The 56557-nt window shown below is 71.4% G+C and carries 51 protein-coding genes and 1 pseudogene (2 of these 52 running past the window's edge); 26 read left to right on the forward strand and 26 right to left on the reverse strand.

What is annotated here, in order from left to right:
* Positions 1-34: the 3' portion of an aspartate ammonia-lyase gene (gene aspA / locus ACZ6CV_RS31090; RefSeq protein ID WP_469254357.1), read on the forward strand. Its footprint begins 1406 nt before the window's first position; 34 of the gene's 1440 nt are visible here — the last part of the coding sequence; its start codon lies beyond the left edge, outside the window; it ends in the stop codon at positions 32-34.
* Between the two features lie 19 nt (positions 35-53).
* Here the strand turns inward: aspA and ACZ6CV_RS31095 are convergent, their stop codons facing one another.
* The 5 genes from ACZ6CV_RS31095 to ACZ6CV_RS31115 form a co-directional block, all read right to left on the reverse strand.
* Positions 54-737, reverse strand: a complete 684-nt coding sequence (locus tag ACZ6CV_RS31095; RefSeq protein WP_469254358.1) for an HAD family hydrolase — start codon at positions 735-737, stop codon at positions 54-56.
* A 26-nt stretch (positions 738-763) separates the two neighbouring features.
* A complete protein-coding gene (locus tag ACZ6CV_RS31100; RefSeq protein ID WP_469254359.1) occupies positions 764-1246 on the reverse strand; it encodes an Lrp/AsnC family transcriptional regulator in 483 nt (160 codons plus the stop codon).
* A 521-nt stretch (positions 1247-1767) separates the two neighbouring features.
* Entirely contained in the window at positions 1768-3108 is a 1341-nt protein-coding gene (locus ACZ6CV_RS31105) for a ricin-type beta-trefoil lectin domain protein (protein WP_469254360.1), read from the reverse strand.
* A 122-nt stretch (positions 3109-3230) separates the two neighbouring features.
* Positions 3231-4256 carry a LacI family DNA-binding transcriptional regulator gene (locus tag ACZ6CV_RS31110; protein WP_469254361.1) on the reverse strand — a complete coding sequence of 342 codons (1026 nt, stop codon included), beginning with the start codon at positions 4254-4256 and terminating at the stop codon, positions 3231-3233.
* Between the two features lie 91 nt (positions 4257-4347).
* Complete coding sequence (locus ACZ6CV_RS31115) at positions 4348-8700, reverse strand: discoidin domain-containing protein (protein ID WP_469254362.1); 4353 nt, start codon at positions 8698-8700, stop codon at positions 4348-4350.
* Positions 8701-9134: 434 nt separating this feature from the next.
* Between ACZ6CV_RS31115 and ACZ6CV_RS31120 the strand changes: the two genes are divergently transcribed.
* The 5 genes from ACZ6CV_RS31120 to ACZ6CV_RS31140 all read left to right on the forward strand — a co-directional run bounded on the left by ACZ6CV_RS31120 (position 9135) and on the right by ACZ6CV_RS31140 (position 15937).
* A complete protein-coding gene (locus ACZ6CV_RS31120; RefSeq protein WP_469254363.1) occupies positions 9135-10502 on the forward strand; it encodes an ABC transporter substrate-binding protein in 1368 nt (455 codons plus the stop codon).
* A gap of 5 nt (positions 10503-10507) precedes the next feature.
* Positions 10508-11452 carry a carbohydrate ABC transporter permease gene (locus ACZ6CV_RS31125; RefSeq protein WP_469254497.1) on the forward strand — a complete coding sequence of 315 codons (945 nt, stop codon included), beginning with the start codon at positions 10508-10510 and terminating at the stop codon, positions 11450-11452.
* 4 nt (positions 11453-11456) lie between these two features.
* Positions 11457-12338, forward strand: a complete 882-nt coding sequence (locus tag ACZ6CV_RS31130) for a carbohydrate ABC transporter permease (protein ID WP_469254364.1) — start codon at positions 11457-11459, stop codon at positions 12336-12338.
* A 38-nt stretch (positions 12339-12376) separates the two neighbouring features.
* Complete coding sequence (locus ACZ6CV_RS31135; protein ID WP_469254365.1) at positions 12377-13939, forward strand: glycoside hydrolase family 13 protein; 1563 nt, start codon at positions 12377-12379, stop codon at positions 13937-13939.
* Positions 13940-14062: 123 nt separating this feature from the next.
* Entirely contained in the window at positions 14063-15937 is a 1875-nt protein-coding gene (locus tag ACZ6CV_RS31140) for a right-handed parallel beta-helix repeat-containing protein (protein WP_469254500.1), read from the forward strand.
* A 63-nt stretch (positions 15938-16000) separates the two neighbouring features.
* On the opposite strand, the gene ACZ6CV_RS31145 is transcribed toward ACZ6CV_RS31140, so the two are convergent.
* The gene (locus ACZ6CV_RS31145) at positions 16001-17521 is read right to left on the reverse strand and encodes an MFS transporter (RefSeq protein ID WP_469254366.1); all 1521 of its coding nucleotides are present in this window, start codon (positions 17519-17521) and stop codon (positions 16001-16003) included.
* Between the two features lie 82 nt (positions 17522-17603).
* A complete protein-coding gene (locus ACZ6CV_RS31150) occupies positions 17604-18779 on the reverse strand; it encodes an alpha-hydroxy-acid oxidizing protein (RefSeq protein WP_469254367.1) in 1176 nt (391 codons plus the stop codon).
* Between the two features lie 245 nt (positions 18780-19024).
* On the opposite strand from ACZ6CV_RS31150, the gene ACZ6CV_RS31155 reads away from it, so the two are divergent.
* Positions 19025-19441 (forward strand): ATP-binding protein, encoded by a 417-nt coding sequence (locus ACZ6CV_RS31155; RefSeq protein WP_362370418.1) that lies wholly within the window; start codon positions 19025-19027, stop codon positions 19439-19441.
* A 67-nt stretch (positions 19442-19508) separates the two neighbouring features.
* Here the strand turns inward: ACZ6CV_RS31155 and ACZ6CV_RS31160 are convergent, their stop codons facing one another.
* The 4 genes and pseudogenes from ACZ6CV_RS31160 to ACZ6CV_RS31175 form a co-directional block, all read right to left on the reverse strand.
* Entirely contained in the window at positions 19509-19754 is a 246-nt protein-coding gene (locus ACZ6CV_RS31160; RefSeq protein WP_469254368.1) for a hypothetical protein, read from the reverse strand.
* A gap of 14 nt (positions 19755-19768) precedes the next feature.
* On the reverse strand, positions 19769-20029 hold the full coding sequence (locus ACZ6CV_RS31165; RefSeq protein WP_469254370.1) for a DUF6199 family natural product biosynthesis protein: 261 nt from the start codon (positions 20027-20029) through the stop codon (positions 19769-19771).
* Between the two features lie 62 nt (positions 20030-20091).
* A pseudogene (locus tag ACZ6CV_RS31170) lies at positions 20092-20805 on the reverse strand (dioxygenase family protein); the annotation flags it as partial.
* A 51-nt stretch (positions 20806-20856) separates the two neighbouring features.
* Positions 20857-21843 carry a helix-turn-helix transcriptional regulator gene (locus ACZ6CV_RS31175; protein WP_469254372.1) on the reverse strand — a complete coding sequence of 329 codons (987 nt, stop codon included), beginning with the start codon at positions 21841-21843 and terminating at the stop codon, positions 20857-20859.
* Between the two features lie 741 nt (positions 21844-22584).
* Here ACZ6CV_RS31175 and ACZ6CV_RS31180 point away from each other — a divergent pair.
* The 3 genes from ACZ6CV_RS31180 to ACZ6CV_RS31190 all read left to right on the forward strand — a co-directional run bounded on the left by ACZ6CV_RS31180 (position 22585) and on the right by ACZ6CV_RS31190 (position 25238).
* Positions 22585-23247, forward strand: a complete 663-nt coding sequence (locus ACZ6CV_RS31180; RefSeq protein WP_469254382.1) for a TetR/AcrR family transcriptional regulator — start codon at positions 22585-22587, stop codon at positions 23245-23247.
* 14 nt (positions 23248-23261) lie between these two features.
* The gene (locus ACZ6CV_RS31185) at positions 23262-24053 is read left to right on the forward strand and encodes an SDR family NAD(P)-dependent oxidoreductase (RefSeq protein WP_469254408.1); all 792 of its coding nucleotides are present in this window, start codon (positions 23262-23264) and stop codon (positions 24051-24053) included.
* A 141-nt stretch (positions 24054-24194) separates the two neighbouring features.
* Positions 24195-25238: an NAD(P)-dependent alcohol dehydrogenase gene (locus tag ACZ6CV_RS31190; RefSeq protein ID WP_469254502.1), complete on the forward strand. Its 1044-nt coding sequence runs from the start codon at positions 24195-24197 to the stop codon at positions 25236-25238.
* Here ACZ6CV_RS31190 and ACZ6CV_RS31195 read toward each other — a convergent pair.
* From ACZ6CV_RS31195 to ACZ6CV_RS31230, 8 genes are all read right to left on the reverse strand, one after another.
* Positions 25216-26106 (reverse strand): S1 family peptidase, encoded by an 891-nt coding sequence (locus tag ACZ6CV_RS31195; protein WP_469254410.1) that lies wholly within the window; start codon positions 26104-26106, stop codon positions 25216-25218. The genes ACZ6CV_RS31190 and ACZ6CV_RS31195 overlap by 23 nt on opposite strands.
* Positions 26107-26246: 140 nt before the next feature.
* Positions 26247-27041: a respiratory nitrate reductase subunit gamma gene (gene narI, locus ACZ6CV_RS31200; protein ID WP_469254412.1), complete on the reverse strand. Its 795-nt coding sequence runs from the start codon at positions 27039-27041 to the stop codon at positions 26247-26249.
* Positions 27038-27676, reverse strand: a complete 639-nt coding sequence (gene narJ, locus ACZ6CV_RS31205) for a nitrate reductase molybdenum cofactor assembly chaperone (RefSeq protein WP_469254414.1) — start codon at positions 27674-27676, stop codon at positions 27038-27040. Before narJ ends, narI begins: the two co-directional genes overlap by 4 nt.
* Entirely contained in the window at positions 27673-29304 is a 1632-nt protein-coding gene (narH, locus tag ACZ6CV_RS31210; RefSeq protein ID WP_469254416.1) for a nitrate reductase subunit beta, read from the reverse strand. The genes narJ and narH overlap by 4 nt, the downstream gene beginning before the upstream one ends.
* Entirely contained in the window at positions 29304-32966 is a 3663-nt protein-coding gene (locus ACZ6CV_RS31215; protein ID WP_469254418.1) for a nitrate reductase subunit alpha, read from the reverse strand. The genes narH and ACZ6CV_RS31215 overlap by 1 nt, the downstream gene beginning before the upstream one ends.
* 232 nt (positions 32967-33198) lie before the next feature.
* Entirely contained in the window at positions 33199-33939 is a 741-nt protein-coding gene (locus ACZ6CV_RS31220; protein ID WP_469254420.1) for a helix-turn-helix transcriptional regulator, read from the reverse strand.
* 119 nt (positions 33940-34058) lie between these two features.
* Positions 34059-35825, reverse strand: coding sequence for an amidohydrolase (locus tag ACZ6CV_RS31225; RefSeq protein ID WP_469254422.1), 1767 nt, complete (start codon positions 35823-35825; stop codon positions 34059-34061).
* Positions 35826-36013: 188 nt separating this feature from the next.
* Positions 36014-36472: an Lrp/AsnC family transcriptional regulator gene (locus ACZ6CV_RS31230; protein ID WP_469254424.1), complete on the reverse strand. Its 459-nt coding sequence runs from the start codon at positions 36470-36472 to the stop codon at positions 36014-36016.
* 176 nt (positions 36473-36648) lie between these two features.
* Between ACZ6CV_RS31230 and ACZ6CV_RS31235 the strand changes: the two genes are divergently transcribed.
* The 3 genes from ACZ6CV_RS31235 to ACZ6CV_RS31245 are packed head-to-tail and all read left to right on the forward strand — an operon-like array spanning position 36649 to position 38459.
* On the forward strand, positions 36649-37281 hold the full coding sequence (locus ACZ6CV_RS31235) for an AzlC family ABC transporter permease (RefSeq protein ID WP_469254504.1): 633 nt from the start codon (positions 36649-36651) through the stop codon (positions 37279-37281).
* The gene (locus ACZ6CV_RS31240; protein ID WP_469254426.1) at positions 37274-37603 is read left to right on the forward strand and encodes a branched-chain amino acid transporter permease; all 330 of its coding nucleotides are present in this window, start codon (positions 37274-37276) and stop codon (positions 37601-37603) included. Before ACZ6CV_RS31235 ends, ACZ6CV_RS31240 begins: the two co-directional genes overlap by 8 nt.
* Before the next feature lie 58 nt (positions 37604-37661).
* Positions 37662-38459, forward strand: coding sequence for a thioesterase family protein (locus tag ACZ6CV_RS31245; RefSeq protein ID WP_469254428.1), 798 nt, complete (start codon positions 37662-37664; stop codon positions 38457-38459).
* Between the two features lie 3 nt (positions 38460-38462).
* On the opposite strand, the gene ACZ6CV_RS31250 is transcribed toward ACZ6CV_RS31245, so the two are convergent.
* Both ACZ6CV_RS31250 and ACZ6CV_RS31255 read right to left on the reverse strand, forming a co-directional pair.
* Entirely contained in the window at positions 38463-39542 is a 1080-nt protein-coding gene (locus tag ACZ6CV_RS31250; protein WP_469254430.1) for an FUSC family protein, read from the reverse strand.
* Between the two features lie 282 nt (positions 39543-39824).
* Positions 39825-40688 (reverse strand): SigB/SigF/SigG family RNA polymerase sigma factor, encoded by an 864-nt coding sequence (locus ACZ6CV_RS31255; protein WP_469254432.1) that lies wholly within the window; start codon positions 40686-40688, stop codon positions 39825-39827.
* A gap of 177 nt (positions 40689-40865) precedes the next feature.
* Between ACZ6CV_RS31255 and ACZ6CV_RS31260 the strand changes: the two genes are divergently transcribed.
* Positions 40866-41039 carry a CsbD family protein gene (locus tag ACZ6CV_RS31260; RefSeq protein ID WP_355815163.1) on the forward strand — a complete coding sequence of 58 codons (174 nt, stop codon included), beginning with the start codon at positions 40866-40868 and terminating at the stop codon, positions 41037-41039.
* Between the two features lie 91 nt (positions 41040-41130).
* Here ACZ6CV_RS31260 and ACZ6CV_RS31265 read toward each other — a convergent pair whose 3' ends face one another.
* A complete protein-coding gene (locus ACZ6CV_RS31265; protein ID WP_469254434.1) occupies positions 41131-41643 on the reverse strand; it encodes a cupin domain-containing protein in 513 nt (170 codons plus the stop codon).
* Positions 41644-41724: 81 nt separating this feature from the next.
* Here ACZ6CV_RS31265 and ACZ6CV_RS31270 point away from each other — a divergent pair, with 81 nt between their 5' ends.
* The 6 genes from ACZ6CV_RS31270 (at position 41725) to ACZ6CV_RS31295 (ending at position 46786) form a co-directional block, all read left to right on the forward strand.
* Positions 41725-42576 carry a LysR family transcriptional regulator gene (locus ACZ6CV_RS31270; protein WP_469254436.1) on the forward strand — a complete coding sequence of 284 codons (852 nt, stop codon included), beginning with the start codon at positions 41725-41727 and terminating at the stop codon, positions 42574-42576.
* A 54-nt stretch (positions 42577-42630) separates the two neighbouring features.
* Positions 42631-43362: a nucleotidyltransferase domain-containing protein gene (locus ACZ6CV_RS31275; protein WP_469254437.1), complete on the forward strand. Its 732-nt coding sequence runs from the start codon at positions 42631-42633 to the stop codon at positions 43360-43362.
* Positions 43363-43580: 218 nt separating this feature from the next.
* A complete protein-coding gene (locus ACZ6CV_RS31280) occupies positions 43581-44543 on the forward strand; it encodes an LLM class F420-dependent oxidoreductase (protein ID WP_469254439.1) in 963 nt (320 codons plus the stop codon).
* The gene (locus ACZ6CV_RS31285) at positions 44540-45226 is read left to right on the forward strand and encodes an HAD family hydrolase (RefSeq protein ID WP_469254441.1); all 687 of its coding nucleotides are present in this window, start codon (positions 44540-44542) and stop codon (positions 45224-45226) included. The genes ACZ6CV_RS31280 and ACZ6CV_RS31285 overlap by 4 nt, the downstream gene beginning before the upstream one ends.
* Before the next feature lie 65 nt (positions 45227-45291).
* Positions 45292-46209 carry a non-homologous end-joining DNA ligase gene (gene ligD / locus ACZ6CV_RS31290; protein WP_469254443.1) on the forward strand — a complete coding sequence of 306 codons (918 nt, stop codon included), beginning with the start codon at positions 45292-45294 and terminating at the stop codon, positions 46207-46209.
* A 10-nt stretch (positions 46210-46219) separates the two neighbouring features.
* A complete protein-coding gene (locus ACZ6CV_RS31295) occupies positions 46220-46786 on the forward strand; it encodes a cysteine hydrolase family protein (RefSeq protein ID WP_362370352.1) in 567 nt (188 codons plus the stop codon).
* Between the two features lie 66 nt (positions 46787-46852).
* On the opposite strand, the gene ku is transcribed toward ACZ6CV_RS31295, so the two are convergent.
* Both ku and ACZ6CV_RS31305 read right to left on the reverse strand, forming a co-directional pair.
* On the reverse strand, positions 46853-47953 hold the full coding sequence (ku, locus tag ACZ6CV_RS31300) for a non-homologous end joining protein Ku (protein ID WP_469254445.1): 1101 nt from the start codon (positions 47951-47953) through the stop codon (positions 46853-46855).
* A gap of 186 nt (positions 47954-48139) precedes the next feature.
* Positions 48140-48931 (reverse strand): VOC family protein, encoded by a 792-nt coding sequence (locus ACZ6CV_RS31305; protein WP_469254447.1) that lies wholly within the window; start codon positions 48929-48931, stop codon positions 48140-48142.
* A gap of 444 nt (positions 48932-49375) precedes the next feature.
* Here ACZ6CV_RS31305 and ACZ6CV_RS31310 point away from each other — a divergent pair, with 444 nt between their 5' ends.
* The 4 genes from ACZ6CV_RS31310 to ACZ6CV_RS31325 all read left to right on the forward strand — a co-directional run bounded on the left by ACZ6CV_RS31310 (position 49376) and on the right by ACZ6CV_RS31325 (position 53405).
* A complete protein-coding gene (locus ACZ6CV_RS31310) occupies positions 49376-49741 on the forward strand; it encodes a DUF6479 family protein (protein ID WP_469254449.1) in 366 nt (121 codons plus the stop codon).
* Positions 49742-49857: 116 nt separating this feature from the next.
* A complete protein-coding gene (locus ACZ6CV_RS31315; RefSeq protein ID WP_469254451.1) occupies positions 49858-51042 on the forward strand; it encodes a zinc-dependent alcohol dehydrogenase in 1185 nt (394 codons plus the stop codon).
* A 22-nt stretch (positions 51043-51064) separates the two neighbouring features.
* Positions 51065-52042 (forward strand): SDR family NAD(P)-dependent oxidoreductase, encoded by a 978-nt coding sequence (locus tag ACZ6CV_RS31320; RefSeq protein ID WP_469254452.1) that lies wholly within the window; start codon positions 51065-51067, stop codon positions 52040-52042.
* 205 nt (positions 52043-52247) lie between these two features.
* Positions 52248-53405, forward strand: a complete 1158-nt coding sequence (locus ACZ6CV_RS31325; protein WP_469254454.1) for a hypothetical protein — start codon at positions 52248-52250, stop codon at positions 53403-53405.
* Between the two features lie 76 nt (positions 53406-53481).
* Here the strand turns inward: ACZ6CV_RS31325 and ACZ6CV_RS31330 are convergent, their stop codons facing one another.
* Positions 53482-53670, reverse strand: a complete 189-nt coding sequence (locus ACZ6CV_RS31330; protein WP_469254456.1) for an antitoxin — start codon at positions 53668-53670, stop codon at positions 53482-53484.
* A gap of 189 nt (positions 53671-53859) precedes the next feature.
* Here ACZ6CV_RS31330 and ACZ6CV_RS31335 point away from each other — a divergent pair, with 189 nt between their 5' ends.
* Together ACZ6CV_RS31335 and ACZ6CV_RS31340 are read left to right on the forward strand one after the other, a co-directional pair.
* Positions 53860-54828 (forward strand): YihY/virulence factor BrkB family protein, encoded by a 969-nt coding sequence (locus ACZ6CV_RS31335; protein WP_362370329.1) that lies wholly within the window; start codon positions 53860-53862, stop codon positions 54826-54828.
* Positions 54829-54968: 140 nt separating this feature from the next.
* Positions 54969-55736: an SAM-dependent methyltransferase gene (locus ACZ6CV_RS31340; RefSeq protein WP_469254458.1), complete on the forward strand. Its 768-nt coding sequence runs from the start codon at positions 54969-54971 to the stop codon at positions 55734-55736.
* A gap of 19 nt (positions 55737-55755) precedes the next feature.
* On the opposite strand, the gene ACZ6CV_RS31345 is transcribed toward ACZ6CV_RS31340, so the two are convergent.
* On the reverse strand, positions 55756-56557 hold the 3' portion of the coding sequence (locus ACZ6CV_RS31345) for a YihY/virulence factor BrkB family protein (RefSeq protein WP_469254460.1). Its footprint extends 260 nt past the window's final position; the window shows 802 of its 1062 coding nt (coding positions 261-1062); its start codon lies off the right edge, out of view; it ends in the stop codon at positions 55756-55758.

Here is a 56557-nt window from a genome sequence, read left to right on the forward strand (position 1 = left end):
GCTCACCCCGGAGCGGGTGGCGGGCGCGGCCTGAGCGGACCGGGTCGCCCCTCCTACTGGGGCGCCAGGAAGTCCAGCGCCGCCTGGGCGGTGAACGCGTCGTGGCCGCCGGGGAACAGGAGCTCGGCGGCCGCGAACGCGGGGTCGTCGGCGTGGGCGGCCACGTACGGGATGGCCACGCACCGCATCCCGGCCGCCCGCGCCGCCGTCGCGCCCGGTGCCGCGTCCTCGAAGACCACGCAGTCCGCGGGCTCCGCGCCGAGCAGCGCGGCCGCGGCGAGGAACACGTCGGGGGCGGGCTTGCCGCGCGGGACCTCCTCGGCGGAGACGAACGTGGTCAGCCGGGCGTCCAGGCCCGTGCCGGCCAGGACCGCCTCGATGGCCGGACGGGACGACCCGGACGCCACGGCCATCGGCACCCCCGCCTCGTACAGCCGCTCGACGAGCTTGCGCATCTCCGGGTAGACGTGGGTGCCGGCGCGGGCGAGCGCCAGATAGCGGCGGTCGAGGTCGGCGAGCAGCTCGGTCACCGGGGCCTCGATCCCGTACTCCGTCTTCCACAGCGCCAGCGTCTCGTGGGAGCTGATACCGACGAACCGCTCGTTGTCTGCCCAGGTGTACTCCCGGTCGGTGCGGTCCGCGAGCAGCGCCCGCGAGGCCTCGAAGTAGTGGGGCTCGCTGTCCACGAGGGTGCCGTCGAGGTCGAAGACGACCGAGGTGCTGCCGAAGGTGCTCATGACCTCCAGCATGCCAAACCGCCAGGTCACCCCGGTCCGGCGGCCGACCTGCCCACCGACTCGACCAGCGGGAGCAGCCGGTGCGGCACGCGCTCGCGCAACGCCATCTCGGTACGGGTGCGGACCACGCCCGGCAGGTTGATGAGCCGCTGGATGACGTCCTCCAGATGACCGTTGTCCCGGGCGGCGACCCGGGTCAGCAGATCCCCGCCCCCCGTGATCGAGTGCGCTTCGATGATCTCCGGCACGGCGGCGAGCGCGTCCCCCACCTCGTCCAGATGCCCCTGGGTGACCTCGATGTGCACGAAGGCGAGCACGGGGTGCCCGAGCGCGGCGGGCGACAGGAACGGCCCGGTCCCGGTGATCACCCCGTCCCGCTCCATCCGGTCGAGCCGCGCCTGCAGCGTCCCGCGGGCGATCCCGAGGATGCGCGCGTACTCACGCAGACTGGTACGCGGCTGCTCGAGCAGCAGCCGAAGAATACGGGTGTCGAGTTCGTCGACGGCCATGGTCCGAGGTTCTCCCAGGTGAGCGGGGGCGATCGCAGGCGACTGTAGCCGTTGGCCCACGACCGCGACGGCACCCCCCGGACCACGCCCGCCGGACCGGGCGCGGGGTCCTCTTCCGGTCGACCGAGCACGGCTCCGGGCGGATCCTGGAACCATGAACGGCATCCGCATGTCCGTGGCGGCCCGCCTCGCGGCCACCGCGATGACCGCATGCCTCCTTGGCACGGCCGGCACCCTGGCCGCGGCGGCTACCGACAAGGCCAACGCCTAGGGGCCCAAGAAGTGGGGAGACGGGCTGACCGTCACCGTCTCACCGGGCTCGTCCGGCACGGCCGTCTTCGGGTTCGACGTGCCGCGCGGGCAGTTGAACAAGGTCGACCTCGAAGTGCGACCGAATCTGGACGACCACGGCGAGCACTGGGTCGGCAAGGTCACCTAGAGCCGAGCGGAGGCTGCTCCCCGTGAGGATGCCGCCCCCGCCCGGCCGCGTGATGCCCCTTGGTACCGCTACCTCGGCGGTGTTACTTCGGCGTCACCCACACCTGGCGCTTGTACGTGTTCGCCGCGTGCAGTTGGACCTTCGTGCCGTTGGCCGTCGAGCCGCCCGTCACGTCGAGGACCTTGCCCGTCGCCACGTGCACGATCTGGCCCTTCGCGTTCACCGACCAGCGCTGCGACGCCCCGCCGTTGCAGTCGTAGAGGCTGATCTTGTTGCCGTCGGTGTTCGCGTTGCGGTAGTTGTCCAGGCACTTGCCGAACGCCCGGAACTGGCCGTCCTTCTGCAGGATCCAGGACTGCGCCACGCTGCCGTTGCAGGTGTACAGCTGGATCTGCGTGCCGTTGGCCGCCTTGCCGCCCTTGACGTCCAGGCACTTGCCGCCGATGCCGGTGACCTTGCCCTGCGGGGCGAGCTTCGCGCCGGCGCCGCGCGCGAAGTAGCGCAGGCCCTGCATGTCGTACTGCTGGACGTAGTTGCCCGCCCGCTTGTCCTGGTAGGCGCTGATGGGCGTGCACATCACCGGGGTCTCACCGGAGTCGGTGCCCTTGACGCAGTCGCCGCGGGTCGCACTGCGGTTGGCGTGCGTGAGGCCCATCGTGTGGCCGAGCTCGTGGCTGATGTGGCTGCGCATGTACGTCTCGCCCATGGACTCCACCGGCTTGCCGGCCGCGGTGAAGAACTCGTCGTCGATGTACGCGTGCCCGCTGGTCACAGTGTCCGGGACGGACGCGGAGAAGAAGCCGCAGCTGAGGTTCTTGCTGCCCGAGCCGTCCCGGACGACCTTCCAGCCCTGGCTGCCGCCGTCCGCGGGCGGAATGCACGGGCGCTTCAGCAGGCCGACGACGATCTCGCCCTTGGGCCGCACGTAGTCCCAGCCGACCGGATTCGTGTCGACGGAGATCGGCAGGTTCGTCACCCGGTGCAGGTCCGCGGCCGACCGCTTCACGTACGGGCCCAGCCAGTCCGCGGCCTTCTTGTCGTAGAACTTGATCGTGTAGCCGGTGGCGAGCGACTTCGACATGCCGCCCGACTTCCAGCCCTCACCGTGCGGCGCCTCGGCGGCGGCACTCCTCGACGACGCGGCGGAGGGCGTCGACGGGGCCGGCTTCTTCAGCGTCATCACGCCGTTCTCGAACGTCGTGCCGTCCACGCGGGAGGAGCCGTTGTCCTCCGTGTCGGCGTGCCGCGCCGCGACCGGCACCGCGGGCCCCGCCGCCGCACGCGCGGTGGTCCGCGGCTCCGTGTCGTCGGTGCCGAACGCGGCAGGCGACAGCTGTACCCCCGCCACGACGGCCGCGGCGGCACCCACCGCTGCCATCGTGATGCGGCGCTTGCGCGCGCCGCGCTTCCGTATGGAACTCAATTCCCCGTTGTCCTCTCACTGAACAGCATGTGTCGGCCCCGGGCAGCGCGACCGCGTGCCGGGGCCGAACAGATGATAGGCGTGAAGTGACGTAACGGTAGCGCCAGTTGGGACGGGAGAGGTCAGCGCGCCGGCCCGGACCCGCTCGCCCGCTGCGCCGTCGAACCCCGCACCACCAGTTCGGGCTCGAAGAGCAGCTCCCCGGGGTGGTTCTGGTTGCCCTGGATCTGGGCGCACAGCAGGTCGACCGCCGCGCGCCCCATCGCCTCGATGGGCTGGCGCACCGTCGACAACGGCGGCTCCGTGCAGGTCATGAAGGCCGAGTCGTCGTACCCGACGACCGACACGTCCGAGGGGACGGCGAGCCCGCGGCGCCGCGCCGCTCTGATGGCGCCCAGCGCGAGTGGGTCGCTGGCGCACACGATGCCGGTGACGCCGCGCCCCAACAGCCGGGTGGCGGCGGCCTGACCGCCCTCCAGGGAGAAGATCGACCGCTCGACGAACTCGTCGGCGAGGTGCATGCCCGCCGCCCCGGCGATCTCCCGCGCGGCCGCCAGCTTGCGCAGCGACGGCACATGGTCGGCGGGGCCGAGCAGCAGGCCGATCTTCTCGTGCCCGAGCGAGGCGAGGTGGCGCCAGGCCTGCTCGACGGCGACGGCGTCGTCGCACGCGACGCAGGGGAAGTCCAGGCCCTCGATCGAGGCGTTGATGAGGACGACGGGGATGTTGCGCTCGGCGAGCTGGTGGTAGTGCTCGTGCGGGGCGTCGGTCTCCGCGAAGAAGCCGCCCGCGAACACCACGCCGGAGACCTGCTGTTGCAGCAGCAGATCCACGTAGTCCGCCTCCGAGACGCCGCCCCGCGTCTGTGTGCACAGCACCGGGGTGAGCCCTTGCTGGGCGAGAGCGCCGCCGATGACCTCGGCGAACGCCGGGAAGATGGGGTTCTGCAGCTCGGGGAGCACGAGTCCGACGAGCCGGGCCCGCTCACCGCGCAGCTGGGTGGGCCGCTCGTACCCGAGCACGTCCAGCGCCGTCAGCACGGACTGGCGCGTGGCCGCGGAGACACCGGGCTTGCCGTTGAGGACACGGCTCACCGTGGCCTCGCTCACCCCCACCTTCTTCGCAACTTGAGCAAGTCGTCGCGTCATATGCGCAAGAGTATCGCAAGCAGCGCAAGCCAGTTACGGTCCTGTGCGGCCTTCCTGCCGTGGGACGACAGGAAGGCCGCACCGGGGTCGGTCAGGGTTCGATGTTCAGCTTGAAGGTGGACGTGGTGTTCTTGATGTCCTGCGCGTTGTCGCTCAACTTCAGGTTGTGGAAGGTGGCTTCACCCACCGCGGGTCCCTGCCCCGGCTCGGGCATCTCGTTGGCCCAGACGCCGAAGCCCGACTTGTGGTCGTAGGCGTCGCCGCTCTTGTGGGCCCCCGTGATGGTGATGTCCCGCAGCACGGTGTCCTTGACGGGGAACTGCGGCTGCCCGCCCACGTAGTTCGTCTGGAACATGATCCCGTGGTACGTCGGGTCCGTGATGTCCACGTCGTTGATCCGGATGCCCTGGAAGACCTTCGACGCGGAGAACAGCCAGATGCCGGGGAAGGTCTGGCCGTTCCAGAAGTGGCCGCCCGCCCGCTCGATCGAGATGTTCTCGAAGGTCGTGGGATCGGTGCCGAAGCCGTTCATCGGATAGCCGAAGTCCAGCGAGCTGACCGTGATCCCGGAGTAGACCAGGGTGTCGGCGATGCGGATGTTGCGGAAGGTGTTGTTGTAGCCGCCGTAGACGGCGACTCCCGCGGCCCGCCAGGTGAGCAGCGAGGTCAGGTTCTCGTAGACGTTGTTCTTCATGTCCGCGCCGCCCGCGTCGATGGCGGAGAACAGGGCGAAGCTGTCGTCGCCCGTCGCCCGGGCCTCGTTGTTCGCGACCAGATTGTCCGTGCTGCCGTTGGTCATGTTGACTCCGTCGGCGAACAGGTTGCGGATCCGCGAGTTCTTGATGGTCATGCGGTCGGTGTTGGCGCCCCAGTACAGGCACACCATGTGCTCGTTCCACACGTCGTCGATGGTGATGTCGGAGACGTTCTGGAAGTCGAAGACCTTGCCGGGACCGTCGATCCGCGACGTGTAGTTGCCGAAGTAGGCGAACCCCGAGAAGGACGAGCCCTTCGCGCCGGCGTCGGCCCTGAAGCCCACGTCGGTGTTGGCCTGCGAGCGCGGGGCGTGGAAGCGGGTGTACCAGGGCCCGGCGCCCGTGACCTGCACGGACTTTCCGTACACCTGGAACTTGCTGCTCGTCTCGTAGTCGCCCGGCGGCAGATAGACGCCGATGAGCTTGCCGGTGGTGTCCATGCGGACCTTGTCCAGGGCGTTCTGCACGTCCTGGTGGGCGAATCCGGCGGGGACGGTGTACGCGCCCGGGTCCGGGTTCGCCTTGGGCGCGGCCTTCTCCAGGTCCACGAAGTCGATCGCGTACTTGGCGGTGTTGGCGCCGTCCTTCTGCAGCTTGATCTTGCTGCCGGCCGGAACCGTCTCGCCGAGCAGGACGTTGGCCTCGTCGTAGATGTGTCGGGCGGGCCCGTCACCCGGTGAGTTGCCGGGGGAGGCCTCCGCGCCGTACAGCCAGGCGTACTTGGAGGTGAGGTCGATCGCCTTGCGGAAGACCCCGTCGACGTAGACGTTCAGGGTCGCGTCGGTGCCGCCGCCGCCCGGGGCGTCCGGGATGGAGAAGCGGGTGACCAGGGTGTTGGTGGGCTGCTGTGCGGTGAACTCCACCGAGGCGCCGGTGGTGTCGAGCGTGACCGCCTTGCGCCCCGAGGCCTCGCCCGCCAGGTCGCCGATGGTGCGGTTGGGCCCGACGGTCTTCGCGCCGCCCGCGAGCACGCCGTCCTCCGCCTCCAGGGTGTCGTACGGCATGGCGGCGCCGCGGCCCACGAACAGCGGCCGCGTGCTGGTGTTGTTGGCGCGCCTGGCGGGGATCTCGTTGGCGTCGTCGGCGAGGACGACCTTGACCGTGTACCGGCCGTTGGCCGCGGTCCACGGGCCGAGTTTGACCGGTGCGGTGGTGTCACCCGCGCCGATGGCCCCGTTGGCGGCGCCGGTCAGGGTCTTCACCGTGTCGCCCTTGGCGTTCTGCACGGTCAGCGTGACGCCGTGGCCGCCGGACGCGGAGGCCTGGATGCCCTGGTTCTTGATCGCGACGCCGAAGGTGACCTCCTTGCCTGCGGTGGGCGCGCTCGGCGTCCAGCTCACCGCGGACGCGATGAGGTCGGAGCTCTGCACGGCCTTGACGGTCAGCGGTTCCGGACTGGTGTAGGTGTTGTTGCCCTCGTCCTGCTCGATGACCTTGTCCGCCTCGTCCACGGTCGCGGCGAACGGGTACGAACCCGCCCCGCGCGCCGGGGCCTTGACGCTCACGGTCGCCGATGCGCCCGCCGCGAGAGCGCCCACCTGCGCGGTGCCGGCCTTCTCGCCGCCGAGCCGGAACGTGACGTCGGACGCGGCGGACGTCTCCTTGCCGGCGTTGTGCACGGTCGCGCCGAGGGTCAACTCGTCGCTCTCGTCCGGCGCGTCGGGGGAGTGGGTGAGCTTCGTGACCTCCAGGTCGGGGTTGGCGGCGGGCGTGCCGATGACCTGGAACTCGGCGACCTGCCCGGCCGTCGCCCCGCTGTTCGCGGTGAACTTCAGGCGGACGTCGGCCACACGGGCCGAGACCGGGACGGTGACGGTGTTCTGGTTGCCCGAGGGGCTGAAGGAGTAGCTGTCGGCCGCCTTGAGCGTGGTGAAGTCTTCGGCGTTCTGTTCGCGGCCGAGGACCTCCACGGTCTGGGTGCGGGCGCCCCAGGAGGGGTCCGGGTTCAGCTTGACGACGACCGCTCGGACATCGGCGTTGGCCCGCAGCCGCACGGTCAGGGAGTTGGGGTAGCTGCCCGCCGCGCCCTCCCAATAGGTGGACGTCTGGCCGTCGTTGGCGTTCTCGGCGACATAGGTGTGGATCACCGAGGAGGCCGTGATGGGCTTGCCCTCGGCCAGGTTCTTCCCGTCGCCGGCGCCCGGCCGGGTCACGGTGGCGCTGAAGGCGGAGACGTTGCCCGCGGCGTCGCGGGCGCGCACCGCGTAGGCGACCGTGTCACCGGCGGCCCGCCGGTCGGTGTAGGTCGTCTCGTCCCCGCCGACGGTCTTCAGGAGCTTGCCGTCGGCGTACACGTCGTACGCGGTGACCTTCACGTTGTCCGTGGAGGCGCCCCAGGCCAGCTTGATCTCGCCGGAGGAGGGCTGCGTGTACGCGAGGTTCGCGGGCGCCGTCGGGGCCTGCGTGTCGCCCGAATCGCCCTTGCGCGTCACGGAGTTGCTGTTCGGCGAGGCGTTGCCCGCCGCGTCGCGCGCCCGGACGTGGTAGGTGACGGTGGCGTCGGTCGGCTGGGTGTCCGTGTAGGTGCGCACGTCGCCGTCGACGCTGGTGCGCAGCTCGCCGTCGGCGTACACGTCGTAGGCCGTCACGCCCTTGTCGTCGGTGGCCGCGTCCCAGGTCAGCTTGGGCCGGCCGGGTTCGGACTCGGTGTAGGCGAGGTTCTTCGGCGCGGTGGGGGCCTGGGTGTCGCCGCCCGTCGGGCCGTAGATCTCCAGCTCGGACAACTGCCCTGCCGGGCGGCCGGTGTTGGCGCTGATGAGCACCCGTACGTAGCGCGTGGTGGCGGTGTCGAAGGAGAGCGTGGCGGCGTGGTCCGTCGCGTCGCCGAAGGGGTGGTCCTCGGCGGCCGACAGATCGGTGAAGTCGCTGCCGTTCGTGCTCCCCTGGAGCTTCAGGTGCTGGCTGCGGTCCTCCCAGCCGTCGGGCACCCGCAGGACCACCTTGTCGACGCGTACCGAGGCGCCGAGGTCGGCCTGGATCCACTGCGGCAGCTTGCCGTTCTCGCTCTCCCAGTAGCTGTCGCGGTTGCCGTCGGCCGCGTGCTCGGCGACGTAGCTCTCGGTGTGGCTGGAGGCCTTGAGGGTCTTGCCGAGGGCCAGGTTGGCCGAGGTGTCGTCGGCGGCGTGTACGTGCAGCTCGGCCAACTGGGCGGTCGGCCAGCCGGAGTTGGCCGTGATGTGCAGCCGGACGAAGCGGGTCTGCGCGGCCGGGAACCGGACCGTCACGGTGTTGGCGTCGCCGGGCTCGAAGGAGTGCGCGGCCGAGGGGGCGAGCGTGCTGAAGCCGGTGCCGTCCGGGCTGCCCTGGACCGCGAAGGTCTGCTTGCGGGCCTGCCAGGACGGCGGCAGCGCGAGGACCACCTCGTCGACGCGCGCGGTGCCACCGAGGTCGACCTGCACCCACTGGGGCAGGTCGCTTCCCGAACTCTCCCAGTACGTGGACGCGTTGCCGTCGGTGATGTTCTTGGCGGTGTACTCGCCCTTGGCGCTGCCGGCCTTGGCGGGCTTGCCGGCCGCCAGGTCGGGGCCGCCGGCCGCGGTGGCGCTGGTGGCGGACAGGGCAGGTAGGCCCAGCAGGAGCAGGGTGGCGGCGACGGCGGCGGCGAAGGCCCGCCACCTTCGGCCGATCGCGCTGCCTCGGCGGGGTCTTCGCGGCGTCGTCACGGCCTGAGCGGCCCTGATGCGGTTCATGGCTCTCGCAGCTCCCTCATGGGCTCGGTGTGCTCCGTGCACTCGGTACGTCCGGTACGTCAGGTGCGTCCGGCACGTCCGGTGCGTTCGGTGCGCAGAATTTGGCGCGGAGAAGTTGGAGAGTTGCAGAGAACTGTCGATCTGACCACAGCCGCGACGGAAGTTGTGACGGCCTGTCGCGGCCCCGCACGGGCGGTACGGGGAGAGGGTGGCCGCCCGCTGTGCCCGCCCAAGTCCCCCCGCCAGCAAGGGAAATCAGTTTTTTGCAATGTATGCGCGAGATATTGTGCCGCGCTGTCGCCGGTGGTTGAGTGTGCGCCGCACCCGACAGCCACAGCACCGCGGCGGACCGGCCGGGCCCGAGAGGGCCGGCCGTGCGCCGCCGACGCGGCGCGCCTTCGCGCCGTGCAGCACGACCCGGAGGGGGTCTCCCGATGTCATCGACGAGCAGCCGCACGCTCGCGCTAGCCACCGTCACCGCTCTCGCACTGGTCTCCGCGTCCGCCTGCGGCACCAGCAGCGACGCGTCCGACCAAGACTCGGGCGGCACGGTGAAGCTCGACGTCAACGGGCAGCCGCCCAAGACCCAGGCCTTCGAACGCGACCTCTTCGACCGGCACGTCGCACAGTTCGAGAAGGCCAACCCGGACATCGACATCGTGCCGCACGAGGGCTTCATGGACCCGAAGACCTTCAACGCCAAGCTGGCCGGCGGCAAGCTCGAGGACGTCTTCTACGTCTACTTCACCGACACCCGCTCCCTGATCGAGAAGAAGCAGGCCGCGGACATCACCGAGGCGGTCAAGGACATGCCGCGCCGCGGCGACATCCAGGACCCGCTGATGAAGATCTTCCAGGACGACCAGGGCCGCCAGTACGGCCTGCCGACGTCGAACTACTCGATGGGCCTCGTCTACAACCGCGCCCTGTTCGAGAAGGCCGGACTCGACCCCGACAAGGCGCCGAAGACCTGGGCGGACGTCCGCAGCGCGGCCAAGAAGATCGCCGGACTCGGCGACAACAACGTCGGTTACGCCGACTTCTCCAAGAACAACCAGGGAGGCTGGCACTTCACCGCGGAGCTGTACTCCCGCGGCGGCCGCATCGCCGAGGAGAGCGGCGGAAAGTGGAAGGCGGCGTTCAACACCGCCGAGGGCAAGGCCACCCTCCAGGATCTGCACGACATGCGCTGGAAGGACGACTCGATGGGCAGCAAGCAGCTGCTCCAGGTCGAGGACGTCCAGCGGATGATGGGCTCGGGCAAGCTCGGCATGTACATCGCCGCCGCGGACAACATCACCGTCATCGCGAAGCAGTTCGGCGGCAAGTACGCGGACTACGCCCTCGCCCCGGTGCCCGACGCCAAGGCAACGCTCCTGGGCGGAGAGGGCTACATGTTCAACCCCAAGGCGTCCCCGGCGACGATCAAGGCGGGCGTCAAGTGGGTGCAGTGGCGCTACCTCAACCCCGACCTCATCGAGAAGAACGTCGCGGACTACGCGAAGGCGAAGCTGCCCGTCGGCATCCCGATGCCCACCGTCCCCGACGTCTTCGAGGGCTCCGTCCGCGACCGCGTCGAGAAGGCCAAGCAGGACAAGGCGAACATGCCGACCGGCAACTACCAGGCCTTCATGGACTCCGCGCCGCACGTGCCCGGCGTGATCGAACCGCCCAGGGCCCAGGAGGTCTACGCCGTGCTCGACAACGTCATGCAGGCCGTCCTCACCAAGAAGGACGCCGACATCGACGCCCTGCTCGACAGCGCCGAGGACAAGGTCGACGCGCTCTACGACGCCTCCTGATGAGCATGTCGCTGAAGGCCCCCGCCCGGCCGACGGCCCCGCTCCCGCCGCCGCCCCCACCCGGCGGACGGCGGGCAGCCCGGCGCCGCGCCCTGCGGGAGCACCTCACCGCGTACGGGTTCCTCTGCGCCGCCGTAGTGATCTTCGCCCTGTTCTCGTGGTGGCCGATCGTCCGCAACGTCGTCCTCGGCTTCCAGCACGTCAACTTCGCCACCGGCAACACCTGGGCCGGCCTCGCCAACTTCGAGAAGCTCTTCGACGATCCGCTCTTCCTCACCGCCTGGAAGAACACCGGCCTGTTCACCCTGTACGCGCTGGCACTCGGCTTCGCCGTGCCGTTCCTGACGGCCGTGCTCCTGAACGAGTTCCGGCACGCGCGGGCGTACTTCCGGATCCTCGTCTACCTGCCGGTGATGCTGCCGCCCGTGGTGGTGGCGCTGATGTGGAAGTGGTTCTACGACCCCGGCCCCGGCCTGTTCAACGAGATCCTGCGCACCCTGCACCTGCCCACCTCGGCCTGGCTGGACTCGTCGTCCACCTCACTGGTCTCCCTGGTGATCGTCTCCACCTGGGCGAACATGGGCACCACCACCCTGATCTACCTGGCCGCCCTGCAGACCATCCCCGGCGAGCTGTACGAGGCCGCGGAGCTGGACGGCGCGGGCCTCTGGCAGCGGCTGCGGCACGTCACGATCCCGCAGACCCGCTTCGTCCTGCTCGTCCTCCTGCTGCTGCAGATCGTCGCGACGATGCAGGTCTTCACCGAGCCCTACGTGATGACCGGCGGCGGCCCCGAGGACTCCACGGTGACCGTGATGTTCCTGGTCTACCGGTACGCCTTCGTCTACAACGACTTCGGCACGGCCAGCGCGCTCAGCCTGCTGCTCCTGCTCGTCCTGGGCGCCTTCTCCGCCCTCTACCTGCGGGTCACCCGCGCCGCGAAGGAGTGAGGGGATGTCCGCCTCGACGCGCACGCTCGTACGCCCCGCCGTCCTGAAGACACGCAAGGGCCGGGTGGTCTACTGGTCGGCGCTGGCCGCCGCGCTGCTGCTCTTCACGGTCGCCTTCGTCGTGCCGCTGTACTGGGCGGCGACCGGCGCCATGAAGTCCTCGACGGAACTCGCGCAGTCCCCGCCCACGTACGTCCCCGATTCCTGGCACCCGGAGAACTACGCCAAGGCGTGGCGCGAGATGGACCTGACCGGCTACTTCCTGAACACCGTCGTCCTGGCCGGCGGGGCCTGGCTGGTGCAGCTCGCCGTGCAGGTGCCGGCCGCGTACGCCCTGTCGAAGCTGCGCCCGCGGTTCGGCAACCTGGTGCTCGGACTGATGCTGCTGACCCTGATGATGCCCGCCACCGCGCTCCTCGTGCCGGTCTACCTCACCGTCGTCGACGTGCCGCTGTTCCACCGCAACCTGATCAACAGCCCCAGCGCGGTGTGGCTGCCGGCCGCCGCCAACGCCTTCAACATCTACATCCTGAAGAACTTCTTCGACCGGATCCCCGACGAACTCCTCGACGCGGCGAAGATCGACGGCGCCGGAACGCCCACGACGCTGTGGCGCGTCGTGCTGCCGCTCTCCCGGCCGATCCTCGCCGTGGTCTCCATCCTCTCCATCGTCACGGCCTGGAAGGACTTCCTCTGGCCACTGCTCGTCCTGCCGGATCCGGCCCGGCAGCCGCTGAGCGTCTTCCTCCAACGGGTGGCACCGGACACCCCGCTCAACTCCCTGGTCGCGGGGCTCGTGATGGCCTCCCTGCCGCTGATCGCGCTCTTCCTCGTCTTCCAGCGCCACATCGTCGCCGGGCTGAGCGCCGGGAGCCTCAAGGGCTGAGTGGCGCCCCCGCGCGTCCCGTACGAAAGGACTCCCTCTTGTCCAGCACGGAGTGGTGGCGCAGTGCTGCCATCTATCAGGTGTACGTCCGCTCCTTCGCCGACGGGAACGGCGACGGCACCGGCGATCTGGCCGGCGTCCGGGCCCGCCTCCCCTATCTGGCCGAACTGGGCGTGGACGCGCTGTGGTTCACCCCGTGGTACCGCTCACCCCTCGCGGACGGCGGCTACGACGTGGCCGACTACCGCGCCATCGACCCGGCCTTCGGCACCCTCGGCGAGGCCGAGAAACTGATGACCGAGGCGCAGGAACTGGGCCTGCGCTGCATCGTCGACGTCGTCCCGAACCACGTCTCCGACCAGCACGAATGGTTCCGGGCGGCCCTCGCGGCGGGACCCGGCTCCCCGGAGCGGGACCTGTTCCACTTCCGGCCGTACTCCGAGGAGCCGCCCAACGACTGGGTCGGCGAGTTCGGCGGCGTGCCGTGGTCCCGTACGCCGGACGGCGAGTGGTACCTCCACCTCTTCGCCCCCGAACAGCCGGACCTCAACTGGAACCATCCCGCGGTCCGCAGGGAGCACGAGGACGTGCTCCGGTTCTGGTTCGAGCGGGGCGCGGCCGGCGTACGGATCGACTCCGCGGCGCTGCTCGCCAAGGCCGACGGGCTGCCCCCGATGGACCCCGCGGGCCCGCACCCCTTCCACGACCGGCCCGAACTGCACGACATTTACCGTTCCTGGCGGCGGATCGCCGACGCGTACGGCGCCGCCCTCATCGGCGAGATCTGGCTGCCGGACGCCGAACGGTTCGCCCGCTACCTGCGCCCCGACGAGCTGCACACCGCGTTCAACTTCGACTTCCTCTCCCGGCCCTGGGACCCGGCGGAGCTCTGGCGCTCCATCGACCTCACCCTGTCCACCCACGCCCCGGTCGGCGCGCCCGCCACCTGGGTGCTCGCCAACCACGACGTGACCCGCACGGTCACCCGCTACGGCCGGAGCGAGGACACCGGCTTCGCCTTCGAGCGCAAGCGCTTCGGCGTCCCCACCGACCTCACGCTCGGCACCCGCAGGGCCCGGGCCGCCGCCCTGCTCACCCTGGCGCTGCCCGGCTCCGTCTACCTCTACCAGGGGGAGGAGCTGGGGCTTCCGGAGGCGGAGATCCCCCCGGAGCGCATCCAGGACCCGATGCACACCCGCTCCGGCGGAGTCGACCCGGGCAGGGACGGCTGCCGGGTGCCGCTGCCCTGGGACGGCGCCCCCGAACCGAGCTGGTTGCCCGTGCCGCCCGACTGGTCCGCGTACGCCGCCGAACGGCAGACGCACGACCCGGACTCGATGCTCTCCCTCTACCGCACGGCCCTGCGCCTGCGCGGCTCCCTCGGCGACGCCGGGCCGCTGCGCCGGCTGCGCGAGGACGAGCCCCGCGTCCTCTCCTTCGCCCGCACCTGCGAACGGGACGGGACCACCTGGATCACGCTCGTCAACTTCGGCCCCGAGGACGTGGCGCTGCCGTCCGGCTCCGAACTCCTGCTGGCCAGCGGCCCTTTGTCCCCGCTGGGGCTGCTCCCGCAGGACACGGCGGTCTGGCTGCGGGCCTGAGCGCCCGCGGCCGGACCGCCTCGCACCCCCACAGATCCCCGCCCCCCACCCACGGAGCTCCCGCTCCACGGAAACAGAGGATCCGCCATGAGACATCGACCAAGAAGCCGCCGCCTGCTCGCGGTGGCGCTCGGGGCCGCCCTCACCGCCTCGGTGCTCCTGCCCGCTGCCGCTTCCGCCGCCGAGGACGGACCGCGGACCGGCACGGGCAAGGCGTCCGCGTCGCGCCCGCACGCCGACCGGCGCGGCGCGCCCCTGCCGTACGTGGAATACGAGGCCGAGGACGGCACGTACGACGGCACACTCCTCGAAGCCGAACCCACCCGCCCCTTCGGACACACCAACTTCGCGACGGAGTCGTCGGGCCGCAAGTCCGTGCGCCTCAACTCCACCGGCCAGTATGTGCAGTTCACCTCGACCGGAGCCACGAACTCGATCGTGGTGCGCAACGCGATACCGGACGCACCGGACGGCGGCGGCCAGGAGAAGACGCTGAGCCTGTACGCGAACGGCACGTTCGTGCAGAAGGTGACGCTCTCCTCCAAGCACAGCTGGCTGTACGGCAGCACCGACAGCCCGGAGGGCCTGACCAACCGGCCGGGCGGCGACGCACGGCGCCTCTTCGACGAGTCGCACGCCCTGCTGAAGGACTCCTACCCGAAGGGCACGACGTTCCGGCTGCAGCGCGACGCCGGGGACGACGCCGCGTACTACGTCGTCGACCTGATCGACCTGGAGCAGGTCGCCCCGCCCGCGGCCAAGCCCGCCGCATGCACGTCGATCACCGAGTACGGCGCCGTCCCGGACGACGGCAAGGACGACACCGCGGCGATCCAGGGCGCCGTCACCGCCGACCAGAACGGCGACATCGACTGCGTGTGGATCCCGGCGGGGCGGTGGCGGCAGGAGCAGAAGATTCTCACCGACGACCCGCTGAACCGGGGCGAGTTCAACCAGGTGGGCATCCGCGACGTCACGATCCGCGGCGCCGGCATGTGGCACTCCCAGCTGTACACGCTGACCCCGCCGCACGAGGCGGGCGGCATCAACCATCCGCACGAGGGCAACTTCGGCTTCGACATCGACGACAACACCAAGATCTCCGACATCGCCATCTTCGGCTCGGGCACGATCCGCGGCGGAGACGGCAACCAGGAGGGCGGCGTCGGCCTCAACGGCCGCTTCGGCAAGAACACCGAGATCAGCAACGTGTGGATCGAGCACGCCAACGTCGGCGCGTGGGTGGGCCGCGACTACAGCAACATCCCCGAGCTGTGGGGCCCCGCCGACGGCCTGCGGTTCACCGGCGTGCGGATCCGCGACACCTACGCGGACGGCGTGAACCTCACCAACGGCACGCGCAACTCCTCGGTCACCGACTCCTCGTTCCGCAACACCGGCGACGACGCACTGGCCGTCTGGGCCAACCGGTACGTGAAGGACCCGGCGGTGGACGTCGGCCACGACAACGCCTTCCGCGGCAACACGGTCCAGCTTCCGTGGCGTGCCAACGGCATCGCGATATACGGGGGTTACGGCAACAGCATCGAGAACAACACCGTCTCCGACACGATGAACTACCCCGGCATCATGCTCGCCACGGACCACGATCCGCTGCCCTTCTCCGGGCAGACGCTGATCGCGGACAACGGTCTTCACCGCACCGGCGGCGCGTTCTGGGGAGAGGCGCAGGAGTTCGGCGCCATCACGCTGTTCGCGCAGGGGCAGAGCATCCCCGGTGTGACCATCCGGGACACCGACATCCACGACTCGACGTACGACGGCATCCAGTTCAAGTCGGGTGGTGGCGCGACCCCGGACGTGCGGATCAGCAACGTGAAGATCACCAAGTCCAACAACGGGGCGGGCATCCGCGCCCACGGCGGGGCCCGCGGCAGCGCGACCCTGTCGAACGTGACGATCGCCGACTCGGCCGACGGCGACATCCTGGTCGAGCCGGGCTCGCAGTTCGTGATCAACCGCGCGCGGCGCAGGTAGTGCCCGGCCGCCGTGCCGCCCGCCCCGGTCTCGGGGCAGGCGGCACGGCGGCGTGGCGGCGGACTAGTGCGCGTCCTCCGTCGGGCGGAGCCCCTTGGGAATCTTCGTCCAGGTGAGCGCCGCGGCGGCCAGCGGAAGCGCCGCCGCCATCAGGAACGTCGGCGTCATCCCGGCCGTGAACGCGTCGGACGCCCGGGTCAGCAGGGCGGCGCCCGCCGGACCGGTGAGGTCGGAGGCGATCCGCGCCGCCTCGCCGATCGAGTCGCCCGCGGCCGCCGTGGCGTCCGCCGGGAGGCCCAGGTCCGGCAGGTTCACGCGGTACAGCGCTGTGGCGACGCTGCCGAGGATCGCGACGCCCATCGCGGCGCCGAGCTCGTAACAGGTCTCCTCGACCGCCGCGGCGCCGCTGACGTCCCGCGCCGGGGTGGCCGCCATCAGGGTCACGGACGCCGCGGTCGTCGCGACGCCGACCCCGCAGCCGAGCACCCCGAGCGCGACGGCGATCTCGGCGTAGCCCAGCGGCCCCGACCGTTGCAGCAGCCACGGCAGGGCGAGCCCCACGGTCATCAGCACCAGACCACCGCCCATCACGTGCCGGATCGGCAGCCGGTGCATCAGCACCGGCGTGACCAGCGACGTGACGACAAGGCCCAGCGGCGCGGGCAGCAGCCGGACGCCTGCCTCCAGCGGGGTGTAGCCCTGCCCGTACTGGAACCACTGGGTGATCAGGAACAGCGCCGAGCCCAGCGCGATCATGCCGAGGAAGATCGAGGCCGCGGCGATGGCGAACGGACGGGACGCGAAGAGGCGCACCCGCAGCAGTGGGTGTTCCAGGCGCAGCTGGCGACGGACGAAGACCGTGAGCGTCACCGCGGCGACGACGAGGAGCGACCAGGCCACCGGGTCGGCGGGGCCGCCCTTGCCGAGCTCCTTGATGCCGCCCGCGAGCGCGAGCATGCCGACGACGGACTGGCCGACGCCCCACCAGTCCCAGCGGCCCTCGCGGGGCTGGTGGGACTCGGGCAGCAGCCAGAGGCCGAGCGCGATGACGACCAGCGCGATCGGGATGTTGATCAGGAACGCGGAGTGCCAGCCGTCGTGCTGGACCAGCAGCCCGCCGACGACCGGACCGAGGGCCATGCCGCCGCCGAAGACGGCCGACCAGACGGCGTAGGCGAGGGCGCGCTCGCGGGCGTCGGTGAAGACGTGCCGCAGGATCGACAGGGTGGCGGGCATGATCGCCGCGCCGCCCGCGCCGAGCAGCGCGCGGGCGGCGATGACCTGCCAGGCGGCGGTCGCGAAGACGGCGAGCAGCGAGGCGATGGCGAAGACGGCGAAGCCGATCAGGAGCAGCCGTTTGCGGCCCCACCGGTCGCCGAGCGCGCCGGCGGTCACGAGGAGTCCGGAGAGCACCAGCGCGTAGACATCGATGATCCACAGCTGCTGCACGGAGCTGGGCCGCAGATCGGCGACCAGGGACGGGAAGGCGACGTTCAGGATCGTGGTGTCCATGGCGATCAGCAGCAGGCTGCCGGACAGGATCGCGAGGACGGCCCAGCGCCGTGGATCAAGTGGCGGGGTCATGGGTGTAACACCTCAATTTCGAATGAGACAACAATGTCTCACACGAAACGTGGAGGTGTCTATCGGGAGCCGTTGGCCGGGCTCATCCCACGCGCCGCAGCGCCTCCGGTGTGAGGTCCGCGAGGGTCGGATAGCCGTCGACGGCCATCAGCAGATCGGCCTCGGCGAGGAGCGAGCGCAGTACGTGCGTGACGCCGTCGGCCCCGCCGATGCCGAGGCCGTACGCGTACGGGCGGCCGACCCCGACCGCGGTGGCACCGAGGGCGACCGCCTTGACCACGTCCGCGCCGCTGCGCACCCCCGAGTCGAAGAGGACCGGCAGCCCGTCGGCGGCCTCGACGACCGAGGGGAGTACGTCGAGCGCGGGGAGTCCGCCGTTGGCCTGGCGGCCGCCGTGGTTGGAGCAGTAGACGCCGTCCACGCCGCCGTCCCTGGCCCGGCGGACGTCCTCGGGGTGGCACAGGCCCTTCACGATCAGCGGCAGGGTGGTGAGCGACCGCAGCCACGGCAGGTCGTCCCAGGTGAGCGGGTTGCCGAAGACCTGGACCCACTTGAGCACGGCGGACTGCGGGTCCTGCGCCGGGTCCGCGCCGAGCTGGGCGCGGAAGACCGGGTCGCTCGTGTAGTTGGCCAGGCAGTGGCCGCGCAGCTGGGGGAAGTTCGACGTGCTCAGGTCGCGCGGGCGCCACCCGGTGATCCAGGTGTCCAGGGTGACGACGATCGCCTTGAACCCGGACTTCTCCGCCCGGTGCACCAGGCTCTCGGCGAGCTCGCGGTCGGTCGGCGTGTACAGCTGGAAGAAGCCGGGTGTCTCGCCGAGCTCGGCGGCGACGTCCTCCATCGGGTCGGCGGAGAGGGTAGAGGCGATCATCGGGACGCCGGTCCGCGCGGCCGCCCGCGCGGTCGCCAGGTCACCGTGCCCGTCCTGCGCGCAGATGCCGAGGACGCCTATCGGCGCCATGAACAGCGGCGAGGGCAGCGTCATGCCGAACAGATCGACGGACAGGTCGCGCTGCGCGGCGCCGACGAACATGCGCGGGACGAGCCCCCAGCGCTCGAACGCGGCGACGTTGGCGCGCTGCGTGTGCTCGTCGCCCGCGCCGCCGGCGACGTACGAGACCACGGAAGGCGGCATCGCGGCCTCGGCGCGGGCCGCCAACTCCTCGTACACCATGGGGTATTGGGGGACGACGCCGCGCAGCCCGTCGAGGTAGATCTCGTCCTGGTAGTCCTTGAAGGGGCGGGGCGTCGGATTCATGCGCAGTGGCCTTCCGGCGTGGAGGGGGCGGGACCGGCGCCTTCGACGCCGGTGCCGACGGATGACCGCTCAGTCTCGACGTCGGGGGCAATGCGTGGCAAGGGAAGCCGAGGTGAACGGGATTGCCGATCAGCCTGCGGGGGCATCACCGTGGGGCAGGACCGGTCGCGCACCACATGCGGCGACCCCGGTGGCGACAGTGATCGCGGGTGGACGCCGGTCTGTCTCAGGGAGGGGAGTGAGCCATGCGTGCGCACCAGCGCGCCCATCGGCCGACGGAACGGGTGGAGTACGCGCTGCCGCAGGAGCTCGCGTCGGCGAGCCGGGCACGGAGGCTGGCCTCCGGGTTCCTCGTCGGATCCAGGCGCCGCAAGACCGAGGTGGACGCCGACCGCGTGGACGACGCCACGCTCGTCGTCTCCGAGCTCGTGTCCAACGCCGTGCGGCACGCCGACGGCGGCTGCCGGCTGAGCGTGGAGGTCTCGGGGGCCCGGGTGACCGTCGCGGTCACCGACGCCAGCCCCGAGCGCCCCTGCTTCCAGAAGCCGAGTGTGGACCGGGAGGGCGGACGCGGCCTGACGATGGTCCGGGAACTCGCCCATCGACTGGAGGTCGTGGGGGCGCACCGGGGTGGCAAGACGGTGCGGGTGGTACTGGCCTGACCGTCGGCCGCGCCGGGCACGGGCGGGCCCCGGGACCCGGAGGCTCAGAGGCTCGCAGGCCCGGGGATCAGCCGGACCCCTCGCGCCCGCCCGGCTCGTCGCGCCGTTTCCGGTGGTTGGCCACCAGCAGGACGACCGCCGCGAGGACCAGCACGGCGGACACAGCGATGCGGGCGACGCTGTCACCGTCGACGATCCGCCACACCAGCAGGCCGACACTCACGCAGAGCAGGGGCCAGTACACCCGTGGCCCCCAGCGGCTGCCGGGCTGTGCCCATGCGGGCGGTTCGCGGGTTCCGGCACGTTCTCTCATGACAGCCTCCCCCGTCAGATCTGCTGGACCAGCATCCAGGTGGCGAGCGCCAGGACGAGCACGCCCGTCACCCGCTGCACGGCGTAGCCCTTGCCGGTGGGCTCGGTCGCGTCGGGATCCTTCACCCAGCCCCGCTGGAGGTTCCTGTTCATCCTCCAGAGCAACTGCGGGCGTACGACCTGGACCAGCGCCATGGCGAGCACGAAGACCAGGATCGGGATGAGAACCGCGCTGTTGCCGCCGGATGCGGCCAGTGGTGCCCCGTCTTGATTCATGTGTTCCCGATTGCCCTGACGCGGGCTCAGGAAACGGCTCGGGGCGCGTGCCGCGTCGACTACTGCGGCACGTTCAGGACGAAGTCGAAGTCCGCCTCCTTCGCGTTGCCGACGCTCCGTACGTTCATGAGCAGCCGGGCGTCGAAGATCGGGTCCGTGTTGTTGCGCGGTTCGCCGGGGAAGTACAGCTGCGTGGTGAGGATCGGGCGGCCCGGCGCCTGCACCTTGACGTGCAGGTGGCGGGTGCGGCCCGGGTAGAGGCCGGGCACGATCGTGGTGAGCTTGAACGCGCCGTTGGTGTCGGTGAATTGGTGACCGCGGAAACGGAAGCCCGTGTTGTCGTACGTTCCGTAGGTGTCCGCCTGCCAGAAGTCCAGCAGGACCCGGGATATCGGCCTGCAGGCGAGCCCGAAGACGTACCCCGTGACCGTGAGCCGCACGCCCGGTGTGCCGGGCTGGACGAGCGAGGTGCGCTGCGGGGAGTTGGGCTTGAAGTAGGGGCCTTCCATCTGTGGGATCGTCGGGTCGTCCCCGTCGTCGCAGGTCGGGGTGGTCGCCGGCGCCTCGCCGCGCTCACCGGCGGTCCGGGCGAGCGCGGGCACGCCCATGAGGGACACGGGCACGGCCATGCCCATCGCCGCGGCGGCCCGCAGGACGGTCTTGCGGCTCGGGCCCCGGTCGCCGTTGACGGCCGGGCCGGGGGTGGTGTCCCTGGTGGGGGTGGGGTCGTCTCCCGCGGGGGTGCCGGTCTTGGGGGTGCCGGTCTCGTGGTCCATCGCTCCTCCTGGAGTCCAAGGGGTGGGGTGGGTTCCGGATCGGCTATGAAGCTATGCGGGGGAGTCGGGCCCGGCGATGGACTCAAGCCGGTGGTCGTGGTGAATATCGCCGACGCCCCGACGGAAGTCCCCGGGGCTCGCGCCGGTCTCGCGGCGGAAGAAGCGGCAGAAGTACGCCGGGTCGTCGAACCCGACCCGCTGCGCGACCTGACGTACCGACAACTCCGTGCGCAGCAGCAGTCGTTTGGCCTCGTGCACCCGTGCCTGCCGGATGAGCTCACCGGGCGTACGGCCGGTCGCGGCCTTCACCGCCTCGCTGAGATAACTCACCGAGACGCCCAACTGTTCGGCGCACGCCCGCACCGACCGCACGGCGCCCGCCGGAGCGCCCAGCAGCGTCTCGAACTCCGAGGCCACGGAGCCGGGCCGGGAGTGCGGTGCGGGGGGTATGCGGTCGTGGACAGGGGGCGGGGGCGCGGACGCCGCCGGACGGGGCGGGGGGAGCCGGGCCGACCGCACCACCAGGATGTGCAGCAGGGCCCGCAGGACGCTCTGGAATCCGGCGGCCCCCTCCCGGTACTCGGCGTCGAGATCGGCGATCAGACGCGCGGTGTCCCGCGCCGCGTCATCGGTCAGGTCCAGCCAGGAGCGGCGGGCGAGCGTCCGTAAGACGCACCGGTCGGCCGGGTGGTCGACGAGGAAGTCGTCGGTGAAGAGGATGACCCGCCCCTCAAGACCCGTGACGCCCTCCCAGTGGTGGACCTGGCCGGGCGCGATGAAGCAGAGGTGCGGCGGCCGCAACGCGAACCGGCTCAGGTCGACCACGTGCCCGCCGGTGCCGCCGGTCACGTGGACGATCTCGTGAAAGGTGTGCCGGTGCGGGAACGGCGCCCGCGACATGGGCCCGATGGTGTCGAACGTGCCGATGGCGAACGGCAGGGCATTGGGCATCGGCACCTGCAGTCGGTGGGTGGGCATGCCGTCCTCACCCGGCTCGCCGTTGTTCCCCTGACCCGGAAGGACCGTCGAGCCGCGCATGCGCACACTCCTCATCGGAGGACGGAGGCGGGTCCGGTCGACGGGCCGCGGGGCCCTCGAAGGAGTCTGGTCCGGACCAGCCGGGCCTCCCACCATGGCACGCCCCTGCTCCCCTGGGGACTCACCGGGACCCCGGTCCGTACGGGGCACCCACTCGACGACGCGACTTAGGAGCGATCGCGCCTACCGTCACCTCGCATCGCTCCCAGGGCGTTGGCCACCGCGAGGACGGCCATGGTGCCGCTGGTGAAATACGTGCTGGACGACTTACTTCCGGGACCGACCAGAAGAAGAATGCCCAGTACGAGAGAAACGCCCGCGAACAGCCACATCAGGGTCCGTGTCTTCAACATTGTCCTCCATCCGTACGTCTCTGAGTCCGCGTCGCCCAGGAGAATCTTCCGGGCTGGGTGCTCATAATCGCGGCAATACTGGTCTTCGGGTACCTGGCCGCCGTGATCGCACGCAAGAACAGGCGAGGGTAACCAGCCCGAAGAAGGCAAGTCCTGCGCCACACGGACCTCGACCCACGATCCATCGACACTTCGAATTGCAGCTGTACCCCGCCGTCGGCGCCGTAGCTGCAAAGGCGGGCGGGGCTTCCGGCGTGAGACGCACGAGGATCAGTGCCCCGGTGCCGCGGGACAGGGCCAGGTGCAGGGCTCGGCCTGCGCCGGGAGTGTGTTCTGTCTCACTGGGTCAACTGTCCCACTGGGACAGTTCAGGAGTACCGTCGGAGACATGAGCCGCAACGAGGGCCGCCGCACCCGCAAGGTCCAGGAGAGTCGGGAGGCCATGGCGAACGCCGCCGTGGACCTGGTTCTCGCGCACGGCCTCGACCAGGTCACCGTCGAGACGATCAGCGAACGCGCCGACGTCTCGCGCCGCACCTTCTCGCGCTACTTCTCCGGCAAGGAGGACGCCGTGGTCGACGCGCTGCGCGCCGACTTCGCGCGGATCAACGCGGCGCTCGCCGGACGCCCCGCCGAGGAGAGTCCGCTCACGGCCTACTACCGGGCCCTGCGGAGCTGGCTCGACGACGAACCGACCGCCTGGCACCGCCTGCCCCGCACGGGTGACCTGCTGCGACTGCTCCACGAGGAGCCGTCGCTGCTGCCCGCCTATCTGCGGGTGCAGGACGAGGCGGAGACCGAATCGGTGGCGATCGTCGCGTGCCGGCTCGGCCTGGACGCCGAGAACGACCTGCGCCCCGCGCTCGCCGTCTCGCTGGCGGTCGGGGCGTTCGGGACCGCCGTGCGGTTCTGGATCGCCCCCGGCGGGCGGCGCGCGCTCCCACAGCTCATCGACGAGGCGTTCGCGGCGCTGGCCGCCGAGCCCGCACCCCGGACCCCGCACCCGACCACGGGAACGACCTCCACCAGTAAGACACCCACCATCACGTGAAACCAGGCACGACCATGAGCAACAGCACCCCCAACCACACCGGCACGACCTCGCCCGCCACCGCGGAGTTCGCCGGGAAGACCGCCCTCGTCACCGGCGCCGCGTCCGGCATCGGCCTGGAGGTCGCACGCCGGCTCGCCGAGGCGGGCGCGGCCGTCGTCGTGGCCGACTTCAACGAGCAGGGCGCGCAGGACGTCGCCCGGACGCTCACCGAGGCCGGCGGCCGCGCCGCCGCCGTCCGCGTCGACGTCACCGAACCCGAATCGGTGCGCCACGCCGTCGAGTTCACCGTCGCGACCTTCGGCGGCCTCCACCTGGCCGTCAACAACGCCGGCATCGCCGGTGCGTCCGCCCCGACCGGCGCGTACGCGGTCGAGGACTGGCAGCGCGTGATCGACACCAACCTCAACGGCGTCTTCTACTCCCTCCGGTACGAGCTGCCGCAGCTCCTCGCCGCGGGCGGCGGCGCGGTCGTCAACATGTCCTCGATCCTCGGCACCAACGGCTTCGCGGGTTCCGTCGCGTACTCCGCCGCCAAGCACGCGGTCGTCGGCCTGACCAAGACCGCCGCCGTGGAGTACGCGGCCCGCGGCGTGCGCGTCAACGCCGTCGCCCCCGGCTTCATCGACACCCCGCTGCTCAAGGGGGACGCGACGCAGCGCGACGCGCTGATCGCACTCCACCCGCAGGGGCGTCTGGGCACCGCCGACGAGGTCGCCGAACTCACGCTGTTCCTGCTGTCGGACCGCGCCTCGTTCATCAACGGCAGCTACCACCTGGTCGACGGCGGCTACGCGGCCCGCTGAGTCTCCCCATCGACAAGGCAAAGCAACAGAAACACAGAAACACAGAAACACAGGAACACAGGAACCGAAGAGGCACCCCCGATGTCAGGACAACACCAACCCACCGACCCGGCGCGCGAACTCGCGGGCCTGCCCGCCCAGATGAAGGCCCTCCAGTACCGCGGGGCCGGCGCCGCCCCGGAGGTGGTCACCGTCCCGCGCCCCGCCCCGGGCCCCGGCCAGGTGCTCCTGAAGGTCACCGCCGCCGGTGTCTGCCACTCCGACATCGCTGTGATGAGCCAACCGGACGAGACACTGGGCTTCCCGCTGCCGCTCACCCTCGGCCACGAGGGCGCCGGCACCGTCGCCGCGCTGGGCGAGGGCGTCACCGGACTCGCGCTCGGCGACTCCGTGGCCGTGTACGGGCCGTGGGGCTGTGGCGCCTGCCTGATGTGCGCACAGGGCAAGGAGAACTACTGCACCCGCGCCGCCGAGCTGGGCATCCGCCCGCCCGGGCTCGGGGCGCCCGGCGCCATCGCCGAGTACCTGCTCGTCGACGATCCGCGCCACCTCGTACCGCTCGGCGGCCTCGACCCGGTGACCGCCGTGCCGCTGACCGACGCGGGCCTCACGCCGTACCACGCGATCCGCACGTCGCTGCCCAAGCTGACCCCCGGCAGCACCGCCGTGGTCATCGGCACCGGCGGCCTCGGGCACGTCGCCATCCAGCTGCTCCGCGCGCTGACCCCGGCACGGGTGATCGCCCTCGACGTCACCGAGGAGAAGCTGCGCCTCGCCCGCGAGGTCGGCGCCCACGAGGCCGTCCTGTCCGACCCGGCGGCGGCGGACCGGGTCCGCGAACTGACCGGCGGGCTCGGCGCCCAGGCGGTGTTCGACTTCGTCGGGGCGCCGCCGACCGCGGCCACGGCGATCGCCTGCGCCGCGGTCGAGTCGGACGTCAGCATCGTCGGCATCGGGGGCGGAGCCGTCGCCGTCGGCTTCGGCACGACCCCGTACGACGCCGCGGTCCGCTCCCCGTACTGGGGCAGCAGGGCCGAGCTGATCGAGGTCCTCGACCTGGCCAGGTCCGGGGTGCTCGACGTCCACGTGGAGACGTACGAACTCGACGACGCGCCCCGCGCGTACGAGGACCTGCACGCGGGCCGCGTCCACGGCCGCGCGGTCATCCTGCCGAACGGCCGGTGACGCGACCGCCCCCTTCCACGGTCCGCCTGATCCAGCCCGCGTACGCGGGAGCGCTGGTGTAGAGGCCCGGCCCCCGCGAACACGCCACGTCCGGGGCGCCGGGCCCCGACGTGACGCCGACGAGTTCCCACCGCCCGCCGCGGCCCCTGCGCAACTGCGGTCCGCCGGAGTCCCCGAAGCATGCCATGGCATCGGGCGTGCGGCTGATCGTGCACAGCCTGGTGCGGTCCGCGTAGCCCGGCGCGCACTCGGAGCGGGCGCCCCGGCGGCTGTCCAACTCCTGCAGCCGGTCAGGGAATGTCAGCGCGGTGTCGTCCGTGGTGCCGAAGCCCAGGAGCCGGGTCGGAGTGCCCGGCCGCCCGGCCCGTTCCGCGATCCGGACGGGCTTCTCGGGGACCGGGTGGGCGAGACGGATCAGCGCGATGTCGTCCTTGTTGGCGGCCTTCCCGTCACCGTTCACGTAACCGGGGTGGACGACGACCTCGTCGATGGCCCGGACCGTGCCGCCGGACTTCCGCCGGTCGCTGCCGACCCGTACGGTGCCGTCCAGTTGGAGTCCGTCACCCCGTACACAGTGGGCCGCGGTCAGCACCCATTGCCGGTCGACGAGGGACCCGCCGCAGGTCCCGTCGTACAGCCCCTGCTCCGGCGCCGACTCCGGGATCGTCGCCATGAAGGGGTAACTCCCGGTGGAATCATGGCCGTTGACGATCGCTCCGGAACTACCGGTCATAAGCGTGGCGCAGACCGCGGCGGCGAGTCCCGCGACGGCGGCGGCACGCGCCGTCCGACGGCGCACCGGCGGCACGCCGGACTCGGACTGTTCCTTCTGCTGCTTCTGGTCCTTCTGGTCTTCCTGGCTGAACACGAACGCTTCCTTCTGCTCCGGGATCCCGTACGTGTTCAGCTTGCTCGGCCATGATTCACCGGGCCATGGAGCAAGCAGGCGGAGACTTCCTGCGGGCCGTGGGACCGCGGCGGGTAGGGGTAACCCCCGGCGGACGTCCCTCACCGGCCGCGACCCGTCCCGCCTCGACCACCACCTCGGCCGACTCCTCGGCCACCGACTCGCCCCGTACGCAGCCCCGAGCCGCCGCCCGCCACCGCCGCCCGGCGCGCGGCCGGGACGCCGCGGGAGCGGTAGACGACGTAGGGGCGGGCGAGATAGGCGACGGGCGCGGTGAAGGCGTGTACGAGGCGGCTGAACGGCCACAGGGCGAACAGCGTCATGCCGAGCACAGCGTGAACCTGGTAGGCGAGCGGCGCGTCGGCCATGGCCGTGACGTCGGGATCGAGGGCGAACAGCGAGCGGAACCACACCGAGACGCCGAGCCGGTAGTCGTAGGAGTGCGGTCGCAGCGTGGTGGCGGTCGCGGTGAGACCGGCGAGGATCACACAGACCAGGACCGGGTAGACCACGCGGTCGCTGCGGCTGGTCCCGGCCCGCACGGCCGGCACCCGCGCCCGCCGGTACAGCAGGACGACCAGGCCGGCCAGGGTGGCCAGGCCCGCCGTGCCGCCGACGAGCAGCGCGTTGGCGTGGTACAGCCACTCGTGGACGTGCAGGCTCTCGGTGAGCGACTCGGGCACCAGGAGTCCGATGACGTGCCCGGCCACCACGAAGAGGAGCCCGTAGTGGAACAGCGGGCCGCCGATGCTCAGCAGCCGGTGCTCGTGCAGCTGGCTGGATCGGGTGGTGAAGCCGAAGCGGTCGTAGCGGTAGCGCCAGGCCGTGCCCATGATCAGGACGGCGAGGACGAGATAGGGCAGCACGCCCCACAGGGCGATGTGCAGATGGTTCACCGGGAGGTCTCCTGGGCGTGCGGAGCGTCGGGAACGGTACGGAGCCGGGGGACGGGGAGCGTGACGAGTCCGACCGACTCCGCGGGCGGCCCGGTGCGGGCAAGACGCTGGGCCGCCTCGCGGGTGGCCGGGCCGGGCCCCGGCAGGGTGTGGCAGACCGCCTCGACGACGTCGGCGTACGGGCTGTGGTGTGCCGCGAGACCGAAGCGGAGCAGTTCGAGTGCGGGCCGGTGCTCGGTGAGCAGCCGCGCCCCGGCGTCCGGGACGCGGGCGGCGAACTCCAGCATCAGGGGCAGGAAGTCGGGCAGCTCGTCCTCGGGCGCCTGCCAGCCGTGCTCGCGGTACAGGGCCTTGAGTCCGGCGAGCGCCGGGCCGCGCCTGCGGGTGTCGCCGTCGGTGTAGTACGTCAGATACAGGCAGCGCCGACGGCTGCGGTCGAAGGTGGCGACGTACCGGGCGGCGAGGGTGAGCGGGGCCGTCTCCTCGACCTGGGTGATGAAGCGCCGCAGGAGGCGGATGTCGGCGCCCGGCACCGGCTCCAGCGCCGTGCGTACGGTGCGCAGCCGGTCGGGCCAGCCCAGGTCGGGGTAGCCGAGCAGCAGCGACGCGGCCTGGTGGACGACGGCGCGGCTCACCGGGCGCCGCCCTCGGCGCTCGGGAAGAGGCCGTCGGGGCGGCCCCGGCCGTTCCAGTTCAGGAGGTTGACCCGGTCGCGCAGCGACGTCCCCGCGTGCTCCGGCTCCCGCCCGGGGGCCGGGGTGGCGTGGAAGGTGTCCGCGTCGTACATGCCGGGCCCGCCGTCGCCCTCCAGGCTGCAGCCGGCGTCCAGATCGTCCGCGGGGAGCTCGGCGGTGTAACTGGTGGGGATGACATAGCGCTCGTCGTACTTGGCGAGGGCGAGCAGCCGGTACATGCCCTCGATCTCGTCGGCGCTCATGCCGACGGCGCCGGCGATGGCGGGATCCTGCTCCTCGCCGAGGTTGACGCGCCGCATGTGGGAGCGCATCGCGGCGAGCCGGCACAGCGCCGCCTCGACCGGGGCGGGATCGCCCGCGGTGAAGAGCTCCGCGAGGTAGCCGACGGGGATGCGCAGCGAGTCGATGGCCGCGAAGAGCTTGGCCGGGTCCTCGCCGTCGTGCCCGGTGGCGGTCAGGGACTCCACGACAGGCGACAGCGGCGGGACGTACCAGACCATGGGCATGGTGCGGTACTCCGGGTGCAGCGGGAGAGCCACCTTGTACGTGCTGATCAGGGCGTGCACGGGGGAGCGCCGGGCGGCGGTCACCCAGTCGTGCGGGATGCCGGCCGCCTCGGCGGCCCGCGCCACCTCCGGGTCGTTCGGATCGAGGAAGCAGTCCAACTGGGCCTGGTAGAGGTCCTGTTCGTTCTCCGTGGCGGCGGCCTCGCCGACCCTGTCCGCGTCGTAGAGGATCACGCCCAGATAGCGCAGCCGCCCCACGCAGGTCTCCGAGCACACCGTCGGCTGGCCCGCCTCGACGCGCGGGTAGCAGAACGTGCACTTCTCGGCCTTGCCCGACCGGTGGTTGAAGTAGACCTTCTTGTACGGGCAGCCGCTCACGCACATCCGCCAGCCGCGGCACCGGTCCTGGTCGACGAGGACGATGCCGTCCTCGATCCGCTTGTACAGGGCACCGGACGGACACACCGCGACGCACGACGGGTTGAGGCAGTGCTCGCAGATCCGCGGCAGATAGAACATGAACGCCTGCTCGTACTCCAGGCGCACCTGCTCGTTCATCTTCTTCAGCATCGGGTCGCCGGCGATGTGCTCGGGCCCGCCGCCCAGGTCGTCGTCCCAGTTGGGCCCCCAGGTCACCGCGGTGGGCTCGCCGTCGACCTGGGAGCGGGGCCGCGCGGTGGGCACGTCGTCGCCGAGCGGCGCCGAGATGAGGGTCTCGTAGTCGTACGTCCAGGGCTCGTAGTAGTCCTGGAGCGAGGGCAGTTCGGGGTTGGCGAACAGCCGCGCCAGCCGGCGGGCGCGGCCTCCGCTGCGCGGCACCAGACGGCCGTTCTTGAGCTGCCAGCCGCCGCGCCACTTGTCCTGGTCCTCGTAGCCGCGGGGGTAGCCCTGGCCGGGCCGGGTCTCGACGTTGTTGAACCACACGTACTCGGTGCCCGACCGGTTGGTCCAGGTCTGCTTGCAGGTGACCGAGCAGGTGTGACAGCCGATGCACTTGTCGAGGTTCATCACCATCGCCACTTGCGCCATCACGCGCCCGATCGGGGCTCCGTCGCGGGGCATCAGTACTGGACCTCCTGGGTGCGGCGCCGGATGACGGTGACCGCGTCGCGCTGGTTGCCCGTCGGGCCGTAGTAGTTGGGGGCGAAGCTGAGCTGGGCGTGGCCGCCGATCAGATGGGTCGGCTTGATCAGGAGCTTGGTCAGGGCGTTGTGCACGCCGCCGCGCCGACCGGTCGCCTCGGACTTCGGCACGTTCACCAGACGTTCCTGGACGTGGTACATGAACACCGTGCCGGGCGGCATGCGGTGCGAGACGACGGCGCGGGCCACGACCACGCCGTTGTTGTTCTGCGCCTCGATCCAGTCGTTGTCCGCGACGCCGATCGCCTCGGCGTCGGCCACGCCGATCCAGATGACCGGACCGCCCCGGGCCAGCGTCTGCATCAGGAGGTTCTCCTGGTACTCGGAGTGGATCGACCACTTCGAGTGCGGCGTCAGATAGCGCACCGTCACCGAACGCCCGCCCGCGCCGTCGCCCTTCGGCTGCTCACCGAGCTCCGCGAGGTCCAAGGGCGGCCGGTAGACCGGGAGTTGTTCGCCGTACTCGGCGATCCACGGGTGGTCGAGATAGAAGTGCTGCCGGCCGGTCAGGGTGTGCCAGGGCTTGAAGTGCTCGGTGTTGATGGTGAACGGGGCGTAGCGGCGCTCCGGGCCTTCCTTGCCCGACCACTCGAAGCTCGCGCCGACCTGCACGGGCCGTGCCTGGGTGTCGGAGAACGTGACGCGCCGCTCGGCCACCGACGCCGCGAGCTCGCCGAGCCCGGTGTCGGCGCCGCACCGCTCGGCGAGCCGCTCGAACCCCTCGGCGGCGAGCCGGCCGTTGGTGGTGCCGGACAGCGCGAGGATGGCCTCGCACATCTTGACGTCCGTGTCGAGGAGCGGGCGGCCGCGCACCGGTGCGCGGACGGCCGTGCCGCAGCGGCCCGCCAGCCAGTCGATCTCCTGCTGCGGCTGCACGGTCACGCCCTTGACCGTGATGCCCTCCTCGCCGGTGAGCGGACCGAGGGCGGCGATCTTGTCGCCGATGGCGGTGTAGTCCCGCTCCACCAGGGTGAACTGCGGCCCGGTGGGGCCGTCGGGCGGTGCCTCGCCGGGGGTGTCGTGCTGCAGCGGGGTGGCGATCAGGTCGTGGGCCACGTCGAGGCGGCCCTGCGCGAGCCTGCTGACCTCGGCGGCCAGGCCGTGGAAGATCTCGAAGTCGGTGCGGGCCTGCCAGGGCGGGTCGATCGCGGGGGAGAAGGCGTGCACATAGGGGTGCATGTCCGTGCTGGACAGGTCGTGCTTCTCGTACCAGGTCGCCGCGGGCAGCACCAGGTCGGCGAAGAGGCCGGTGGACGTCATGCGGAAGTCGAGTGAGGTCAGCAGGTCGATCTTCCCGCGCGGCGCCTCGTCCCGCCAGGTCACCTCGCGCGGCCGCTGGTCCGGCCCGGCCTCCTCGGCGCTCGCGTTGTCGGAGGCGCCCAGCAGGTGCCGCAGGAAGAACTCGTTGCCCTTGGCGGACGAGCCGATCAGATTGGCGCGCCAAACGGTGAGCACCCGCGGCCAGTTGACCGGATCGTCGGGGTCCTCGCAGGCGTACGACAGGTTCCCCGCGTCGCGTTCGGCGGCCACCCAGCCGGCCGGGTCGGCGCCGGCCTCGTGCACGCGCCGCCCGAGGTCCAGCGGGTTGGCGCCGAACGTCGGGAAGGAGGGCATCCAGCCCTGGCGCACCGAACGGGACACCAGGTCGGCGGTGTGCAGACCCGCCAGGCCGCCGGGCGCGGTGGGCGCGGCGAGGGTGTCCGCGGTGAACTTCTCGTAGTGCCACTGGTCGGTGTGCAGATACCAGTACGGGGTCCCGGCCATCTGCCGCGACGGGCGCACCCAGTCCGAGGCGGTGGCCAGCTGCTGCCAGCCCGCGTACGGGCGGACCTTCTCCTGCCCCACGTAGTGCGCCCAGCCGCCGCCGTTGACGCCCTGGCACCCGGTGAGCAGCAGCAGGGAGAGGAACGACCGGTAGATGGTGTCCGAGTGGAACCAGTGGTTGGTGCCGGCCCCCATCACGATCATGCAGCGGCCCCGGGTCTGCTCTGCGGTCCGGGCGAACTCCCGCGCCGCCCGCACCACCGCCTGCGCGGAGACCGAGGTGACCGCCTCCTGCCAGGCGGGGGTGCAGGGCGTGGCGGCGTCGTCGTACGAGACCACCGGCTGCTCGCCCAACCCCTCGCGCGCCACGCTGTACTGAGCGAGCATCAGGTCGAAGACGGTGGTCACGAGGCGCCCCTCGACGCGCAGCGCCGGGACCGTGCGCCGGATCGTCGCGCCCTCCTCGTCGAAGCGGGGGAGCACCACCTCGACGGCCTCCGCGCCCGCATGCCCGTGCAGCGTCAGCAGGGGGTCGATGTCCCCGAGGTCGAGGTTCCAGCGTCCTTCGCCGACCTTGCCCCAGCGGTCGCCGAGGGTGCCGTTCGGGACGGTCGGCCGGTCGGCCCGCGCGTCGTAGAGGACGGGCATCCAGCGCCGCGACTCGGCCGCGGCCTCCTTGGCCAGGTCGAGGTCGCGCGCGGTGACGAACGCGCCGGGCGTGCGGTCGCCCGTGCCGCGCTCGTCTAGCCCCACCAGGAAGGGCAGGTCGGTGAAGCGCTTGACGTAGTCGGTGAAGTACGGCACCTGCCGGTCCACGAAGCACTCCCGCAGGATCACGTGCCCCATGGCCATCGCGAGCGCGCCGTCGGTGCCCGGATGCGGGTGCAGCCACTCGTCGGCGAACTTCGTGGCGTCCGCGTAGTCCGGCGAGACCACGACGACCTTCTGGCCGCGGTAGCGCGCCTCGGCCATCCAGTGCGCGTCCGGCGTCCGCGTCACCGGCACGTTGGAACCCCACAGCATCAGATACGCGGCGTCCCACCAGTCACCCGACTCCGGCACGTCGGTCTGGTCGCCGAAGACCTGCGGTGAGGCGATCGGCAGGTCCGCGTACCAGTCGTAGAACGACAGCATCGGGGCGCCGATCAGGGAGTGGAAGCGCGCCCCCACCGCGTGCGAGGCCATCGACATCGCGGGGATCGGCGAGAAGCCGGCGATGCGGTCGGGGCCGTACTCCTTGAGGGTGTGCACGTGCGCGGCGGCCGCGATCTCCAGCGCCTCGTCCCAGCCGATGCGGACCAGACCGCCCTTGCCGCGCGCCGACTGGTAGCGGTGCCGCTTCTCCGGATCGCCGGTGATCTCCGCCCAGGCGGCCACGGGATCGCCGGCAAGACGGCGCTTGGCGTCGCGGAACATCTCCACGAGGACGCCGCGCGCGTGCGGGTAGCGCACCCGGGTCGGCGAGTACGTGTACCAGGAGAACGAGGCCCCGCGCGGGCAGCCGCGGGGCTCGTAGTCCGGCCGGTCGGCGCCCGCCGAGGGGTAGTCGGTCGCCTGCGTCTCCCAGGTGATGAGCCCGTCCTTGACGTACACCTGCCAGGAACACGAGCCGGTGCAGTTCACCCCGTGGGTGGAGCGGACCACCTTGTCGTGCGCCCAGCGTTCGCGGTACGGCTCGTCGTTGACGCGCTGGTCCGTGCGGAACACCGCCCGGTTCTCGGGCGTGGTCGGCGCCCGCTGCATCAACTGCCCGGCGGCAAAAAGGCGTTCGGCGGCATCCGCCGCGATCCGCTCCGCCTTCGCCCTGCCACGTCCCATGCCACGGACTCCCCTCGGGGGACTGGCCTGCCGGTACGGTCACCTCCGGCACGCATCTCTCGACGAACGTGGATCAGACTCCTCCGCTCGCCGCCGTGATGTGGATCTCAATCCGGCCAGTTGGTTGTGCCTAGAAGTTATTTTCCTTCCTCTTGACATTGGGGCTTGCGTCTGGTGGGCGAACCGGTCAGGTTCCTTTACCGCGGAGGCCGTGTCCCCTCCCGTCAACCCGTCAGGAGGAGGCCTCGATCCCCCATGCCGCCGCTCGGGCGGCCGCCGCCGCGCGGTTGGGGAGGTCGAGTTTCGCGAGGATGTGCTCGATGTGGGTCCCCACGGTGCGCGGCGTGACGTACAGGCGCTGGGCGATCTCCCGGTTGGTGCGGCCCGTGGTCAGTTCGGCGAGGACCTGGAGCTCCCGCGGCGAGAGCCTGCCGGAGGGCGCGCCGCACGGCGTGGCCGTCCGGGAGTCGAGGATCGCCGCGAGGGACTCGGTGAGCAGGGTGACCGCGGCGCGTGCCGGGTCGGGCGTGCGCCGGGGCCGCCGGGTGCTGACGTTCAGCATGCCCACGTACCGGCCGTCCGCGGCGAACAGGCACTGGGCCACCCCGTCCTCGATGCCGAGGGGGGACAGGACGTCGCGGAACCCCGGTGAGGACGCCAGCAGTTGGCCCGGCACGTCCCCGAGCCAGAGGCCGCCCCGGGACGGGCCGCGGAGCACGGCGAACACCGGGTCGTCGTGGAGACGGGTCTCGATGTAGACCGTGGCGTCGTCCGGGTAGCTCCCGGCGAGGGTGATGTGGCACCCGCGCACCGGGTCCCAACGGGCCAGCGACGCGTGGTCGTACGCGACCACGTCCGCCAGCGCCGCCAGGACCGTGTCGACGCCCGCCGCCCCGCTCGTGACGCTTCTGGCCGCCGCGCGGACCTGGACGGCCGCGTCCAGGATGTCCGCCGTGCTCCGCTCCGCTGCCATCGCCCCAGAATGATCATCGTCCGGGAACGCGTCAAACCCGGAGCCCGGCACACCCGAAGCCCGCCGAACCCGACGGCTCGGCACACCGGACGGCTCGCCCCCCCCGGGGAGGGCCCCGTTCAGCCGGCGAGGGCGTCGTGCACGATCTGCCCGTCCATCACCGTGAGCACGACCGGCATCGTCGGGATGTCGTGCGGATCGGCGCCGAGCAGATCCCCGTCGAGCACGCACAGGTCGGCGACCTTGCCCGGTTCGAGCGAGCCCTTCCAGTCGTCGGCGAAGTCCTGCCACGCCGCGTCGATCGTGTACGTACGGATCGCCTCGACCAGCGTGATGCGCTGCTCAGGACCGCTGACCCGGCCCCCGGCCTTCGACTCGCGCAGCACCATCGTGGCGATCCCCTGGCGCCAGTCCGGGTCCGTGACCGGGGCGTCGGACCCGCTCGCGACCCGTACGCCCGCGTCCAGGGCGTCGCGGTAGGGCCAGGCGTAGGCCGCGCGTTCGGCGCCGACGAACTCCTCCTCCATGTCGGCGACGGTCCACTTGATGGTGGGGTTCATGTTGACGCCGAGACCGTGCGACGCCAGCACCTTCATGCTGTGCGCGGTGAGGAAGTCGCCGTGGATGGCGTAGTGCCGGGCGTCGGGCCGCGGGTGTCCGGCCATGGCCGCGGCGAAGGCGTCCGCGACGGTGTCGCAGGCCCGGTCGCCGGTGACGTGCACGCCCACCTGGTACCCGGCGGCATGCGCGTGCCGGATCATCGCGTCGATCTCGGCGGTCCGTTCGGCGTCGGTCCCGCCGCCGACGCACAGGGCGCCGCAACCGCCGCCCACGTACGGCTCGTTCATCCACGCCGTCCGGTTGGGGACGATGCCGTCGGCGAAGATCTTGGCCCCGTGGACCGCGAGGCGGCGCGGATCGACCCGGCCCGACTCGCCGGGGCGGTCGGGGCCGCTGGAGCCACCGAAGCCGCCGGAGCCACCGAAGTCGCCGGCCTCGTCGAGCTCGTCGAGCGTCCGGGCGAACTCCTCCGCCGTGCCCGCCATCCCGGTGGGCAGGAGCAGAACGCCCAGCCGGGCGGTGAGTTCGCCGTCGGCCAGCAGCCTGCGGTAGACGTCGAGGGTCTCGGAGCCCAGCGCGCCCCGCATGATGCCGTCGCCGCCGGGGCCGAGCCCCGGCTCGGTGTAGCTGGTGATGCCGAGCCGGGCCAGCGACGCGAGGGTCGACCGGATCGCGGCCGTCCGCTCCGGCCGGCTCAGTGGCGGCAGCGCGTTCTGGACCAGGGCCTGCGCCCCCTCGTGGAGCAGCCCGGTCGGCTCGCCGGCCGCGTCCACGACGACGGCTCCGCCGGGCGGTGCGACGGTGTCCCGGTCGATCCCGATGAGTCGCTGCGCCGCGGAGTTGATCCAGGTGGCGTGCCCGGAGAAGGAGTACAGGACGACGGGGTGGTCCGGGCTCACGGCGTCCAGGTCGTGCCGCGAGGGCTGCCGCGACGGATCGGCGGCACACTCCGCGAGATATCCGGTGTCCCAGCCGTGCCCCGTGACCCACTGCCCGCGCGGAGCGCGCCCGACCGCCTCCCGCACCGCCCCCGCCACGTCCGCGATCGACGCCACGGCGGGGTGGCCGAGGTCGACGGAGAGCGGCGGCGACGCCATCCCGTAGGCACATCCGTGCAGATGGGAATCGTTGATCCCGGGAAGGAGCGTCGCGCCCCGCAGGTCCACGACGCGGGTGCCGGGCCCGATGAGCGGTGCGACGTCCTCCCGCCCGCCGACGGCGGCGATGATCCCGCCGGTCACCGCCAGGGCCGAGGCGACGGAGAACTCCGCGTCCACCGTGACCACCTGGCCGCCGACGAACACCAGATCCGCATACGTGTCCACAGAAGGGTCCTTTCGAAAACCGGGCGGGCCGGGCACGGCAACCGGGTGGGCCGGGCACGGCGCGGCCGCCCGCGGAACGATCTCCCGAGGACTATGTCGGCGCGCCCGGTGTCCGCACATCGGTCATCTCACCGATGCGGCCGCGCTCTTGGGGACGGCCGGGGCGGGCGGGGCGGGGGACGGGCACGTCAGCTGTCGTCCTTGATCTTCTTCATCGTGAGGTGCGACTCCAGGCGCAGCACGGCGGGCAGGCCGCTGAGCTTGTCGGTGAGGAACGCCTCGTAGGAGGCGTGGTCGGAGACGGCGACGCGCAGGAAGTAGTCGGGGCGCCCGTACATCCGCCGGAACTCGATGACCTGCTCGTACGAGGACACCGTCTTCTCGAACGCGGTGACCGTCTTGCGGTCCTGCGCGTAGATCTCCACGTCGATGAGGACCTCCAACTCGCGGCCCAGCGCCACCGGGTCGACGACGGCCCGGTATCCGGCGATCACCCCGGCCTCCTCCAGGCGCTTGATCCTGCGCAGACACGGGGGAGGGGTCAGGCCCACCCGCTTGGCCAACTCGACGTTCGACAACCGCCCGTCACGACGGAGGTGAAACAAAATTTCGTAGTCCGTGGCATCGAGGCTGACTTCATTGCTCATACAGAGATCATAAGGTCACTATCGGCAACCAAATGAGGCGGCTTTCCCAATAAAATGTCGGCATGCGAATAAGCACCACCGCTGCCGCCGTCGAGGCCGCACCCACCCGATGTGAGCCCCGGACGGCGGGCGAGGCCCGCGCCGCCTTCGGCGACTGCGCGTCGGTGGGCCTCGGCATGCTCCCGCTCGGCCTCGCCTTCGGCGCACTCGTCATCCAGTCCGGGCTCGACTGGTGGTGGGCGGCGCTGTCGTCCGCCCTCATCTACGGCGGCTCGTTCGAGTTCCTGCTGATCGGCATGGTCGCCGCCTGTGCGCCGCTGACCTCCGTCGCCGTGGCCGCCTTCCTCGTGAACGCCCGGCACATCTTCTACGCCCTGTCCTTCCCGCTCCACCGGGTGCGGGGCCGGTTCGCCAAGACGTACAGCACCTTCGCGCTCACCGACGAGGCGTACGCGCTGACCGCGTCCGAGCAGGCCAGGAGCCGGTCCGGCCGGCGCATCGTGTGGATGCAGTTCTTCATGCACCTGTACTGGGCGGGCAGCGCCACCGCCGGAGCGCTGCTCGGCTCCCTGATCCCGGACGGCGTCACCGGCCTGGACTTCGCCCTGACCGCCCTGTTCACCGTCCTCGCCCTGGACGCCGTGCGCGACCTGCGCGGCGACCTTCCCACCCCGCTCCTCGCGCTCGGCAGCGCCCTGGCCGCCCGGCTCCTCTTCCCCGGCGAGATGCTCCTGGCCGCCTTCGCCCTGTTCGCCGCGGGACTCCTGGCCCGCCACCGCACCACCGCCGAGAGGCCCGCCCATGTCTGACACCGGCTACGCCGTCGCCGCCGTCCTCGTCGCCGCCGCCGTCACCTGGGTCCTGCGCGCACTGCCGTTCGCCGCCCTCGCCCCGCTGCGCTCCAGCCCCACCGTGCGGTACCTCAGCACCCGCATGCCCGCGGGCGTCATGGTGATCCTGGTCGTCTACTGCCTGCGGGACACCCCCCTCACCCAGCCGCGCGCCGTGGCTCCCGTCGCGGCCCTCGCGGTCACCGCGGGACTGCATCTGTGGCGCAGGAACGCCCTGTTGAGCATCCTCGGCGGCACGACCGTGCACGTCGTCCTGGCCAGCACCGTCTTCCCGCACTGACGTCCCAATTGATTCACTGGCACCCGAGTCGCGCCGTTCCACCGGAGGTACGCACCCCTTGAACACCGGCAGTTACTTCGAGCCCATCGACGAACACCGCTACAAGCCCACCGCGCACGCCGGCGGCGCCTGGAGCACCGACGAGCAGCACTTCAGCCCGCTCGGCGGCCTCCTCGTGCACGCCATCGAGCGCGACCGCGCCGCGCGGCCGGACACCGGCCTGCTGCTCTCCCGGATCAGCTTCGACATCCTCGGCCGGCTCGCCCTCGACGAGTGCGAGATCCGGGTGGAGACGCTCCGCCCCGGCCGCACCATCGAACTCGTCGAGGCCGTCGCCCTCATCGCCGGCCGGCCCGTCGTCCGCGCCCGCGCCTGGCTGCTCGCCGCCGGCGACACCACCGCCGTGGCCGGCGGCGGCGCGGACCCGCTGCCCGCACCCGAGACGCTCACGCCGTGGGCGATGGACGCCCTCTGGCCCGGCGGGTACGTCGCGTCCGTGGACGTCCGGCCGGTGGGAGTGCCGCAACCGGGCCGTACGACGGCGTGGATCTCCACCCCGCTCGACCTGGTCGCCGGGGAGCAGGCGGGCCCGCTCGCCTCCTACGTCGCACTCGTCGACACCGCGAACGGCATCGCCGCACGCCAGCCGCCGACCGCCTGGATGTTCCCCAACGTCGACCTCACCCTCCACCTGCACCGGCAGCCCACGGGCCGGTGGACGGGACTCGACACCACCGTCACCTTCGGCCCCACCGGGCAGGGCATCACCAGCACCGTCCTGCACGACGTGACGGGACCGGTGGGGTACGCGCAGCAGATACTCACCGTCCGCCCCGCGGCACCGGAAAGCCCCTGACCGTCACTCGTCGGCGGTGTCCTGGAGGACGTCGCAGGTGTTCTGGAACTCCTCCATCAGACGGGTGGCCTCGACGACGAGGACGCCGTACGGGCGGGAGGCGTTGGCCAGTGGCAGGTCCTGGTCGCGTGCCGCGGTCAGCACCTTCTGCAGGGCGTCCTGAGCGGTCTTGGCCAGGCCGCACATCTTCTCCGCCTGTTCGGCGAGGGTGTCGCTGTCGAGCTCCGCGACGACGTGGGCGATGTCGCGCAGCGTGCCGGCGAAGTCGGCGTAGGCCTCCAGGACAGGGGCGTACGAGTAGGTGTCCTCGGTGTCCTGCCAGCGGCTGAGGCTCCGGGTGAGCGAGGCCAGCTGGTAGACCGCGCGCTCCAGGGCCTCCAGGGACTGGCGGTAGCGGCTGAAGGTGAGATAGCCGCGGTGCTTGGGCAGCAGCCGGCGCGGGTTGAAGGGCAGGCTGCTCTCCGCCGCGTCCAGGCCGGCGCGGGCCTGCCCGACGGCGGACTGGGCGCGTGCCCCCGCCGCACGCCACTGCTCGGCGCGCTCGGCGTCGATGTCGCCGCTGGCCAGGCCGTCGGCCATGTCGTCGAGGAGGGACTCCATCTCGGCGGCGAGGATGTGCAGGCCCTGTTCGGCGCTGCGGTAGCGCAGCGGGGGAGCGATGCACAGGTTGACGATGAGGCCGATGCCGCAGCCGATGCCGACGAGCAGGATGATCTGCCCGAGTTGCAGGGCGCGGTCGCCGTTGGTCGTGGCCGCCGCGTAGGTGGAGAAGGCGAAGAACGCCGCTGTGCCGATCTGCGACCGCTGTTCGCCGAGCGCCGACCACTGGCCGAGCGCCAGCGCGATGGCGGCGACCACGACGAAGGCGAACAGGTCCGGGCCCGCCGTGAAGCCGATCGCCGCCTGCACCGCCACCCCGAGGACGACCGCGGCGATGTAGCGCAGCGTCTGCCACACCGAGCGGTGGATCGTGACGTTCATCGTCAGGACCGCGGAGAACGGCGCGAACGCGGGCGACTTCGCGTGCAGGAGATCCTGCGCGATCCACCACGCCAGCGTCGAGGCCAGCACACTCTTGGCCACCAGAAGAACCGTGTTGCGCTCGTGCCCGGGGGAACCCCACGCCCGCGCCAGCCACGTCCACCCGCTCCGTACCCGATTCACCACGTGCTCCGACTGCCCTCTCCGTGCCCGGCCCCGCGAGTCGTGGCCGGAGCACGACAGGTAACCACAACAAACACGTTGAAACAGGGAGGAAGCAGCTCTCCGACGCCGGGGCGTCCGCGCGGATCCGTGCGCGGGCATGAAGCTGCCCCCGTACCGCTCGGCACGGGGGCAGCGCTCAGCCTCTATGGGGCGGCTGGGTCACTCGGTGGTCAGCAGGCCGGCGCGGAGCTTGCCCACCATGCGGGAGATGAGCCGCGAGACGTGCATCTGCGAGCAGCCGAGGACGTCGGCGATCTGCTGCTGGGTCTGCTCCTCGACGAAGCGGAGGTGGATCAGCGTGCGCTCGCGGTCGTCGAGCTCCGCGATGAGCGGGGCGAGGGAGTGGAAGTTCTCGACGAGTTCAAAGGACTCCTCGTCGACGCCGATGAAGTCGGCCAGCATCGTGTCGGACTCGTCGTCCGCGCTGTTGACCGCGGCGTCCAGCGAGACGGCGTTGTAGCCGTTGGACGCCTTCATCGCCTCCGTGACCTCGGCCGGCTCCAGCTGCATGAGCTCCGCGAGCTCGGCCGTGGAGGGCATGCGGCCCAGGCGGGTGCGCAGCTCCTCGGTGGCCTTGGAGAGCTCGATACGGGCTTCCTGCAGCCGGCGCGGCACATGGACGGCCCAGGAGGTGTCGCGGAAGAACCGCTTGATCTCACCCGTGATGTACGGGACGGCGAACGACGTGAACTCGACCTCGCGGGTCAGTTCGAACCGGTCGATCGCCTTGATCAGGCCGATGGTGCCGACCTGGACTATGTCCTCCATCTCCTGCTGGCCCCGGTGCTTGAACCGGGAGGCCGCGTACTGCACGAGGGAGAGGTTCATCTCGATCAAGCAGTTGCGAACGTACTGGTACTCGTGCGTGCCTTCCTCGAGGTGGGTCAGGCGGTCGAACAACCGCTTGCCGACCTCTCGCGCGTCCTTGGGCGCGATGGAGGAGGGGTCCGTGTACGCGCGCTCGACGAGATCTTCCCCGGCCCTGGTGGTCTGGGCCTGTTCCCGCGCCGTCACGGTGATCATTGAGTCCCGCCCTTTCGATTCGAGCTTGGCTGATGTTCCCCGTTGGGCGGCGGTTACCCGCGAAACAGTCCACTACACCCGCTGATTTCGAATGTGATCCGCCATGTTTGCCGGACGGTTGAGTGGCCACACGAACGAACAGCACATGATGTCGATGCCAAGGAGCGTGAGCGGAGCATGAGCGCCAACGAGAAGGCGAAGGCCAAGGGCGAGCAGGCCAGCGGCGCCGCAGCCGAGGCGGCCGGCCGGGCCGTGGGCAACGAGAGTCTCACCGCCAAGGGCCGTGCCCAGCAGATGAAGGGCGACGCGCGCCAGGCGAAGGAGAAGACCAAGGACATCGGCAAGCACTGACCGCGCGAGCGCGAGACGCCGTTGGGGCGGCCCCTGGACAGGGGGCCGCCCCAACGGCGTTGTCGGGTACGGACGGGCGGCCTGCGGGGGGTCACGAAGAAGGTCGGACGCCTGCGGCGGGCTCGGTGGCGAACCGGCGCATCGCCGCGATGTTCGCCTCGGGGGTCAGGGGCCGCCCTTCGGACAGCGAGTCGCGCAGTTCCCGGAAGTACTGGACGTACAGGTCCGGCGTGAAGGTGCTGAGCATCACGGCCGGTTGGCCGGTCACGTTGGCGAACGTGTGCGGGGCGCCGGCCGGGACCATCACGAGCGTGCCCGGTGCAGCGTCGTGATCCGTTTCGCCGACCGTGAACCGCACGGTGCCGGCGATGACGTAGAAGCCCTCGTCGTGCTGGGCGTGCCGGTGCTGGGGCGGTCCCGCGGTGTGCGGCGCGATCACGGACTCGGCCATTCCCAGCCGGTGCCCGGTGTTGCTGCCGTCCTCGAGGACGCGCATGAGGGTGGTGCCGAGCACGATCCTCTCGCCGTCGTCAGGACCGACGACGGACACGGCGGGGTCGGCGGGCGACGCTTCGGTGGTCTTGGGGGTGGCTTCGTTGCTCATGTCCTTGATTCCAGCGCGGGTGCCGGGCTCCCGTCCAAGACCTCTTCCACCCCCTCGATACCGCATCGGTATCGTGGCGGCATGGAGCTCCGTGCGCTGCGGTACTTCGTGGCGGTCGCCGAGGAACTGCACTTCGGCCGGGCGGCCACCCGGCTGCACATGAGCCAGCCGCCACTGAGCCGGGCGATCAAGCGGCTGGAGGCGGAGCTCGGCGCCACGCTCTTCGACCGTTCCTCCGCCGGCGTCGCGCTCACCGCCGTGGGCACCGTCCTGCTGGAGGAGGCGCGCGACCTGCTCGACCTCGCGGACCGGGTCCGGGTACGGGTGAGTGCGGCGGCCGGCACCGCGACGCTCACCGTCGGCCTTCTCGCCGGGGGCGCCGACCGGCACGCGGCCCGGCTGGCCGACGCCTATCGCCGGCGGCACCCGGACGTGGAGGTGCGGATCCGCGAGACCGACCTGTCCGACCCCACGTGCGGTCTGCACGCGGGGTCGGTCGACGTCTCGCTGACCCGAGGGCCGTTCGAAGAGACCGGCCTGACCGTGCGCGAACTGCGCGCCGACCCGGTGGGGGCGCTGTTGCGCGCCGACGACCCGCTGGCGGGCCGCGCCACCCTGACGCTGGCCGACGTGGCCGACCGCCGCTGGTTCGTGTTCCCGGAGGGCACCGACCCCCGTTGGCAGTCGTACTGGAACGGCGGGCGGTCCCGCACCGGTCCGGTGGTGCGCGCGGTGCAGGAGTGCCGGGAGGCCGTCCGGTGGAACGGCACGGTCGGCCTGACACTCCTGGACGACGAACCGGCGGAGGGCCTCACGGTGGTGCCACTGACCGACATGGAGCCGAGCCGCGCGGTGGTGGCATGGAGCGCGGCCGACAGTAACCCCCTGGTCCACTCATTCGTCCGCACGGCACTCACGACGTACCGAACCTGAAGATCCCGCACGCGGTCCTCGACGGTTCCGCGGCTGTTGGCACGATGGGTGCCCATGACTGACCGAGAAAGCCCCGCCGCTCAGGCGCTCCGCCTGGTCACCACTCTCTTCCCGCACGCCGTGGGCGCCACGCTCGGCGGCTCGGCGGCCCAGGGACGTGCCACGCCGACGAGCGACCTCGACGTCGCCGTACTCCTGCCGGACACGGACACGGACACGAGCCGGCGTGAAGTGATCCGGCACGAAGGCCGGTTGGTGGAGCTGTTCCTCAACACCCTCGCCGACATCCCGGAGTTCTTCGCCTGGGACCGCGCCCGCCGCCGTGGCACCGTGCTCTTCGTCTACGACCAGGGGCTGACCCTGATGGACCCGCACGGTCACCTCGCCCGTACTCGCGAACAGGCCAGGACAGTGCTCGCCGCCGGACCGCCCCCGCTGCTCCCTGCGGAACGGGAACGGGGCCGCTACAGCCTCACCTGCTACCTGGACGACCTGGTGGACACCCCGCCGGACGAGCCGTACGAACAGCTCGCCCTCGCCGACTTCGCCCTGCGTGAGGCGGCGCATCTGCTCACCGCGTACCACCGCGCCTGGACCGGTATCGGCAAGTGGCTGCCCCGGCGGCTCCTGGACGCGGATCCAGTGCGGGGCCGGGCCCTGCTGGACGGTCACCGGGTCGTCGCCGCGCACGCCGACCCCGCCCCGCTGGCCGCCGCGGCCGGGCAGGTGCTCGATCTGTACGGGGGACCGCTGCGCGAGGGGTACGCCCAGCCCTGGCCCCCCTGACCTGCGCTCATCGGATGAAGCGCCACCCCGTGTGACGCGAGGGACGTGGGGGTACCCGCTGCCTGCGAGTACGCGGCCGCCGTTCACCCATCGGGTCCGCCCAGTGTGTGGCGCACCGCGCAGTACGTGAACCTGTGCAAGGGACTACGTGAACCTGTGAAAGGGATCCCCAGGACCCATATGGCCCCACGGACCCCTATGAAGGAGCGCCACGCGCGATGACCGTCTACGGATACTTCCTGTCGTGCGAGGAGTTCGGCCCCGCCGAGCTGCTCGCACAGGCCAGGGCGGCCGAGCAGGCCGGGTTCGAGGTGCTCGCCATCTCCGACCACTACCACCCCTGGAACGACGAGCAGGGCCAGAGCCCCTTCGTGTGGTCGATGATCGGCGCGCTCTCGCAGGCCTGCTCGCTGCCGGTGACGACGCTGGTCACCTGCCCCACCATCCGTATGCACCCCGCGGTCAACGCGCAGGCCGCGGCGACCTCCGCCGTGCTGACCCAGGGCCGGTTCCGGTTCGGCGTGGGCACCGGCGAGGCGCTCAACGAACACGTGCTGGGCGACCGCTGGCCCGACGCCGAGGTGCGGATGGAGATGCTGGAGGAGGCCGTCCAGATCATCCGGCAGCTCTTCACGGGCGAGCAGGTCACCCACCGGGGGCGCCACTACACCGTGGAGAACGCCCGGCTCTACACCGTCCCGGACGAGCCGGTACCGATCCACGTCTCCGGCTTCGGCCCCCGCGCCGCCGCGCTGGCCGGCCGGATCGGCGACGGCTTCGTGACCATGACGCCCGACAGCGACCTGGTGGAACAGTTCCGCAGGGCGGGCGGCGGGGGCAAGCCGGTGATCGGAGGGCTCAAGGTGTGCTGGGGCCCCGACCGCGAGCAGGCCGTCGACACGGCGCACCGGCTGTGGCCGACCGACCATCTGCCGGGAGAGCTGGGACAGCTCCTGCCGACACCGAAACACTTCGAGCAGGCGAGCGAGCTGGTCACACGGGACATGATCAGCTCCGCCGTGACCTGCGGCGACGACCTGGAGGAGCATGTGAAAGCGGTACGCGCCTACGCACAGGCGGGATTCGACGAGGTGTACGTCAACCAGATCGGCCCCGACCAACAGGGCTTCTTCGACTTCTACCGGACCAGCGTCCTGCCCCGGCTCCGGAGCGGCTCATGAGCGCCCGGCGCGCCGGGCGCGCGGCGCTCTTCGACGTCGACGGAACGCTCGTCGACACCAATCACCTGCACGTGACGACCTGGTGGGAGGCGTTCCGCCAGGCCGGCCACCGGGTCTCCACGCACGCCATCCACCGGTCCATCGGCCTCGGCTCGACCGACCTCATCGAGCACCTGCTCGGCGAGGACCGGGACACGGACCAGGACGAGCAGATCAGCTCCGCCCACAAGGCGCTCTACGGCGCCTACTCCGACCGTCTGGCGCCCCTCGACGGCGCGCACGACCTGCTGCACGCGCTGGCGGACCGGGGCTGGCGCAACGTCCTCGCCACCTCCGCGGGCGGCCGGGAACTCGACGCGCTGCGCCGCGCCATCGACGCGGACGAGGTGATCGTCGGGACGGCGAGCGCGGACGACGTGGCCGACGGCAAACCGGCACCCGACCCGGTCCACCGGGCGCTGGAGCTGGCCGAGGTGGCGGCCGACGACGCGGTGTTCGTCGGGGACACGGTCTGGGACATGCAGGCCGCGGTGCGCGCCGGGGTACGCCCCGTGGCGCTGCTGTCGGGCGGCATCCCGCGGGCCGACCTGACGGAGGCGGGCGCGGAGGCGGTCTACCGGGACCCGGCCGACCTGCTCGCACGGCTCGACGACAGCGTCTTCGCCCGGCTGGAGGACCGCTGAGCGAGGGGGGCGGACCACGCCCGGGAAGACCACGGACACCATCGGCACGAAGGAGACGGCCGCATATGAGCCCCACCCAGGAGCTGCGGGTCGGCCGACGCACGGTCGAGATGAAGCGGGCCGACAAGGAGCTGTTCCCCGGGGACGGCATCACCAAGGCCGACCTCGCCGAGCACTACCGGCGCGTGGCACCGCGCATGCTGCCCGAGCTGCGCGGCAGGCCGCTGATGCTGGAGCGGATGCCGGACGGGATCGACGGGAGCCGCTTCTACCAGAAGGAGATCTCCGACTACTTCCCCGACTGGATCCACCGCGCGGCGGTGGCCAAGGAGGACGGCGAGGTCACGCACGTACTGTGCGACGACACCGCCACCCTGGTGTATCTCGCGAGCCAGGCCTGCATCACCCCGCACCGCTGGCTGAGCCGCGCGGACCGGCCGCGCCGTCCCGACCGCCTGGTGTTCGACCTGGACCCGTCCGGCGACGACTTCGAGGGGGTACGGAGCGCGGCGCACTGCCTGCGCACGCTGCTCGACGAGCTGGGGCTGGCCTCGGGCCTGATGACCACCGGCTCACGCGGCCTGCACGTCGTCGTACCGCTGAACCGGCGCGACGACGTCGACGACGTCCTGGCCTTCGCCCGCGCCGCCGCGGACGTGCTGGCGGCCCGGTACCCGAAGGAGCTGACGACCGAGCCGCGCAAGGACGCCCGCAAGGGACGCCTGTACCTGGACGTCGCGCGCAACGGATACGCCCAGACCGCGGTCGCCCCGTTCGCCGTACGGACCAGGCCCGGCGCCCCCGTCGCCGTACCGCTGGCCTGGGACGAGCTGGACGCGCCGGAGCTCACGGCCCGCCGCTGGACGGTGACCGACCTCGGCGACCGGCTCGACACCGACCCCTGGGCGGGGCTCGCCCGCCGGGCGCGCGGGGTGGGCCCGGCGTCCCGGCGGCTGGAGCGCCTGGCGGCGGGAACGGAGTGACCATAGAGGCATGAGTGAAAAAGGTATGAGCGAGAAGGGCGCGAGCGAGAGCGCGGTCATCGTCATCGACATGATCAACACGTACGAGCACGAGGACGCGGACGTGCTCCTGCCCGCCGTCCGCGAGATCGTGCCGCCCATGGTCGGGCTGCTGAAGCGGGCCCGGTCCACGGGGATCCCCGTGATCTACGCCAACGACAACTTCGGCGAGTGGCGCTCGCACCACGGAGAGCTCGTCGACACCGCGCTGTCGGGCCCGCACGCCGACCTGATCGAGCCGATCCGGCCCGACGGCGACTCCCTGTTCGTGGTCAAGGCCCGGCACTCGATCTTTTACGAGACGCCCCTGTCATACCTCCTGTCCCAGCTGGGCGTGCGGCGCGTGATCCTGTGCGGCCAGGTCACCGAGCAGTGCGTGCTCTACTCGGCGCTGGACGCCCACATCCGGCACCTGGACGTGGTCGTCGCCGAGGACGCCGTCGCGTCCATCGACGCCGAACTGGCGGACGCGGCGCTGCGGATGATGCGGCGCAACATGGACGCGGAGGTCGCGGCCGTGGAGCACATCGAGTGGTGAGAGCGATTGGTGAGAGCGAGTGGTGAGAGCGAAAGGTGAGAGCCTGAGCGCGGGTCGCGTCGGACCTCAGGACGTCGCCTTGTGCCGCCGTCCGTCGCGCAGGGCGTCGACGAGCTCGTCCCGGTTCATGCCGGAGCGGCCCGGAACCCCGGCCTCGGTGGCCCGTTCGTAGAGCTCGGCCTTGGTGAGCGTGTCGAGCGACCGCCCTTGCGCGCTCTTCTTGCGGCCCTTGGAACCGCCGGCCCCGGACCCACCGCCCCTGGCCCGGCGCTTGGCGGCGGCTTCACTGATGTGCGTGGGCGGCCTGACGCCGTCGGAGGACGCCTTCTTGCCGCTCTCCTTCTTGCCGGCACCCTTCTTGCTGTCGTCCTTCTTGCCGCCGCCCGACGGCTTCTTCGCCCGGTCGACGCTCGCCTGCAACGCGTCCATGAGGTCGACGACGTTCGTGGACTCGGCCGGCGGCTCCGCCTTCTCGACCGACTCGCCGGTCCGTTTGGCCTCGATGAGCGCGGCCACCTGCTCCTGATACGTGTCGTGGAACTCCTCGGGGTTCCACTCGATGTGCAGGGTGTCCACGAGCTGCCGCGCCATCTTCAGCTCGCGGTCGGTGACCTTGGTCTGCTTCGGCAGGTCGTCGATCTCCTTGCGCGGGTCACGGATCTCGTCCGCCCAGTGCAGGGTGTGCAGCGTCAGCAGCCCGTCCTCGGCCCGCAACGCGACCAGGTACTGGTGGTTGCGCATCACGAACGTGGCGATGCCGGCTCGGTCCGCCTCGGAGAGGGCCTTCTCCAGCAGGGCGTAGATCTTCGTGTACTCCTTGCCCTTCGGGCCGAGGTAGTACGTCTTGTCGAAGAAGATCGGCTCGACGTCCGCCAGGTCGACGAAGCCGGTGATCTCCACCGACTTGGAGCGGCCGGGCGCGATGTCGTCCAGCTCGTCCGGTTCCACCAGGACGTACTCGTCACCGGCGTCGTACGCCTTGACGATCTCGTCGTAGGGGACTTCCTCGCCGGTCCGCTCGTTCACCCGTTTGTTGCGGACCCGATCGGACGTACCGCGCTGCAGCTGGTGGAAGCGGATGGTGTGGCTGTCCGTTGCGGTGAACATCTGGACCGGCAGCGACACGAGGCCGAAGGTCACGGTTCCGCTCCACACTGGACGCGCCATGCCGGTGCCACCCTTTCCCGTCACTCCCCGTGTCACCGCGGGGACTCTTGGCCTCTCCCCATGGCACCCCGGAGTCCGGCCCGGCGCATCCCGGGCCGGTCCGTTCCGCTCACCGGCCCACGCGACTCAGCGGCCCTCGCGGCTCACCGCCCCCGCGGCTCACCGGCCCGCGCCCCTCACCCACCGCTACCGCGCGTTCACCACGAAGAGCGCCCCGTCCGGGTCCCGCAGGACCGCCTCGGCCGAGCCCTCGTCGCGGAGCAGGACGCTGCCACCGTGGGCGCGCGCGGCGCGGGCGCAGGCGTCCACGTCGGCGACCGTGAAGTGGATCTGCCAGCGCGGGCGGATCGTCGGGTCGGGCGCGGAGTCCACCGCGCCGGAGTGGATGCGGGCCACCACGTCCCCCATGCTGCGCAGGACGACCTCCTCGTCCTCGTAGTCGACCTCGCACGCGCCCGGCTCCGAGGTCGCCCAGCGGAGCACCTCGCCGTAGAAGATGGCCGCGTCGAAGGCGTTACGGGTGTGCAGCTCGGCGAAGGTCGGCGCCGCGGCGCGCCACTTCTCCCAGCCGACCACCAGCTCGCCCTCCCAGATGCCGAAGACGGCGCCGTCCCGGTCGGCCAGCAGCGCCGCCCGGCCCGGCGGGAAGGAGATCGGGCCCACGGCGGTCGTCCCGCCGCGCTCGTGGCTGCGGGACACCGTCTCGTTCGCGTTCGCCACGGCGAAGTAGGGGGTCCAGGCGACGGTCATCTGCCCGAGGGTGTCCATGGCGGAGACGCCCGCGACGGGCACCCCGTTCACGCTCGCGAACCGGTACTGGTCGCCCAGCCTGCCCGCGCGCCACGTCCAGCCGAGCACCGCCTCGTAGAACCGCTCCGCGGTCGGCAGATCGCGTGCGGTCAGACTCACCCAGCAGGGCGCGCCATGGACCGAATCCGTGCCTGTGACCTCGCGTGCGACTGCTCCGTGGCTGTTCATCTTCGTACCGTCCTGGGGTATCCGTGCCGTACTGCCGCCGGGAAGGCCCGCGGGTCCGTCATCGTGGCGGGTCAGGGTCAGGGCGAGGGGGAGGAGGTGGGGAACGGGGAGGGCTCGGGACCCGGGTCCGGCGTGGGGTCGGGGCCGGGGGTCGGGACGGGGCCGGGTCCCGGGTGCGGGCGCGGGGGCGGTCCGCCCGGGCCGGGGCCGGGCGTCGGGGCGGGGCGGGTATCGGGGTCGGGCGGGACCGGCACGCTCATGAGGCTCTTCCTCTCGACGACGTCACCCTGGCAGCACGCGGGCAGGTCCGCGCGCGGGTCTCCTCATGGTCTCCGTGATCGCTCCCGTACGCGAGCGCGCGCCATGAAACGGTATGGCCCAGTTTATTCCAATCCGTTTTGGGGTTTTTGTCGCTTATATTTCGGGTAGTCGAATCTCATGATCATGGCAAGCGGCGAACCGTACGTCCTGGCTGCTTCCGGCGCGGAACTCGGGGCGATCGGCGCCTTCATCGGCGGACTGATCCTCGTGGGCGCGCTGCTGTGGGCCTTCTGGCTCGGTAAGCGGGTCCGCCAGCGCGAGTCCGCGCCGCCGCGCGCGGACGAGCAGACCAAGATGCCCGAGTCCGGGCCCGTCCACGAGATTCGGGAGATGCGCGAGCCGGACGAGATGCCGCACGCGAAGGACGAGAGCGAGCGGCTGCGGCCGGAGAACATGCACCCGGGCGACAAGCGCAGCGACGACCAGGACCCGCGCCGCTGGAAGCCGGGCTCCAGCGGCTCCTTCGGGAGCGGCGGCCCCGGGGCGTAACACCGCCCCGTAACACCGCCCGATTTCACGCGGGCCGCCATGACCATGCATGGCTGGCCCACTCGGGGGACACCCGTGACGAGTCCGGCGCCACAGCTACGGAAGGAACACCCGAGATGCGTGCACTCACCTGGCACGGCAAGCGAGACGTCCGTGTGGACACCGTCCCCGATCCGCAACTGAAGGACGCCACCGACATCATCGTGCGGGTCACGTCCAGCGGCATCTGCGGATCCGACCTGCATCTGTACGAGGTGCTCGGCCCCTACCTCGACCCGGGCGACATCCTCGGCCACGAACCCATGGGCATCGTCGAGGAGGTCGGCGCGGACGTCACCGAGCTCTCGGTGGGCGACCGGGTCGTCGTGCCGTTCAACATCTCCTGCGGGCACTGCTTCATGTGCGACCGGGGCCTGCAGTCGCAGTGCGAGACCACCCAGGTCAGGGAGCGCGGATCGGGCGCCGCGCTCTTCGGGTTCAGCAAGCTCTACGGCCAGGTCCCCGGCGGCCAGGCGGAGTTCCTGCGGGTGCCGTTCGGCAACACCCTGCCCATCAAGGTGCCCTCGGGCCCGCCGGACGACCGTTTCGTCTTCCTCTCCGACGTGCTGCCGACCGCCTGGCAGGCCGTGGAGTACGCCGACATCCCGCAGGGCGGCACCGTCACCGTCCTGGGCCTCGGCCCGATCGGCGCCATGGCCGCCCGCATCGCGCTGCACCGGGGCGCGAGCCTCGTCGTGGGCGTCGACCTGGTGCCCGAACGGCTGAGCCGCGCCCACGCGGACGGCGTCAAGGCCCTCGACCTGCGCCGGCACGGCAAGGACCTCGGGGACGTGATCCGGGACCTGACCGACGGCCGCGGCACGGACGCCGTCATCGACGCCGTGGGCATGGAGGCGCACGGCGCGCCGGTGGCCAAGGCCGCCCAGTGGGGCGTGGGCCTGCTGCCCGACGCGCTGGCCGAGAAGCTCATGGACCGGGTCGCCGTCGACCGGCTCAACGCCCTCTACTCGGCGATCGACATCGTCCGGCGCGGCGGCACGGTCTCCGTCATCGGCGTCTACGGCGGCGCGATCGACCCGATGCCGGTCCTGACGATGTTCGACAAGCAGATCCAGCTGCGCATGGGCCAGGCCAACGTGAGGAACTGGGTGGACGACATCCTGCCGCTCCTCACCGACGAGGACCCGCTCGGCGTCGACGGCTTCGCCACCCACCACATGTCGCTGGAGGACGCCCCCGAGGCGTACCGGATGTTCCAGGACAAGGAAGACGGGATGATCAAGACGCTCCTCAGGCCCTGAGCGGAAGGGACGTCAGGCGATCATGCCGCACTCAACCGAGTCACTCACCGGAGCGACCGCACTGGTCACCGGCGGCTCCCGGGGCCTCGGCCTCCTCATGGCCGACCGCCTCGCCGCCCGCGGCGCCACGGTCGTCGTCGCCGCCCGCGACGCCGACGAACTCGCCGCCGCACAGCAGAAGTTGCGGCACCGCAACCCCGATGTCGACATCCACACGGCGGTGTGCGACGTACGGGACCAGGAGTCCGTCCACCACATGTTCAAGGCCGCCCACGACAGGTGCGGCGGCCCCGACATCGTCATCGCCAACGCCGGGATCATCCAGGTGGCCCCGGTCGAGGCGATCGGCGCCGCCGAGTTCCGGGACGCCATGGGCACCCTGTTCATGGGGGCCGTGCACACCTCCCTGGAGGCTCTCCCGTACCTCCGGGAGAGCGAGCGGGGCGGCCGCCTCGGGCTGATCTCGTCGGTGGGCGGCCTGCTGGGCGTCCCGCATCTGTTGCCCTACGCGAGCGCCAAGGCCGCGACCGGCATCCTGGCCGAGGGGCTGAACGCCGAGGCGGGCCCCACCGGCGTGAGCGTCACCGCGGTCTACCCCGGGCTGATGCGCACCGGCTCGCATCTGCACGCGCAGTTCGGCGGGGACCGCGGCAGCGAGTACGGCTGGTTCTCCGCCGTCGCGGGCGCGCCCGTCGTCTCGATGAACGCGCAGCGTGCGGCCGAGCGCATCGTGAAGGCGGTGGTCCGCCGCCGCACCCGGCTGGTCCTGACGCCCCTGGCCCGCGCCGCGGACCTGGCCCACGGGGTGGCGCCGACGGCCACGACCCGGCTCAACGGCGTCCTGGCGCGCCTGCTGCCCGCGGCGCCCGGCGGCAGGCGGGGCATGCGGCCCGGGGCGGACGTCGAACCGCCCCACGGCGCCGTGAGCGGCAGGCTCCAGGCGTGGGGGAGCGCGATGAACGAGACGGCGGCCGACGCGTACAACGCCCGCCGCACCTGAGCCGAGGGTGCCGGTGCCGGCATTCCGGCGCCGGTCCCTCGCCCGGGGGACGGGCGTTTCTCCCACCTGACACGCGTCACCGCTGGTCAGAAGGGTGTCGTGACTGAACGGGCCGATCAGGGGCAGGTCAATGGGACGGTACCGCTTCCTTTGACAGGCGTACGAGCCATACTGGTCGGGCCCTGATCACTCACAGAACGACTCCATGACCAAGAACAGCACCCCCACCGCCACTGTCCCCGACACCGTGTGGCTCGCGCGCGGCAGCCATCTCGGACCCGAACCCGAGCAGGACGTCCGGCGCAACCTGATCGCCCTCAAGGCGGCTGGGGTGCTCGACGACTTCCTGGACCTCGACCCCGTCGAGGCGGCCCGCTCCAGCGTCCTGTATCCGCGGGACGAGACGGCCGACCCGGGCCCGACCGCGCGCCGCCTCTTCGAGGCCCGCTGGCGCGTGGCCGACGACGTCACGGTGCGCGCCCAGCTGATCACGTATGACCCCGGGACCCGCCGCAAGGAGGGCGAGGGCGTCACCTGGATCCTCGCCGCCGAGGCGGAGGACGCGTGGGACATGCGCTGGCCCTCGCCCGCCACCATGTTCTGGCCCGACAGCGACCGCATCCCCTGGGACCACGACGTGGTCCCGGACGTGCGCCTGCGCTCGGCGAACCAGCTGCCGAAGGACGACGACGAACTGCGCCACCGGCTGCGCGACTGCATCCGGCAGAGCTGGTTCATCCACGTCGTCGTGCACGAGGCGATGACGCCGGACGCCAAGGGCCAGCAGCCCGTCTCCGTGTACCTGCCGCCCAGCCTGCGGCACCAGATCGTGGAGCACCGGGGCACGCCGGAGCAGGCGCAGATCGTCGACTTCGCGATGAAGCGGGAGCTCGGCGCGCGGATGCCGCGCGGCGGCGGCGTCGTGCTGCCCACCGAGCCGAAGCTCCCGGAGTACGACGCGGACCGCTTCACGGTGCGCAGCGTCTTCCTCGACGGCTCGGAGCCGGTCGAACTCCTCGACAGGATCAGGGAGTTCGCCGCGCTGCCGCGGCCGATGGACGAGGAGGCCGAGCGGGCCCTCGCGCGGCTGCGCCAGGGCTGGCACCTGCTCACCCCGGAGGAGGAGCTGGCGCACGCCCAGGGCATGGTCGTCCGGTACGCCGAGGCGCTGGAGGCGATGACGAACTCCTGCGACCTGTACCGGGAGGCGGCCGAGGCCGCGCAGGCGGCGCTCGCCGAGGCGACCGGCGGGGGCGGGGTGCGCATCCCGGGGCCGCTCAAGCCGGCGGCGCCGAAGACGGACGGCTCGCTCCTGAACAGCCTCACGAAGACGTTCGGCCGCTTCCGGGACCCGAACAAGTAGGACCCGCGCTCACCGGCCCGACGCCGCCCCGCACCGGAGCACTCCGGTGCGGGGCGGCGGCTTCCGGCGGGGCCCGCTAGGTCTGCGGGGGCTGGTCCTGGTCCCTGCCGAACTGGTCCTTGAGCTTGTCCTGGGCGGTGTCGACCTGGCCGCTGTACTTGCCCTCGGTCTTCCCGTCGACGAAGTCGCCCGCCTTGTCGATACCCGTGCCGGCCTTGTCCTCGTGGCCCCCGAGCATCTGCTTGAGCTTGTCCATGACTGACATGGGTGCCTGCCTCTCTGCGTTGCCCCCCACACCAGGCTTGCAGCGCCCGGCCCGGTTCGCATCCGGTGGCCGGTCCGGCCGGAAAAAGCCGAGGTCAGAGCCGTTCTCGTAGGTCAGGCGTGCGCAATACGGAGCGGGGCATGCGGAGAGGGACAGTCGTGCCCCTGCCTACCCGAGGAGCAGCCCCGCGTGGGAACCGCCGTCCGCGTCCCGCAGACCCGGGACATGATCGGAGAAGAACTCTCCGGTGACGAAGCCTTCACCGCACTGCGCCACTACGGGGGGCTGCGCCTGCTGGTGGATTCCTTCAGCCGGTTCCGCTACGCGGACGGCTTCACCAACGCCCGTGCGCTCGCCTTCCAGATGGTGCTCGGCCTGGTCCCGTTCACCGTCGTCCTGGTGGGCCTTGCGACCAGTGTGCACACCGAGGGCGTGGGCCGGGTGGTGGAACTGACGCTGGCCCGCATCGTCCCGGGCGCCAGTTCCGACGTCGTGGAGAAGGCGTTCGACGGTACGCGGCGCACCGCCGACAGCGACCTGTGGAGCACGGTGGCGCTCTGGCTCGGCCTTGCCTTCGCGGTGCTGAACCTCGCCTCGGCCATGGGCCAGATCGAGCGCGGGGCGAACCGCATCTACGGCATCGAGCGCGACCGGCCCGCCCCGGCGAAGTACGGCCGGGCCCTGGTCCTGTCCGTCACGGCAGGGCTGCCGATGGTGCTCGGGTTCGTCGTGATGGTGGCCGGTACGGCCGTGGGGGACGCGGTCGCGCGCACCACCGGGGACCACCACGGCGGCATCGGCCGGTGGGGCGCGCTGGAGATACCCGCCGGTCTCCTGCTGGCCTGGATCGCGTCGGCGGTGATCCTGCGCAGGGCCCCGCGTCGCGTACAACCCGGTTATACCTGGCTCGCGTTCGGTTCGGCGGTCCATCTGGCGCTCTGGGTCGCGGCCACCTGGCTGCTGGCCCTCTACGTGGGCGAGAGCGGGGCGTTCGGCGCCATCTACGGGCCGCTCACGGCGTTCATCGCCCTGTTGCTGTGGGCGAACCTGACCGCCGTGGCACTCTTCCTCGGCATCGCCTTCGCCGCCCAACTGGAGGCCGCCCGCGCCAAAATCAGCGAGCCGGTCCACCCCGATCCGGAGGCGGAGTGCCGGTAGCCCGCGCGGCGGAGGCGATATGAAAAGCTGGCGGCTGCCGCTCGCGGACAAGGGGTCATAGGGGCGGCCGAGAGGAGCGACGCGTGCGACAGGACGGCTTTTCCGGTCCGCCCGGTTCCCCCGGTCTTCCCGCCGGGGCGATGGACACCAGCAGGCCGCACCCCGCGCGGATCTACGACTACCTGCTCGGCGGCAAGGACCACTACGAGGTCGATCAGCGCGCCGCCGACGAACTCGCCGCCGTGGCCCCCGAGGTACGGATCGGCGTGCGCGCCAACCGGGCCTTCCTGCAGCGCGCCGTCCGCCACGTCGTCGGCAGCGGCGTGCGCCAGATCCTCGACATCGGCACCGGGCTGCCCACCTCGCCGAACGTCCACGAGACCGCGCAGGAGATCGACCCCGACGTGCGCGTCGCGTACGTCGACAACGACCCCATCGTGAAGACGCACGGCGACGCGCTGCTCGGCGGCTCCGGCACGACCAGCATCGTCCTCGGCGACCTGCGCGACCCGGACGCCGTCCTGCACCACCCGGACGTGCGCCGGGTCATCGACTTCCACGAGCCCGTCGCCGTGCTCCTCGTCGCCGTCCTGCACTTCCTCACCGACGCGGAGCAGCCCGGCCGGATCGTCGCCGCCCTGCGCGACGCGCTCCCGGCCGGCAGCTTCCTCGTCCTCTCCCACGCCACCGGCGACTTCGCCGACCGCAGCGACGCCCAGGCCGTCTACACCAAGGCCACCGCCACGCTGAACCTGCGCTCCCGCGCCGAGGTCGAGCGGTTCTTCGACGGCTTCGAACTGGTCGAGCCCGGCCTGGCCCAGGTCCCGTTCTGGCGCCCCGACGGCACACCGCCGGAGCGGTCCGGTGAGATCGGCTTCTACGGCGGCGTGGCCCGCAAGTCCGGCTGACGGCAGCCGTCGGGCCCGGTCAGGGATCGAGGCGGGCCCGGTCCTCGTCGTCCCACGCCCGGGTGTCGCGCGGCTCCACATACGGCTCCTGGTCGGGCGGGAGGCCGCCCGCGACCGCGCGCTGGCGGGCCATCTCGGCGTCGAACTCGAGGCCGAGCAGGATCGCCAGATTGGTGATCCACAGCCATACCAGGAAGACGATCACGCCGGCGAAGGTGCCGTACGTCTTGTTGTACGAGGCGAAGTTGGCCACGTACAACGCGAAACCGGCCGAGGAGACCATCCAGATCAGCAGGGCCAGCAGGCTGCCCGGCGTGATCCAGCGGAAGCCGCGGACCTTCGCGTTCGGCGTGGCCCAGTACAGCAGCGCGATCATGACCGTGACGAGGATCAGGAGCACCGGCCACTTCGCGATCGACCACACCGTGAGCGCCGTGTCGCCGAAGCCCAGCAGGTCACCGGCCTCCTTGGCGAGGCCGCCGGTGAACACCACGATCAGCGCGCTGACGACCGCAAGGACCATGAGGATCACGGTCACCCCGAGCCTTATCGGAAGGACCTTCCACACCGGGCGGCCCTCCGGCATGTCGTAGACGGCGTTCGCGCTGCGGATGAACGCCGCGACATAGCCGGACGCCGACCACACCGCGAGCAGCAGACCCACGACCGCCATGACCGAACCGGTCCCGGCATTGCCCTGCAACTGCCGTACGGCGCTGCTGAGAATGTCCCGCACCGAGCCGGGCGCGAGGTCCTCGATGCCGTCCAGGACCTTCTGCGACGCCGACTGCCCGACGATCCCGAGCAGCGAGACGAGGGCC

Source organism: Streptomyces sp. NPDC041713, from assembly GCF_055591085.1.

Coding starts and splice junctions, on each gene's coding strand:
- ACZ6CV_RS31155 (WP_362370418.1), top strand. CDS start 19,025: ATGCGTGCGCACCAGCGCGCCCATCGGCCGACGGAACGGGTGGAGTAC.
- ACZ6CV_RS31295 (WP_362370352.1), top strand. CDS start 46,220: ATGAGTGAAAAAGGTATGAGCGAGAAGGGCGCGAGCGAGAGCGCGGTC.
- ACZ6CV_RS31150 (WP_469254367.1), bottom strand. CDS start 18,779: ATGAATCCGACGCCCCGCCCCTTCAAGGACTACCAGGACGAGATCTAC.
- ACZ6CV_RS31120 (WP_469254363.1), top strand. CDS start 9,135: ATGTCATCGACGAGCAGCCGCACGCTCGCGCTAGCCACCGTCACCGCT.
- ACZ6CV_RS31160 (WP_469254368.1), bottom strand. CDS start 19,754: ATGAGAGAACGTGCCGGAACCCGCGAACCGCCCGCATGGGCACAGCCC.
- ACZ6CV_RS31275 (WP_469254437.1), top strand. CDS start 42,631: ATGACTGACCGAGAAAGCCCCGCCGCTCAGGCGCTCCGCCTGGTCACC.
- ACZ6CV_RS31100 (WP_469254359.1), bottom strand. CDS start 1,246: ATGGCCGTCGACGAACTCGACACCCGTATTCTTCGGCTGCTGCTCGAG.
- ACZ6CV_RS31340 (WP_469254458.1), top strand. CDS start 54,969: ATGGACACCAGCAGGCCGCACCCCGCGCGGATCTACGACTACCTGCTC.
- ACZ6CV_RS31315 (WP_469254451.1), top strand. CDS start 49,858: ATGCGTGCACTCACCTGGCACGGCAAGCGAGACGTCCGTGTGGACACC.
- narH (WP_469254416.1), bottom strand. CDS start 29,304: ATGCCCCGCGACGGAGCCCCGATCGGGCGCGTGATGGCGCAAGTGGCG.
- ACZ6CV_RS31130 (WP_469254364.1), top strand. CDS start 11,457: ATGTCCGCCTCGACGCGCACGCTCGTACGCCCCGCCGTCCTGAAGACA.
- ACZ6CV_RS31220 (WP_469254420.1), bottom strand. CDS start 33,939: ATGGCAGCGGAGCGGAGCACGGCGGACATCCTGGACGCGGCCGTCCAG.
- ACZ6CV_RS31165 (WP_469254370.1), bottom strand. CDS start 20,029: ATGAATCAAGACGGGGCACCACTGGCCGCATCCGGCGGCAACAGCGCG.
- ACZ6CV_RS31125 (WP_469254497.1), top strand. CDS start 10,508: ATGTCGCTGAAGGCCCCCGCCCGGCCGACGGCCCCGCTCCCGCCGCCG.
- ligD (WP_469254443.1), top strand. CDS start 45,292: ATGAGCCCCACCCAGGAGCTGCGGGTCGGCCGACGCACGGTCGAGATG.
- ACZ6CV_RS31175 (WP_469254372.1), bottom strand. CDS start 21,843: ATGCGCGGCTCGACGGTCCTTCCGGGTCAGGGGAACAACGGCGAGCCG.
- ACZ6CV_RS31310 (WP_469254449.1), top strand. CDS start 49,376: ATGGCAAGCGGCGAACCGTACGTCCTGGCTGCTTCCGGCGCGGAACTC.
- ACZ6CV_RS31215 (WP_469254418.1), bottom strand. CDS start 32,966: ATGGGACGTGGCAGGGCGAAGGCGGAGCGGATCGCGGCGGATGCCGCC.
- ACZ6CV_RS31285 (WP_469254441.1), top strand. CDS start 44,540: ATGAGCGCCCGGCGCGCCGGGCGCGCGGCGCTCTTCGACGTCGACGGA.
- ACZ6CV_RS31145 (WP_469254366.1), bottom strand. CDS start 17,521: ATGACCCCGCCACTTGATCCACGGCGCTGGGCCGTCCTCGCGATCCTG.
- ACZ6CV_RS31320 (WP_469254452.1), top strand. CDS start 51,065: ATGCCGCACTCAACCGAGTCACTCACCGGAGCGACCGCACTGGTCACC.
- ACZ6CV_RS31180 (WP_469254382.1), top strand. CDS start 22,585: ATGAGCCGCAACGAGGGCCGCCGCACCCGCAAGGTCCAGGAGAGTCGG.
- ACZ6CV_RS31280 (WP_469254439.1), top strand. CDS start 43,581: ATGACCGTCTACGGATACTTCCTGTCGTGCGAGGAGTTCGGCCCCGCC.
- ACZ6CV_RS31265 (WP_469254434.1), bottom strand. CDS start 41,643: ATGAGCAACGAAGCCACCCCCAAGACCACCGAAGCGTCGCCCGCCGAC.
- ACZ6CV_RS31095 (WP_469254358.1), bottom strand. CDS start 737: ATGAGCACCTTCGGCAGCACCTCGGTCGTCTTCGACCTCGACGGCACC.
- ACZ6CV_RS31270 (WP_469254436.1), top strand. CDS start 41,725: ATGGAGCTCCGTGCGCTGCGGTACTTCGTGGCGGTCGCCGAGGAACTG.
- ACZ6CV_RS31190 (WP_469254502.1), top strand. CDS start 24,195: ATGAAGGCCCTCCAGTACCGCGGGGCCGGCGCCGCCCCGGAGGTGGTC.
- ku (WP_469254445.1), bottom strand. CDS start 47,953: ATGGCGCGTCCAGTGTGGAGCGGAACCGTGACCTTCGGCCTCGTGTCG.
- ACZ6CV_RS31115 (WP_469254362.1), bottom strand. CDS start 8,700: ATGAACCGCATCAGGGCCGCTCAGGCCGTGACGACGCCGCGAAGACCC.
- ACZ6CV_RS31240 (WP_469254426.1), top strand. CDS start 37,274: ATGTCTGACACCGGCTACGCCGTCGCCGCCGTCCTCGTCGCCGCCGCC.
- ACZ6CV_RS31330 (WP_469254456.1), bottom strand. CDS start 53,670: ATGTCAGTCATGGACAAGCTCAAGCAGATGCTCGGGGGCCACGAGGAC.
- ACZ6CV_RS31185 (WP_469254408.1), top strand. CDS start 23,262: ATGAGCAACAGCACCCCCAACCACACCGGCACGACCTCGCCCGCCACC.
- ACZ6CV_RS31305 (WP_469254447.1), bottom strand. CDS start 48,931: ATGAACAGCCACGGAGCAGTCGCACGCGAGGTCACAGGCACGGATTCG.
- ACZ6CV_RS31230 (WP_469254424.1), bottom strand. CDS start 36,472: ATGAGCAATGAAGTCAGCCTCGATGCCACGGACTACGAAATTTTGTTT.
- ACZ6CV_RS31235 (WP_469254504.1), top strand. CDS start 36,649: ATGCTCCCGCTCGGCCTCGCCTTCGGCGCACTCGTCATCCAGTCCGGG.
- ACZ6CV_RS31325 (WP_469254454.1), top strand. CDS start 52,248: ATGACCAAGAACAGCACCCCCACCGCCACTGTCCCCGACACCGTGTGG.
- ACZ6CV_RS31260 (WP_355815163.1), top strand. CDS start 40,866: ATGAGCGCCAACGAGAAGGCGAAGGCCAAGGGCGAGCAGGCCAGCGGC.
- ACZ6CV_RS31255 (WP_469254432.1), bottom strand. CDS start 40,688: ATGATCACCGTGACGGCGCGGGAACAGGCCCAGACCACCAGGGCCGGG.
- ACZ6CV_RS31110 (WP_469254361.1), bottom strand. CDS start 4,256: ATGACGCGACGACTTGCTCAAGTTGCGAAGAAGGTGGGGGTGAGCGAG.